General features: G+C 53.1%; 50 protein-coding genes (2 of these 50 running past the window's edge). 20 read left to right on the top strand and 30 right to left on the bottom strand.

Annotated elements, in window-relative coordinates:
- From J4G78_RS16620 to J4G78_RS16600, 5 genes are all read right to left on the bottom strand, one after another.
- Positions 1 to 623 carry the start of an MBL fold metallo-hydrolase gene (locus J4G78_RS16620; RefSeq protein ID WP_207987615.1) on the bottom strand. The gene continues 946 nt to the left of window position 1, outside the view, so only the first 623 of its 1569 coding nucleotides appear in the window; it begins with the start codon at positions 621 to 623; its stop codon lies off the left edge, out of view.
- Positions 624 to 641: 18 nt separating this feature from the next.
- Positions 642 to 1454: a putative universal stress family protein gene (locus J4G78_RS16615; RefSeq protein WP_207987614.1), complete on the bottom strand. Its 813-nt coding sequence runs from the start codon at positions 1452 to 1454 to the stop codon at positions 642 to 644.
- A 113-nt stretch (positions 1455 to 1567) separates the two neighbouring features.
- On the bottom strand, positions 1568 to 2194 hold the full coding sequence (locus J4G78_RS16610) for a hypothetical protein (RefSeq protein WP_207987613.1): 627 nt from the start codon (positions 2192 to 2194) through the stop codon (positions 1568 to 1570).
- 13 nt (positions 2195 to 2207) lie between these two features.
- On the bottom strand, positions 2208 to 2567 hold the full coding sequence (locus J4G78_RS16605) for a hypothetical protein (protein WP_207987612.1): 360 nt from the start codon (positions 2565 to 2567) through the stop codon (positions 2208 to 2210).
- A 132-nt stretch (positions 2568 to 2699) separates the two neighbouring features.
- A complete protein-coding gene (locus J4G78_RS16600; RefSeq protein WP_207987611.1) occupies positions 2700 to 3326 on the bottom strand; it encodes a TetR/AcrR family transcriptional regulator in 627 nt (208 codons plus the stop codon).
- A gap of 127 nt (positions 3327 to 3453) precedes the next feature.
- On the opposite strand from J4G78_RS16600, the gene J4G78_RS16595 reads away from it, so the two are divergent.
- From J4G78_RS16595 to J4G78_RS16585, 3 genes are read left to right on the top strand one after another with little or no spacing between them, the layout of a single operon-like run.
- The gene (locus tag J4G78_RS16595; RefSeq protein WP_207987610.1) at positions 3454 to 5793 is read left to right on the top strand and encodes a TonB-dependent receptor; all 2340 of its coding nucleotides are present in this window, start codon (positions 3454 to 3456) and stop codon (positions 5791 to 5793) included.
- Positions 5794 to 5803: 10 nt separating this feature from the next.
- Entirely contained in the window at positions 5804 to 6709 is a 906-nt protein-coding gene (locus J4G78_RS16590) for an alpha/beta fold hydrolase (RefSeq protein WP_207987609.1), read from the top strand.
- Positions 6710 to 7984 carry a spinster family MFS transporter gene (locus tag J4G78_RS16585; RefSeq protein WP_207987608.1) on the top strand — a complete coding sequence of 425 codons (1275 nt, stop codon included), beginning with the start codon at positions 6710 to 6712 and terminating at the stop codon, positions 7982 to 7984.
- A gap of 61 nt (positions 7985 to 8045) precedes the next feature.
- On the opposite strand, the gene J4G78_RS18300 is transcribed toward J4G78_RS16585, so the two are convergent.
- From J4G78_RS18300 to J4G78_RS16570, 4 genes are all read right to left on the bottom strand, one after another.
- Entirely contained in the window at positions 8046 to 8168 is a 123-nt protein-coding gene (locus tag J4G78_RS18300) for a hypothetical protein (protein WP_259371342.1), read from the bottom strand.
- 21 nt (positions 8169 to 8189) lie between these two features.
- The gene (locus J4G78_RS16580) at positions 8190 to 8402 is read right to left on the bottom strand and encodes an adenylate/guanylate cyclase domain-containing protein (RefSeq protein WP_243457342.1); all 213 of its coding nucleotides are present in this window, start codon (positions 8400 to 8402) and stop codon (positions 8190 to 8192) included.
- A 22-nt stretch (positions 8403 to 8424) separates the two neighbouring features.
- Complete coding sequence (locus J4G78_RS16575; protein WP_207987606.1) at positions 8425 to 8856, bottom strand: hypothetical protein; 432 nt, start codon at positions 8854 to 8856, stop codon at positions 8425 to 8427.
- Between the two features lie 90 nt (positions 8857 to 8946).
- Positions 8947 to 9102 carry a hypothetical protein gene (locus J4G78_RS16570; RefSeq protein ID WP_207987605.1) on the bottom strand — a complete coding sequence of 52 codons (156 nt, stop codon included), beginning with the start codon at positions 9100 to 9102 and terminating at the stop codon, positions 8947 to 8949.
- A gap of 1815 nt (positions 9103 to 10917) precedes the next feature.
- On the opposite strand from J4G78_RS16570, the gene J4G78_RS16565 reads away from it, so the two are divergent.
- From J4G78_RS16565 to J4G78_RS16550, 4 genes are all read left to right on the top strand, one after another.
- On the top strand, positions 10918 to 11445 hold the full coding sequence (locus J4G78_RS16565; RefSeq protein WP_207987604.1) for a hypothetical protein: 528 nt from the start codon (positions 10918 to 10920) through the stop codon (positions 11443 to 11445).
- An 83-nt stretch (positions 11446 to 11528) separates the two neighbouring features.
- A complete protein-coding gene (locus J4G78_RS16560; RefSeq protein WP_207987603.1) occupies positions 11529 to 12293 on the top strand; it encodes a fimbria/pilus periplasmic chaperone in 765 nt (254 codons plus the stop codon).
- A 15-nt stretch (positions 12294 to 12308) separates the two neighbouring features.
- A complete protein-coding gene (locus tag J4G78_RS16555; protein WP_207987602.1) occupies positions 12309 to 14978 on the top strand; it encodes a fimbria/pilus outer membrane usher protein in 2670 nt (889 codons plus the stop codon).
- Positions 14959 to 15909, top strand: coding sequence for a hypothetical protein (locus J4G78_RS16550; RefSeq protein ID WP_207987601.1), 951 nt, complete (start codon positions 14959 to 14961; stop codon positions 15907 to 15909). Before J4G78_RS16555 ends, J4G78_RS16550 begins: the two co-directional genes overlap by 20 nt.
- A 112-nt stretch (positions 15910 to 16021) precedes the next feature.
- Here the strand turns inward: J4G78_RS16550 and J4G78_RS16545 are convergent, their stop codons facing one another.
- The 6 genes from J4G78_RS16545 to J4G78_RS16520 form a co-directional block, all read right to left on the bottom strand.
- Positions 16022 to 16459, bottom strand: coding sequence for a hypothetical protein (locus tag J4G78_RS16545; RefSeq protein ID WP_207987600.1), 438 nt, complete (start codon positions 16457 to 16459; stop codon positions 16022 to 16024).
- A gap of 130 nt (positions 16460 to 16589) precedes the next feature.
- Entirely contained in the window at positions 16590 to 18305 is a 1716-nt protein-coding gene (locus J4G78_RS16540) for an ATP-binding protein (protein WP_207987599.1), read from the bottom strand.
- Positions 18306 to 18414: 109 nt separating this feature from the next.
- Positions 18415 to 19188 (bottom strand): TIGR02186 family protein, encoded by a 774-nt coding sequence (locus tag J4G78_RS16535; protein WP_207987598.1) that lies wholly within the window; start codon positions 19186 to 19188, stop codon positions 18415 to 18417.
- Entirely contained in the window at positions 19185 to 20099 is a 915-nt protein-coding gene (locus J4G78_RS16530) for a sulfite exporter TauE/SafE family protein (RefSeq protein WP_207987597.1), read from the bottom strand. Before J4G78_RS16530 ends, J4G78_RS16535 begins: the two co-directional genes overlap by 4 nt.
- 102 nt (positions 20100 to 20201) lie before the next feature.
- The gene (locus J4G78_RS16525) at positions 20202 to 21335 is read right to left on the bottom strand and encodes a hypothetical protein (RefSeq protein ID WP_207987596.1); all 1134 of its coding nucleotides are present in this window, start codon (positions 21333 to 21335) and stop codon (positions 20202 to 20204) included.
- On the bottom strand, positions 21328 to 22752 hold the full coding sequence (locus tag J4G78_RS16520) for a glycosyl transferase family protein (RefSeq protein WP_207987595.1): 1425 nt from the start codon (positions 22750 to 22752) through the stop codon (positions 21328 to 21330). The genes J4G78_RS16525 and J4G78_RS16520 overlap by 8 nt, the downstream gene beginning before the upstream one ends.
- A gap of 233 nt (positions 22753 to 22985) precedes the next feature.
- Between J4G78_RS16520 and J4G78_RS16515 the strand changes: the two genes are divergently transcribed.
- Positions 22986 to 24410 (top strand): spinster family MFS transporter, encoded by a 1425-nt coding sequence (locus J4G78_RS16515; protein WP_207987594.1) that lies wholly within the window; start codon positions 22986 to 22988, stop codon positions 24408 to 24410.
- Positions 24411 to 24440: 30 nt separating this feature from the next.
- Positions 24441 to 24875: an acyl-CoA thioesterase gene (locus tag J4G78_RS16510; RefSeq protein WP_207987593.1), complete on the top strand. Its 435-nt coding sequence runs from the start codon at positions 24441 to 24443 to the stop codon at positions 24873 to 24875.
- Positions 24876 to 24878: 3 nt separating this feature from the next.
- Here the strand turns inward: J4G78_RS16510 and J4G78_RS16505 are convergent, their stop codons facing one another.
- The 4 genes from J4G78_RS16505 to J4G78_RS16490 form a co-directional block, all read right to left on the bottom strand.
- On the bottom strand, positions 24879 to 25661 hold the full coding sequence (locus tag J4G78_RS16505) for a crotonase/enoyl-CoA hydratase family protein (protein WP_207987592.1): 783 nt from the start codon (positions 25659 to 25661) through the stop codon (positions 24879 to 24881).
- Positions 25662 to 25759: 98 nt separating this feature from the next.
- Positions 25760 to 26392 carry a 2-hydroxychromene-2-carboxylate isomerase gene (locus J4G78_RS16500; RefSeq protein ID WP_207987591.1) on the bottom strand — a complete coding sequence of 211 codons (633 nt, stop codon included), beginning with the start codon at positions 26390 to 26392 and terminating at the stop codon, positions 25760 to 25762.
- A gap of 115 nt (positions 26393 to 26507) precedes the next feature.
- Entirely contained in the window at positions 26508 to 27197 is a 690-nt protein-coding gene (locus tag J4G78_RS16495; protein WP_207987590.1) for a glutathione binding-like protein, read from the bottom strand.
- A gap of 213 nt (positions 27198 to 27410) precedes the next feature.
- Positions 27411 to 28448 carry an SMP-30/gluconolactonase/LRE family protein gene (locus tag J4G78_RS16490; RefSeq protein WP_207987589.1) on the bottom strand — a complete coding sequence of 346 codons (1038 nt, stop codon included), beginning with the start codon at positions 28446 to 28448 and terminating at the stop codon, positions 27411 to 27413.
- A 123-nt stretch (positions 28449 to 28571) separates the two neighbouring features.
- Between J4G78_RS16490 and J4G78_RS16485 the strand changes: the two genes are divergently transcribed.
- Positions 28572 to 31373 carry a Kelch repeat-containing protein gene (locus J4G78_RS16485; RefSeq protein WP_207987588.1) on the top strand — a complete coding sequence of 934 codons (2802 nt, stop codon included), beginning with the start codon at positions 28572 to 28574 and terminating at the stop codon, positions 31371 to 31373.
- 50 nt (positions 31374 to 31423) lie between these two features.
- Here the strand turns inward: J4G78_RS16485 and J4G78_RS16480 are convergent, their stop codons facing one another.
- Positions 31424 to 32290, bottom strand: coding sequence for a DUF1295 domain-containing protein (locus J4G78_RS16480; protein WP_207987587.1), 867 nt, complete (start codon positions 32288 to 32290; stop codon positions 31424 to 31426).
- Positions 32291 to 32292: 2 nt separating this feature from the next.
- A complete protein-coding gene (locus J4G78_RS16475) occupies positions 32293 to 33522 on the bottom strand; it encodes an acetyl-CoA acetyltransferase (RefSeq protein ID WP_207987586.1) in 1230 nt (409 codons plus the stop codon).
- A 202-nt stretch (positions 33523 to 33724) separates the two neighbouring features.
- Between J4G78_RS16475 and J4G78_RS16470 the strand changes: the two genes are divergently transcribed.
- A complete protein-coding gene (locus J4G78_RS16470; protein WP_207987585.1) occupies positions 33725 to 34897 on the top strand; it encodes a thiolase family protein in 1173 nt (390 codons plus the stop codon).
- Positions 34898 to 34938: 41 nt separating this feature from the next.
- Positions 34939 to 35868, top strand: a complete 930-nt coding sequence (locus tag J4G78_RS16465; protein WP_243457137.1) for an acyl-CoA thioesterase — start codon at positions 34939 to 34941, stop codon at positions 35866 to 35868.
- A gap of 3 nt (positions 35869 to 35871) precedes the next feature.
- Here the strand turns inward: J4G78_RS16465 and J4G78_RS16460 are convergent, their stop codons facing one another.
- Both J4G78_RS16460 and J4G78_RS16455 read right to left on the bottom strand, forming a co-directional pair.
- The gene (locus tag J4G78_RS16460) at positions 35872 to 37614 is read right to left on the bottom strand and encodes a class I adenylate-forming enzyme family protein (protein ID WP_375140342.1); all 1743 of its coding nucleotides are present in this window, start codon (positions 37612 to 37614) and stop codon (positions 35872 to 35874) included.
- Between the two features lie 30 nt (positions 37615 to 37644).
- Positions 37645 to 39681 carry a 3-hydroxyacyl-CoA dehydrogenase NAD-binding domain-containing protein gene (locus tag J4G78_RS16455; RefSeq protein ID WP_207987583.1) on the bottom strand — a complete coding sequence of 679 codons (2037 nt, stop codon included), beginning with the start codon at positions 39679 to 39681 and terminating at the stop codon, positions 37645 to 37647.
- A 362-nt stretch (positions 39682 to 40043) separates the two neighbouring features.
- On the opposite strand from J4G78_RS16455, the gene J4G78_RS16450 reads away from it, so the two are divergent.
- Positions 40044 to 40676, top strand: coding sequence for a PEPxxWA-CTERM sorting domain-containing protein (locus J4G78_RS16450; RefSeq protein ID WP_207987582.1), 633 nt, complete (start codon positions 40044 to 40046; stop codon positions 40674 to 40676).
- Between the two features lie 116 nt (positions 40677 to 40792).
- Here the strand turns inward: J4G78_RS16450 and J4G78_RS16445 are convergent, their stop codons facing one another.
- From J4G78_RS16445 to J4G78_RS16420, 6 genes are all read right to left on the bottom strand, one after another.
- Complete coding sequence (locus J4G78_RS16445; RefSeq protein WP_207987581.1) at positions 40793 to 41971, bottom strand: LL-diaminopimelate aminotransferase; 1179 nt, start codon at positions 41969 to 41971, stop codon at positions 40793 to 40795.
- A gap of 290 nt (positions 41972 to 42261) precedes the next feature.
- The gene (locus tag J4G78_RS16440) at positions 42262 to 43899 is read right to left on the bottom strand and encodes an alkaline phosphatase D family protein (RefSeq protein WP_207987580.1); all 1638 of its coding nucleotides are present in this window, start codon (positions 43897 to 43899) and stop codon (positions 42262 to 42264) included.
- A gap of 3 nt (positions 43900 to 43902) precedes the next feature.
- Entirely contained in the window at positions 43903 to 45078 is a 1176-nt protein-coding gene (locus tag J4G78_RS16435) for a DUF3667 domain-containing protein (protein ID WP_207987579.1), read from the bottom strand.
- A 79-nt stretch (positions 45079 to 45157) separates the two neighbouring features.
- Positions 45158 to 45466 (bottom strand): YciI family protein, encoded by a 309-nt coding sequence (locus J4G78_RS16430; RefSeq protein WP_207987578.1) that lies wholly within the window; start codon positions 45464 to 45466, stop codon positions 45158 to 45160.
- A gap of 45 nt (positions 45467 to 45511) precedes the next feature.
- Positions 45512 to 45955, bottom strand: a complete 444-nt coding sequence (locus J4G78_RS16425; protein WP_207987577.1) for an SRPBCC family protein — start codon at positions 45953 to 45955, stop codon at positions 45512 to 45514.
- Positions 45948 to 46295, bottom strand: coding sequence for an ArsR/SmtB family transcription factor (locus J4G78_RS16420; protein WP_207987576.1), 348 nt, complete (start codon positions 46293 to 46295; stop codon positions 45948 to 45950). The genes J4G78_RS16425 and J4G78_RS16420 overlap by 8 nt, the downstream gene beginning before the upstream one ends.
- A 217-nt stretch (positions 46296 to 46512) precedes the next feature.
- On the opposite strand from J4G78_RS16420, the gene J4G78_RS16415 reads away from it, so the two are divergent.
- The 3 genes from J4G78_RS16415 to J4G78_RS16405 all read left to right on the top strand — a co-directional run bounded on the left by J4G78_RS16415 (position 46513) and on the right by J4G78_RS16405 (position 48492).
- Entirely contained in the window at positions 46513 to 47199 is a 687-nt protein-coding gene (locus tag J4G78_RS16415; protein WP_207987575.1) for a hypothetical protein, read from the top strand.
- 120 nt (positions 47200 to 47319) lie between these two features.
- Entirely contained in the window at positions 47320 to 47787 is a 468-nt protein-coding gene (locus tag J4G78_RS16410; protein WP_207987574.1) for an ExbD/TolR family protein, read from the top strand.
- A 48-nt stretch (positions 47788 to 47835) separates the two neighbouring features.
- Positions 47836 to 48492 carry a DUF2461 domain-containing protein gene (locus tag J4G78_RS16405; RefSeq protein ID WP_207987573.1) on the top strand — a complete coding sequence of 219 codons (657 nt, stop codon included), beginning with the start codon at positions 47836 to 47838 and terminating at the stop codon, positions 48490 to 48492.
- A 12-nt stretch (positions 48493 to 48504) separates the two neighbouring features.
- Here the strand turns inward: J4G78_RS16405 and J4G78_RS16400 are convergent, their stop codons facing one another.
- Positions 48505 to 49260 carry a glucose 1-dehydrogenase gene (locus tag J4G78_RS16400; protein ID WP_207987572.1) on the bottom strand — a complete coding sequence of 252 codons (756 nt, stop codon included), beginning with the start codon at positions 49258 to 49260 and terminating at the stop codon, positions 48505 to 48507.
- Between the two features lie 162 nt (positions 49261 to 49422).
- Here J4G78_RS16400 and J4G78_RS16395 point away from each other — a divergent pair, with 162 nt between their 5' ends.
- The 4 genes from J4G78_RS16395 to J4G78_RS16380 form a co-directional block, all read left to right on the top strand.
- Positions 49423 to 51561 carry a molybdopterin-containing oxidoreductase family protein gene (locus J4G78_RS16395; protein WP_243457136.1) on the top strand — a complete coding sequence of 713 codons (2139 nt, stop codon included), beginning with the start codon at positions 49423 to 49425 and terminating at the stop codon, positions 51559 to 51561.
- Between the two features lie 352 nt (positions 51562 to 51913).
- Positions 51914 to 54541, top strand: coding sequence for a TonB-dependent receptor (locus J4G78_RS16390; RefSeq protein ID WP_310737227.1), 2628 nt, complete (start codon positions 51914 to 51916; stop codon positions 54539 to 54541).
- A 74-nt stretch (positions 54542 to 54615) separates the two neighbouring features.
- Positions 54616 to 56613 carry a tetratricopeptide repeat-containing sulfotransferase family protein gene (locus tag J4G78_RS16385; RefSeq protein WP_207987571.1) on the top strand — a complete coding sequence of 666 codons (1998 nt, stop codon included), beginning with the start codon at positions 54616 to 54618 and terminating at the stop codon, positions 56611 to 56613.
- On the top strand, positions 56610 to 57671 hold the 5' portion of the coding sequence (locus J4G78_RS16380) for a BCCT family transporter (RefSeq protein WP_207987570.1). Its footprint extends 561 nt past the window's final position; the window shows 1062 of its 1623 coding nt (coding positions 1-1062); the start codon lies at positions 56610 to 56612; its stop codon lies off the right edge, out of view. The genes J4G78_RS16385 and J4G78_RS16380 overlap by 4 nt, the downstream gene beginning before the upstream one ends.

The raw sequence follows: 57671 nt of genomic DNA, 5'->3' as shown, positions 1-57671 counted from the left end.
ATAATATGATCATATCCGCCCAGTTCCTGACCCGTGCACTGGATCGCACTGCCAGATCCGATGTCGCCAGATACCATCAGCCTTTGGCCAGCAATTTTAATTTCCACCGAGGCAGAACCAACTATATGCCGTGCATCCCACAAACGAAAAGAAACACTATTGCCTAAATCCACTTGCTCACAATAGTCGACCGTGTTGATGTTTTTCATCAGTTCCATGACATCCGGATCAGTATAGAGCGGACTAAATGGCGGTAGCCCAGCACGGTCAGCACGGCGGTTGCGTCGTTCCACAGACGCCGCCTGCAGCTTCGCTGAATCCAGTAACAATGGTTTCAATATATCTGCAGTCGGAGCAGTGCAGTATGTCGTCCGCTTGCCGCCATGAGCGTATACGCAGGGCAACCTTCCACTATGATCCAGATGGGCATGAGATAAAATGATCGCATCGATCTTCGCAGGATCGAAGGGAAGCTTTTCATAATTCAGCCGTTCGAGCGACCGGGTTCCTTGAAACAGCCCGCAATCGACGAGGATCGTCTTGCCACCACCGCTAATTTCGAGACAAGAGCCTGTCACGGTGCCAGCAGCGCCGTGAAATGTAATGCTAATACCTTCGGTCAAATTGCACTCCCGAAGAATCTAGTGGGAGACGATGAGCGGCACCGGGCAATCCTTGAAAAGACTTCGTGTCACACCGCCAAAAAGGAATTCGCGGGCCCGACTGTGGCCATAAGCACCCATTACCATGTAACTGGCTTTCAGCGCATCGATGGTCGAGAGCAGAACCGCTTGAACAGACGGTTTTTTCGCCGACATGCTGTGTACCTCAGAGGTAATACCGTGGCGTGAGAGATATTCCGATGCGGCCAACGGTGGCAGATCGTGATCCTTATCCTCATCAACCGTGAGGATGTGTACACTGCTCGCTAGACGCAACATAGGCACCGCGGCGCGCAAAGCATTACCGGCTTCAAAACTACCGTTCCAAGCAACGATGGCGACACCGGCGGCATCGAAGTTTTTAATATGGTCGGGCTGGACCAGAGCAGGCACATTTGTATTGAAAAGAACATCACCCAAAATACCAAGCGGCAGAACATTGTCCTTATCTCCGCTCGCGGAACTAAGAACCATGAGATCGGAAAGTGCTGAATGGCGTGCGAGACCTCGCGCTGGACTGGCGTTGACCTCTTCATAATGCCATGACACATCTTCCTCTGCCAATTGGCTTTCAATATCGTTGCGTAATCTTTGATCGGCTTCTTTTGTAAGTTTCGCGACGTCATAGACCACCGACATACCTGTAACGCCATCAAATGCCATTTGCGGGTTATAGGGATTGGCGCGCAGGCAGTGGAGATGGCCATTTGTTGCGCGGGTAATATCCAGAGCAGCTTGCAGTCTTGCTTCCAAACCGGTGTCATCGTTGACGTAAAGCAGCACGGATTTCATTATTTTTCTCCTATTTTTGATGACCTTCCGACGGGAAAGCACCAACAGGGCGAGTGTATCCTGATCGCTTTTGACCCTGTATAAGGGATGTTACGGAGACTTTGGGACCCGCTTCAATCTCCATCATCTTGCGTTATAGGGCTTTGCCATTGAAAGGCCGCCACCAGTTCCATCAATGCTTCTTGCGCTGGCACGTCGAGTTGATGTGGGTAAGATGCGATCAGACGGGCGTCCCAATAGCCATAATCAATCGCAGTCAGACTGACATGCCACGGCACGTTGTCTTTCTGCCCATCAAATATGCCTTGGTAGGCAGGCAAATCTTCCCGCCCGGACACAAAATAATCGCCTTCCGATTCAATTGAGGCGCTGGCATAGTGGGACATCACAGTAGGTTTGATAATCCGATAATGATCGCGTGCGGTCAAATCTTCTAAATGGACAACCGTGATATCCACGGCAATCGGTTGCTCGCCTATGGTACGCTCATAGCGGATCTGGAAATTTTCGCCCAAGAAATCAGTGGTCATTTCGCATAAGCGCCTAAACCCCGCTGTTTCTGCGGGGAAAACGAAACCACTGTCCTTGTGAACAATGGCGGAACCACCTTTATATGGCACGAATGGATCGAAAAGTGGTTCGGAGCCAACTACACATTCCGCCGCAGCTGGCGAGGCAGTGAGGCATAGCAGACCGGCAGCGATTCCGAGGCTGCGAGAAAATTGCTTATGAAAAAACATGATGAATCCTCCATTATTCGTGGCAGCTGATCACTTTGAATGGCAGCTTACTGCCATCAGCCTCGGTGATGGTCAGATATTCCCCCGCCTTGATGGGATGATTTTGCAGTCCAAATATGACTTCGTCGTCATCATCACCAACCTTGTACGAAAAGGCCCAGCCTTTATCAGTAGCGATTACCACTCCATTCTGGTCCCGCTCCCCAGGCCAGAATCGCCGTACAACTGGACGCTTTTCCGCTTCACGCAGCGCCTGTGGTTCGATCAGTCCTGCGTCGTCCAGCGGAACGCGAAACACATAAGCATGAGCTGATGAGCCATTGGGGTGATCTGCGGTTCGGGCCAGTTCAAGGCGTATCGTTTTCCAAGTCATTCCCGATATTTGGCGAGAGAAATCTTGCAGCGCGATACGCAATATTGCGTAGGAGGCATATGCTCAATCAGACTATTGATGATTTTAGCCATGGCGACCGAACGCTAAAATATCCGATCCCCAAAACGATGCCTAGCTTTTCGCCGCAGCGATGCCAGTAGCCAAAATCTCGTTGGCAATTTCAGCAATTTCAACTGTCGATTTCTCTTCAGTCCATATCCCGTATCTCAGGCCGAGAAAAACATTCATACCCATAATCGCCCAAGCATGCGCTTCGTCAAGATTGCCACGCAAATCACCTGCTTCACTGCCTTCCTGCAGCCGTTCAAATATTCGCTTTGCGGTTGCTTCATAGTGAGCACGATAACTATCTGGGTCCACAAATTCTGCTTCATCGATAATACGATAAATCTCTTTGTGCTCACGAGCAAAATTCATAAACGCTTCCAGCGCAAGCTTTTCCCGCTCCAGCGTATCCTGCCATTCGGTCATCGCAATAGCGGCATGGCTTTTGACTCGCGTGCTCATATCTTTCACGAGCGCGCTGAACAGTTCGTCCTTTGAATCGAAATAGGTGTAGAAGCTGCCCAAGGCGGTCCCTGCCCTTTGGGTAATCCCGGTAATCGAAGCCTCGTGAAAACCTTTTTCACCGAATTCGAGAGCGGCGGCATCTAGCAATTTACGTTTTGTTTTCAGACCGCGTGCGGTGCGGGGTTGCTTGTCGTTAGACTCGACATGAGCAGAATATTCTGTGGCCATATGCTCACGGCTAACGGTATTTTGACGGATTGGCAAATTTCAAAGTTGAAATATGGTTCATGTTTCAATATAGGAAGATCAGTGACCTGAAATTATCAGGCAAAAAAATGTTTAGGAGGAGGTTCTTATGAGATTTCAGCACAGTGTTAGCTACACGGCCTTGGTAACTTGCTTGGCGACGGGACTTATCGCGCCGACTACCGTTCATGCTCAGGCCGTCGATGCCGCGAGTGAGGATACAAGCGACGGCACAATCGTGGTCACAGCCCGCCGCCGCGAGGAACGACTGGTCGATGTCCCCTTGTCGATTACAGCGATTAGCGGCGATGATCTGGCCGCATCTGGCGTACAAGATATTACCGAAATTGGTCAGGAAGTACCCAATCTGACGCTCGAAGTGTCACGCGGCACCAATACCACGCTGACCGCATTCATTCGCGGCGTCGGTCAGCAGGACCCGGTGGCTGGGTTTGAAGCGGGCGTCGGTCTTTATGTCGATGATGTCTATCTCAACCGACCTCAAGCATCTGTGCTCGACATTTATGATGTTGAACGGATTGAGGTTCTGCGTGGTCCACAGGGCACCCTATATGGCCGCAACACCATTGGCGGCGCAATCAAATATGTCTCGCGGCGCCTGCCCGAAGATACATCGGTCAAGATCAAAGGGACTTATGGCTCCTATGATCAGGCCGACCTGATCGTCACTGCTTCTACACCGATTACCGATAGCCTGCGTATCGGTGCCAGTGGAGCGCGGCTGAGTCGTGGCGGTTTTGGCGACAATCTGGCGCAACCGGGTGTTGAAAATTACAACAAAGATGTCTGGGCAGCGCGCGGAAGTATCGAATATGATGATAACGGATTTTTCGTACGTCTTTCTGGCGATTATATCCGCGATGAAAGTGATCCCCGTCAAGGCCATCGCCTTATACCGAGCCTACTTACAGGCGCGCCAGTTCTGGATGATGTTTTTGATACGCGGGCTGGCTTGACAGTTCCCGAGCAATTGGTCGAAGCCTATGGCGGTTCGCTACTGATCGAAGCGCCGGTTTCGGACAATATTACCCTGAAAAGTATCACCGCTTATCGCGAGGACAAATCCTCGTCCAACATCGACTTTGACAGCCTACCGTCCGAAGATCTCGACGTTCCGGTAATTTATGAAAATGACCAGTTCAGTCAGGAATTTCAGATCCTTTATGAAAGTGACAATCTGAACGGGGTATTGGGCGCTTATTATCTGGATGCCAATGCGTTTAATGTATTCGATGCCTTGCTGGCCACAACAGGTGCCTTGCCCTTTGTGAACGCGCCCGGCCTTAATGCACAGACACTCGGCGATGTTGATACGGAGACATGGTCGATCTTCGGCGATTTCACCTATGATATTTCCGACCAGCTCAGCCTGTCAGTCGGTGGCCGCTATACCAATGACAAGCGCAGTGCACGGATTTTGCGAACGACATTTGTCAACGGGTTTTCGGACCAGTTTGGAGGCGCTGGCGTCCCTATCGCGGTAACATCTGACTTTACCGGCAGCGATTCGTTCAAGGAATTTACCCCGCGCGCGTCGGTCAGCTGGAAGCCGAATGAAAACCACAATATTTATTTCACTTACTCACGCGGCTTCAAAGGCGGCGGATTTGATCCACGCGGTCAGACGAGAGACACCCCGGATTTCAACCTGGATGGAGTCATCTCTGGCGACGAGGTGTTCGACTTTCTCCAGTTTGAACCAGAAACTGTCGATAGCTATGAACTCGGTTGGAAAGCATCGTTGCTCGAAAACCGCCTGAATGTAAGCGTTGCATTGTTCAAGGGTGACTATTCCGATGTCCAGATACCGGGGTCGATTGGTTCAGACACCGATGGCGATGGCACTAATGATAGTTTTGCAGGTATTACCTCCAATGCCGCAAGCGCCGATGTAAACGGTTTTGAATTTGAAGGCCGCGCCCTGGTCGGCAAGGATTTTGCAGGCGCTGGAAGCCGTTTCAACGTCAGCTGGTCACTGGGCTATCTTGACGCTAAATTTAACACATTTATCGACGAATTCGGTAACGATGTGGCAGACGAGCGAGTGTTCCAGAACACACCCGAATGGACCGGCAGCATGTCGTTCAATCTTGGTGTACCAGTGGCCAGCGGCATGCTCGACCTGATCAGCGGAATATCCTTCCGCAGCGATGCCAGCCAGTTTGAGACAGCTAACCCATTTCTGGATCAGGACGGTTTTGCGCTGGTCGACGCCAGCTTGGTCTATACTCATGACAGCGATCTGTTTTCCATCGGCCTGCATGGTAAGAACCTTTTCGACAAACGTTATAAGGTGGCTGGCTATAACTTTGTGACTGGCGGACAAAATGGCGCGCCTTTCGTATCCGAATTGGGCCTAGAAGGAAACTTAACTGCCTTTTTCGGCGATCCTCGCCGGGTCTTTGTCACCGGCGAAATCAAGTTTTAAGCCGGCCAGTATGACAGAATCGTTTCCACAGACGGATCGCGAACAAGGCGATTCGTCTGTCTATAGGAATCATTTCTACCACAGCGGTGATGACCGGCTGACACTGTACGCGCGCATTTATGATGGTGACGGGCCGTCGTTGCTATTGATGCACGGACTAACCAGAAACAGTGCCGATTTTGAAGGTCTCGCCACACATCTGGCAGGACGATATCGACTTATAATCCCAGACCAACGCGGACGTGGGCGGTCAGACTATGACCCTGAGCCTGCAAATTATACGCCGACAACTTATGTGGGAGACATGTTGGCATTGATGGCCAGCTTGCAGCTTGACCAAGTTGGCCTGATCGGCACATCCATGGGCGGCATTATGGCGATGATGATGGCGGCGAGCGACCCAGAACGTTTCCATAGCCTGATCCTCAATGACATTGGCCCGGTGGTTGAACAGATTGGATTGGATCGTATTCAAAGCTATGTCAGGGCGCTCGAACCCTTTGAGAACTGGCAACAAGCCGCCAACCATTGCCGGAAGGTCCATGGTGATATGTTGATCGGCTATGATGACAAGGACTGGCTCAGCTTCGCTCGGCGCGTCTGCCAGGAACTACCCGATGGCCAGATTAAATATGCTTATGACCCAGCTATCTCGGAAGGCCTTTCCGGCACTCAGCAAACCGCTGTACCGCTAGATCTATGGCCAATATGGGACCAGTTCGCTAACATTCCGACGCTTATCATCTATGGCGCGCTTACAGACATAATCTCTCCATCGACGATAACAGAAATGCAACGCCGCCATTCTGGACCTATCAGCGCTGTAGAGATAGCTAACCGTGGCCATGCACCGATGCTTGACGAACCAGCTGTATTATCAGCGATTGATCCGTTCTTAAAAAATATCGCTCCATAGATGGCAAGCAAAGCAACCCTCCCGGGTCCCAAGACCTCCCCCAATATGGCGCTTGGCATGTTGCTAGTCGTCTATATTTTCAATTTTGTTGACCGCCAGATATTGGCGATATTAGCTGGGCCTATTCAGGCAGACCTCGGCCTCAGCGACACCCAAATGGGATTGCTGGGAGGCATTGCCTTTGCCCTGCTCTATTCCACCTTGGCAGTACCCCTGGGCTGGATTGCTGATAAGACAAACCGCAGCTGGGTAATCACTATTTCCTTGGCTGTATGGAGCGGATTTACCGCGCTTTGTGGTTTCGCACAGGGATTCTGGTCGATATTTCTTGCACGGCTTGGCGTTGGGATAGGCGAAGCAGGCGGCGTTGCACCATCCTATGCGCTGATCGCTGATTATTTCCCAAGCCATAAGCGTGCGCGCGCTCTTTCCATCTATTCGCTCGGCATCCCTCTGGGGTCCGCCACTGGCGTGATCGCAGGCGGTTATATAGCTGCAACGGTAGACTGGCGCCTTGCCTTTCTTGTGGTCGGATTAGCGGGGATCCTGATTGCACCACTTTTCAAATATCTTGTCCGCGATCCCGTGAAGACGCCCGTCAGCGCGGACGTGACAATATCACAACCCAGTTTCATCGATATTCTCAAAATTCTTACCAAAAAGCGTGCTTTCTGGTTTCTCGCACTCGGTGCGGCCTCCAGTTCGATGCTGGGCTATGGCATTGCTTTCTGGCTGCCCAGTCTATTGCAGCGCAGCTTCGGTTTGAACCTTATTGAAACGTCGCTCTTCTTCGGATCGATCTTGTTGATTGGCGGGGTCGCTGGTGTGATTGGCGGCGGCGTTTTGGGCGACTGGCTCGGCAGTAAAAACAAGGGCGCCTATGGGCTGGTGCCGGCCATCGCTTTCCTACTTGCGGTCCCGCTCTTCGCTGCCGGCATCTTAAGTGGTTCGGCAACGCTGGCATTTGTCCTGTTTCTGATCCCACAAGGCCTCGCCTATATCTGGCTGGGCCCGGTTTTGTCTGCCGTTCAGCATCTCGTCACGGCAGAAACCAGAGCCACTGCTTCGGCGCTATTTCTGTTGATCAATAATCTTATAGGTATTGGTGGTGGGATATTTTTCCTTGGCGCACTGTCCGATAGTCTTACCCCAATTTATGGTGAAGATAGCCTACGCTATTCCATGCTGATTTCGCTGATATTTTACATCATCGCTGCAGGATTAATGGCGCTAGCCGCAAAACCGTTACAGCATGAATGGGTAGAAGAGACTTGATCAATTCTTGATCTACTCTGCTAATCATTGAGTGGCTGACGCCTTCTTCAATTTGTATGGATCAAGTCTCATCACATAATGTGTAAGTTGGCTCGGTCGCTGATCGCCCTTTGACCTGAATATCGGCCACTTTCCGGAAGGTCAAAGACGGCGCTGCGCTGACGGTGGTCTGATCGATTAACATATCGACCGCTTGTTCTTTACATTAGTCTTCGAGACGCGAGGCCAAGTTGACAGCATCGCCCAGTACCGAATAATCAAACCGGCGGTCTGAGTCCATATTTCCGACCACGCAAGTACCGGTGTTGATGCCAATGCCCATACGGATCACTGGTACATTGGCGTCAGCAGGCAGCATCGCCTGAATTTTGCTGTTGATATTCTCCATTTCCGCCAGCATCTCGCGCGCGGCCTCCACCGCGTGCAAAGCATGATCGGGATCATCCAGCGGCGCGTTCCACGAGCATGTCCGCCTCCGTCGATCCGCCTATCGCCATCCAGTTTTTCGCTTGCGCTTTTTCGGGCGAGAAAACTGTTAGGATCGGCTCCAGGAGGTCGCGCGCGGCCTTTGGTCTGCCGCTGTAGTCGCGTAACAGATTCGCTTCGCCTATCGCCAGCATGTTCTCGTCAGGAAAAGAAGCGCGCGCGGCAGCTATAGTCGCGATGGCTGCATCGGGCTCGCCCAACAAAGCCTCGACATCTGCCTTAGCCTGATAAAACAGAGCAGCGCCCGGGAACGCCATGACACCCTTTTCTGCATTGATTTTCGCAGTCCGTAAATCGCCGGCATAAGCGGCAATCAGTGTAAGCGTGAGATAACTCTCAGCGGTCGATTGAAGCAGCGGAGAGGTCGGTTCTTCACCTTGCTGCATAGCTGCGACATAACCGCCATAAATACCGGCCGCGTTATCAGTCGGATCCTAGGATTCGGCCAGTTCGTCAAACAGACGAGATGCCGCTTCCTAGTCACCACCATCCGCCAGCCGCCGCGCGTTGATGAGAGTCTCACTGTCATTGCCAAGCAAATCCAGCCCGCTGGCCAGATTGACAAAATACAGCATCTGTTCGCGTCCATCGGGATTCACCAACATGGTTCGCGTAGGCGCTTGCTCACGCAAGACAGTGGCCGCCTGCGCTGCGATCGCTTGCGGGAAGGCAGTTTGCCCAAGCCATATGATCAGCAAAAGTTACAGAATTTTTCGAGGTTTCACGGTCTCTTATTGCCCCTAGATCCAGCGAATTAGACGAGTGCTTGACGGTATTTTGCGCAATTTATAATGACTGATATCCATCAAAGCGACATAAATCAGTATCAAAGCAATATAGCATTAAAAAAGTGTGAGTTTTCTTGGTGTGAAGATTGACAAGGCCTGCTACCCAACAGGTCGATGGTTGGCTTTGCGCACAAAAAAGTTCCGTTAGATTACTCTGACCAGGATCATCGATTGTTGCCTAAGCGGAACAAACGCTCACATTTGTTTTCCGACGGCGGGGGATTACGGGTCCGACTGCACCAAAACTAAGGTCATGAAAGCTTATGTCGCTGACTCAGGAAAAGCAGCAATATTGCCTGGGCCTTCGATGCTCAGCTCATATTCCCCGAAATCACTTTTGTTGAAGCCAGATACCACAGCCAAATGGGATGTTCCGCTGTTCAGAGTGAAGCTAAATGCTGAACTGGTACCACTTGGGAAGTGGACGTCATCATCCCTACTCAGCAAGTTCGTAATTTGATCACGGAGATTAAAGCTGTTCTTATAGTAGTAAGTTTCATTCTGAGAATCTACACTAGGGTGGCAACGTTTCTGACGATTACCAGTTGTCAATTGGGTATTTTACGCGGGAGATTTTGCTAATATACTGAACCTGTAATTTCAGGCATTGGCAATCATCACATCACCGTGGCGCGGAGATCGCGAATCGGAAGTTGATGGGTGAATTATATTGCTGGGTTAACCAACAGATTTAATCAAAATAACATAAGTTTGACATGATCGAAAGAATAGAACTGGAAATTTATAGTGACCAAGTCGTCGGCGCACTATCGTTACTTATTGATTTATAAGGTAATAGATTCGAATGGCCTTAATTGGGACAGTACGTCGTGTTTGTATCACTTGCAAAGAGTCATTTTTTGTGGATGGTATCGCGCCATAAGCTTTGTTAGGAGATGTCCTTAACAACAGTGTAACATTAAATTGCTTAACACTTTCGGTGTTGGCATTCTTGGTTTGAACAGGGTCGCGAGTTTGGAGGATGTGTGTTGACAATGCGCACTTAGAAAACTTGCTGTGTTGAAAAATATTGCGCTCCAGCTTCTTATTGCCGGAGCACATCAGATCACCAGCCGACGGACTGTCATGGTCTGTTTTGGTGTCCCATCACGGCTTCTTTAGATAGCCCACATAGCTAGCAAAGCTGTGGCGCTAACTGCTTGATATCAAGGGAGGACGTACACAATCGTAACATTTTAATATCATATGGATTGACTAGGGATTGCCACCGATCGATTCAATCCAGCTGAGATATGATATATAATTCCATCACATTTATAAACGCCAGAAAATGGTGCAAATATGGAAAAGACAGTGGAAAAATTAAGGTTTTTGAAAAACCGGAAAACCGGATTTTCAAAAAAGGGGGCCCACCAGCGACCATGATTGGTGTCAAATCGCTGGCAGGCCGTGCGGACAGGTTCATGGGAACTCTGCCCGGGTTGTGAGAAAGCCTCACTGTGCAAACTTAGCGCAGTGCCGCCGCTTATGCAACGAATGTTGCGTCAATATGCGGCGGAGCGGCTTTCTCCAACTTCCAAATTCCCGTCGGTTGCATCTGAGGCCGGTCGATGCAGCTGTAAATTTCCGGCCATAATCAGCGATTTCCAATCCGGAAACCGCATCAACGGGGATATCCCCATAAGACGGAGAATTGAAATGAAAACTCTTGTAAAATTTGCCGCTGCAGTAGCTGTTCCAGCACTGATGATCGCTTCACCAGCCTCAGCACAGGACAGTGAGTCCTATGTTATCGGCCTGAGTGGTTCTGTTGACAGCAATTGTGAACTGATCCCTGAGGGTGCTGGTAGTTTCGATGTGGATATGCTGAACGTTGGCAATCAGGGTTCGTTGACGATCCTCTATTCCTGCAACTCTCCCTATACTGTGTCGTTGGAATCAGCCAATGGCGGTATGGAGCACCAGGAAAGCGGCGGTGTTGTTAACATCGATTATGATATCGAAGCCAGCTTTCTGGGTACAGGTATTGGGGCAACCTCAACAAACTCTGCCGACATGAACGGAACCCCAGTTACTATCGTGACCAACAATGACTGGCAAAATATCCTAACCAATGCTGGCACGCGTACCGGTAATCTCGATCTGAGCTTTGACAGTCTCAACGAGTTCGCTGTCGCGGGTACTTACGAAGATGAACTGACAATCACTTTGGCAGCAAACTTTTAATTGATTTGCTGAAAATCTGATCAAGTGGTCGGCGGTGTGTTTCGCATCGCCGACCATCCCTTCTTCGGGTTGAGGAGATAAAAATGTTGAAATTTCTCAGACGCGCGGCGCTTTTGCTGCCGCTGGCAATGCTGGTTGGTTTGACACCCGCAAGTAGCTACGACATGAAACCGATCGTCATCCAGCTTTCGCCAACCGGCGCCGGTGCCACTCAATCCGTTGTGCTAACCAATACGCATGATGTGCCGATTGCGATTGAGGTGCGCGCTTACACCCGGGAACAAAACCCGGATGGGACGGAAACCCGCAAACCGGAAGACGAAAATATAATCATCACCCCACCGCAGATGGTAATTGCGCCCAAGGCGAGCCAGAGTTTCAAGGTTCGCTGGGTTGGCGATCCAGCCCCGGAAAAGGAGCTGACCTTCCGTCTCGTGTCCAACCAATTACCAATCAAGTTCAAGGACGAGAAACAGGGCGATGTATCGGTCAATGTCAGTATGAACTACCGTTATGAAGCGGCGCTTTATATTGTCCCGCCACAATCCAAACCGTCCGCGCGCCTCACCGGTATCGCACCGGTTAAGGACGAGAGCGGAAAAGACTGGTTGGAAGTCAAGATATTGAGCGACGGGACGCGGCGCGCCATCCTCGACCGGCCTGTCCTTGTTGTGAAGCCGCAAAATGGTGGTGCTCCAGTCACATTGGAAGGCGACCAGATGGCCAATGTCGCAAATCTCAATATCCTGGTCGGCACGGAAAGGGTGGTAAGACTGCCATGGCCGGATGGGTTGACGCCCGGTCCGGTAGAAGGCGAATTTCGCACGGAGTATACGGTCTTTAACTAGACCGTATCGCGCGCCATGCGGATTTCGTTTCTTGTCCGGTCATCGCTGGTCGTACTGGCGGTTGCGCTTTCCGGCGGTCGAGCCGCGCATGCCGATACCCCCGATGTCGGTGTCTCAAATGGGCTGAATAGTCAGTCGACAGAGAGTCCGGATCAGGAAGATCAGGATCGGAAGAATCAGAACCAAGCTATTCAAAGCCCTGAAGGCCAGACATCAGAAGACGAACCGCAAGAATCAATAGATGATATTTTCAAACAGGTATTCGGCAAAGAGCGACCGGCGCTTGGCGAAGGCAATTATGTCGTCCTGATTGAGGGTATCAACGTCGGTGAATATCTGGTGACACCGGATAACAAAGGTCAGCCCGGATCTATTGCGGCAAGTTTTGTCAACACAGTGCTCGCCCCGATTACGGTTGTAGAGACGGCCGATTTGTTAAAGGCGCTAGCCAACGGCAGAGACAGCGTGACGTTTGACGAGTTGCGCAAACTGGGGCTGACTGTGGCATTTGACGATGCCCAACTGGTTTTGCGTATCGACATCCCCGCTGCAATGAGAACGGTCAGGAGCCTGAATCTCAGGTCTTTGCGCAATCGTTCCGACATTGAGCTGGTCGAGCAAAGTGATTTTTCAGGCTATGTTTCGGTCCGAGCCGGCACAACTATTGTCGAGGATTCCCGATCTGCGGACACGGGTTTCGCCCGATTTGTGGCCGACGTGGATCTGGCACTAAATGTCCGCGGTCTCGTCGCCGAAGCGGAGCTGCGTTATGATGATAGCCGCCAGAAAAAATTTTCGCGCGGCGATATTCGGCTCACTTATGATGACCGTGATACACTGGTCCGGTACGAGCTGGGCGATCTTAGTGTCGGGCGCCGGCCATTTCAAAATGCGCCGCGCATTGCCGGAATATCTGCGTTCCGGAACTTCAATATCAATCCTTATCTAAACATTCGCCCTTCTCCGGAACAGGCCTTTGAAATTGACCGTTCGGCGCGGGTTGAGGTGTTGTTGAATGGCGTACCAATACGGACTTATGATCTGCGTAGCGGGCGCTATAACCTAAGGGATTTTCCGCTGATACCTTCTGCCGGCAATGATATAGAACTGCGCATCACCTATGCCAGCGGAGAAACCGAATTGCGGTCCTATCCGGCATTTTATGATATTGAACTGCTTGCACCGGGCCTGTTTGACTTCGCCGCCAATTTCGGATTGCCCTATCGTGATGAGGATGGCGTCCGGCGCTATGACGACAATAATTACAATGGCACCGCATTTGTGCGCTACGGGTTTACGCCAACGTTGACAGGGGGACTCAACTGGGAAGGTGACCGGTTTTTCAACCTGGTTGGCGCAGAAATCGTCTGGGCATCTCCGATCGGTACATTCGGCGTGAACAGCTCGACCAACGTCAACAGCTTTAACCCTGATCATAGCCAGATTTCTTTGCAATACCGATGGCGAGATACGGATATTGTTCGCGACCGTGCCATTGATGCCACCGTCATTTTGACCGGAAAGGACTACCGGACTCTGAATCAGTTATTTGGCGGATCATTCATTGCCAAACAGGCACGGTTCCGGATCGGTCAAAAAATCACATCGCAATCGCGCCTCCAGTTTTTTGCCGGCTATGACGAATTTCGCGATGGGCAGCGTGATGGCTATTATATCGGCGCCAACTATTCACATCAGTTCCGTTTTGGTTCGGTTTCGGCCAGCGCCGAATATCGCCGTAGTGATGAGCGCAGCGGACCGGTATTTCGGATAGGACTATCCGTACCGCTGGGCCGGTCTTCATTGACCTCATCATATACAAGCGAGGATAATGCTGCCCGCATAGAGTATAATCGCTTGGCTTCGGTAGGCGTCAACAGTTTCGGGTTTAGCGCAGCAGCGGAGCGGCGCGATGGTTCTGATCGTCAGTTTGGCCGCGCAACCTATATCGGCAATCGTTTTGAAGGATCGATCGAGCAAATATCCAGCAATTATTTCAGCGATCGTGAACGGGACTTGCGGACGGAGGTTACTTTTGGAACCGCCATAGTTATGGCTGACGGACAGTTTGGAATAAGCCGTCCCGTCCGCAACAGCTTTGCCATTGTCAGGGCCAATGAAAAGGCAGGGGATTATCAGCTGGCGGTCGAACCGAGGACGGGTTTCGGATCAAGCAAGACTCAATATTCAGCCTATAGCGGTGCTTTGGGGCCGGCGGTTGTCACCACTATGACGCCCTATTTTAATCGCTCGCTGCAAGTGGACGCGCCCGATGCGCCAGCCGGAACCTCCCTTGGTGGACAGGTCTTTGCGGTCAATCCGGGTTATCGCAGCGGCTTTCATCTCGAGGTAGGAAGTGCCCGGAATGTGTCGCTGGTGGGTAACATGGTCGACCGGGATGGCGATGCTTTGGTATTTGTAACCGCCGAGGCAAGGGATACCGCCAGCGGTGCAAAAGGCGCGGATACAACGCAAATCTTCACCAACGCCAAGGGACGATTCTTTCTAGAGGGCGTTGAAGCCGGGCGAACGTATGACATCACCGTTACAGCCGGCGAACAAACGGCCACAAAAGCCGTGACCATCCCAGAAGAGGTCACCGGTATATACAAGCTGGATGGTGATTTATTCTATGATCTTGATGTCCAATCGAAAGGAGAGAATGATGATGAAACCATCCCTTAAAATTTATGCGCATCTGCTCGGAGCCAGTCTGGTTCTTCATGCCGTTCCTGCCGTTGCCCAGAACGACGCAATGCTGTTGGACGATCCCTGCAAGCTTGACCTGACCGCAGAGAGCAGTGTGGACTGGCGTGGGCTCTATGGCAGGGGATACGAGGTTTTTGACGAGGGACAGTCTTTTGAAGCAGTGGCTTTGTCTGTTCGTCATCAGGGTGTGGCCTGCCGGTTTTTTCTCACCGCCGCGCCTGTTTCGGGAGGGGGCGTCAATGCACTGAGCGGCCCTGGTGATCCGCTCTATTACGACATTCTGAAAACAACGAGCGGTCCGTCATTTCTCAGCGCCGATTTTGAGGGCAGCGAGACGTCCAGAATAGACGGACAATTCGGCCAGGGGCAAGGGGTTCAGGGAGCGACTTTGTTTGTTTCGATCCCAGCAAATCAATTTGTTCGCGGCGGAACCTATAATGGTCAGGCAATGATTAGGCTGTTTCGGGTTGACGCCGGAGTTCAGCAACTTGTGGCAGAGGCACCGCTAGCGATTTTGGCTCCGGTTGCATCGGTGCTGAAAGTCCGGTCAGATGATTTCCCTAACGGCGTGCGCGAAACTTCCATTGATTTGGGCGATCTTTCAAGGGCGGCACGCCGGTCGGTTGATTTTAATATCATGAGCAATGCTGAAGTGGCAGTCACTTTTCAGTCGGCCAATCGCGGAAAATTGGCGCATGAAGCTGGCGCGCCCGGCATTGGCTACAGTTTGTTATTCAGAGGCGAAAATATCGATCTTTCCGCAACAGCCCAATCGAGCAGGATCAAATATATGCCTAACCGGATGGAAAGAGCCGTCCCGCTCGAAATCGTGGTGCCCGCACCTAATGGACTACCGGCTGCGGGACAATATAATGATGCACTAACGGTAACCTTCACCGCGGAATAGGGTTTGCTGCAGGATGCGTTTCGCGTAAACATATTGGCGCAGGAAAGTCTGCTACCCGGAGCTAAAAGGTTCGATATTCTTGATCTTTGACCGCCCGCAAGATAACGCCTCCCTAATTCGTATCTCCGCGCCGCATTTGCTCGGCTGATCTGCGCATTTCCGCTGCACCTTCGCGCATTTCGGCGGCGCCACGGCGGAATTCAGGAGCCTGCTTCAATAGTTCGTCCGCCGTCATATTGCCTTCGTTCCGCTTGTTCTGCCTGGCGGCTTCCGCCTCGCGAAAAGCTGCATCGCTTTCCAACCGGTCTGCATAGGCTTCCATTTTGTCTGCACTGCGTAACATTTTGTCGGCGCCTTTTTCCATACCCATAGCGCCTTTGGCCATGCCTGCGGCGACCTTGGCCTCGATTTTCTTGGCCAGATTTTCGCCCCATTTCTTATCGAACTTGTGCTTGCCATCATGCGCATTGCTGGTGGCAAGCGGGATGATCGATGCCATGGCAATGACCGCCAGCCCCGCAATTGCTTCCGTAAATTTTCCATTGGTCATCTCTGTTCTCCATCCAACCGGACCAGGCATCATGCCCAGTCTATTGACTACAGGTGTAATCGAACAGCGCGGCTGCGCTATTGCTGTTCGACCAACAACCGATGAACAAAGATAAAAGTCAGATTTGGGATTAACGTCCCTGGCTTCTCCAGCGCTTGATAACCCGCTGGATAATCTCTTCCTCGCCGCCCTGTTCGCGCCACAGCTCAGAGAACATGGGATCTTCTGACGCCGGACGCTTTTCTTCCACAAGCGTATCGAGTGATACACGAATGGGAATGGCAACACCCTCGCCGCAGCAGATAATCTCACGGTTTCTGAGTGCCGGAATGGAATCCAGGAAGCCGCGGGCACCCTCTGGCATGGCCGCTTTAACAAAAGATTGGTCACGGTCGTTGTTCAGACGCATGGAGAGGATGGTACCGCATTGCGACAACACGCCTTCCGCCAGATCCGATGGCCGCTGTGTAATCAGGCCCAATGAAACGCCATATTTACGGCCTTCCTTGGCAATCCGGCTAAGAATATCGCGGACGCTGCTTTCGCCAGCGATATCATCATTGGGAATATAACGGTGCGCCTCTTCACAGACCAGTAAGATGGGTCGGCTTGGTTCATTTTTTGCCCAGATTGAATAGTCAAAAACCAACCGGCTCAAAACCGCGACGACGGTTGGTGTTATTTCCGACGGAACCGCCGATACGTCGATGATCGATATCGGCTTGCCGTCCGCAGGCAGACGGAAAATCTTCGAAAGGAAGTCCGCCATCGTATCGCCAACCAGCATGCCGGAAAACATAAAGCTATAGCGGGGATCGGCCTTGATCTCGTCAATCTTGGTCTTCAACCGCATGAACGGCGCGGTATTGGTCGATTTGTCGAGCTTGCCCATTTCATTCTGGATGATCGTGGTCAGGTCAGACAACAGATAAGGCACCGGGCTATCCACTGTCAGCTTGGCGACGCCTTGTGCAGCCTGGCTCTTGGCTTTCGCAGCGAGCAGGCATTTGGCGAGAATATCACAATCCATCTGCTTGGCATCACCGGTGGACTGAACGAAAACTTCGCAATGCTCGCGAAAGTTCATCAACCAATAAGGCAGGTTCAGATTGTTAACATCGAACAGGCGGCCGTTGCCTTTAAATGCTGCGGAATATTCACCGTGGGGATCGATCATAAGAATATGACCTTCTGGTGCGATATCGCAAATCTTGTGCAAGATCAGAGCAGCTGACGTCGATTTACCGGTACCGGTTGAGCCCAGTAGCGCGAAATGCTTGCCGAGCATGGCATCGACATAGAGCGCGCCGCGAATATCGTCGGTCGGATACACCGTCCCGATCTCGACATTTGCGCGGCCATCAGATGCATAAACCTGCTTGAGATCAGCAGTCGTGACAGCATAGATGACAGAGCCCGGAACCGGATAACGGGTCACACCACGGCGAAAATTATAAATGTGGCCGGTCAAGCGTTCTTCATCGCCCTCACCCAGAAAATCTATTTCGGCGATGATTAGTCCGCTTTGTCCTTCATGCAGCTTTTGCGTGCGGATATTGGCGAGCAGCCAAGTCTGACCTACACGGATTTTTACCTGGCTACCCACCTGCCCTGCCATTGTTACGGTCTGGTCCGGATGGTCACTCAAACTGGCGAGAACGGCCGCATCCATAACGATGCGTGATCCAGAACCGGCAATTTCGATGACTTCACCAATCTTATGACCCTCGGTCCGTTTTGGCGTTGGTGTCGGTGCGTGTGTTGCCACCGGGGGCGTTACATCTTCATCATCGCTTTGCGGAAGCGGGCGTGCCGCTGGAAAATTATGGGAACCCATATCTGACATGAAGGCACAATCCTGTATTGTTTATCTGGCACATGGATTAAGCCGTCTTGGTTAAGGAATATTTACCGGTCTTTCACAAAGGTGAATCAACGCGGAATGCCTAATCTTATCAGATTTTTCTGAACACATAGCCAGCGCCCCAGCCGAAGATGATCGATATGAGCACGGCCAATAATCCGTAGATAAAGCCGTTTTCTTGAGACAGGTTGGTAATGAAGCGCCCCATACCGATTTTTTCGATGGTAATTTCTTTGATTTCTGCCGCCTCCACTCGGCCATCGATAATAAGGAATGTTTCGGCAGAATATTCGCCGACTGGCACACTGGCAGGTAGATTAATCCGCGCTTTGTAGAGAACCGAGTCGGTGATTTCGACGCTATTGGGCAGGTTTTTGTAAAGGCGTTCCCGACTGTTCAGGTCAACCAGGCCATTGGTAAATCGGGCCAGTTCCTGACTCTCGATAGCACCAGCAGGCGAAAGTTGCAGATGGTTGAGGCCAAGCTCATAAATATCGGCTGTTTTGTCATCAACAATTTCCTCGATCGGCCGCGAGGACGCAACGGCATAGTAACCCGGCGCAGACCGGAATTCGCTGCTTGCTGCGTTAATCCATATCCCGGCTACTTGCTGTTTCTCGCGCAGCACAATAGATTCTGTCGGTCCTTTCAAGACAACAACAATATCTGCGCGATCGCGGTTGCGCGTTCCAGGAGGATAGGTAATGGCCCCAAACAACAATAGTTGGGCACCATTAAAGTCCCCTTTGATACTGATCTTGTCCTGCGACACATCTGGCACCAATATGGGCGTATTTGCCGTGACCAGAAACAAGACAGCAATACCGCAGAATGCCTTGGTCCATTTTGTCCAGAGCTCGGTCATAGTGGTTGTATCGTATAAATTTCATCAGGCTGAAAACCGAGCCCGAGCGCCATCCGAATAGCAACCAGCAACACCATGATCGCAAGCGCCAATCGCAAATATTCCGGCCTCATCCGCTGCGCAAATTTTGCGCCCAATTGTGCACCGGTTACGCTGCCAATCAAAAGCAATCCGGCGAGGACGATATCTACTGCTCTGGTTGTCATACTGTGCATCATCGTGGATGCGATTGTGACAAACAAAATCTGGAACAAAGACGTACCGACAACGACCTGAGCGCCCATGCCGAGCAGATAAAGCATCGCGGGAACCATGATGAACCCGCCACCGACACCAAGCAGCATCGTCAATATGCCGGTTAACAGACCAAGCATGAAAGGAGCAATGGGCGAAATATACAGGCCGGAACGATAGAAACGCCAGCGCATCGGCAGGTTTGCAACCAAAGGATGGTGGCGCCGTTTGCGCGCCGGCAATGGCTTGCCGGAGCGAACGGCTTGCACGCTGCCCCACGCTTCCTTGGCCATCATGCCGCCAATACTGCTAAGCATCAGGACATATAATACCGAAATCACCGTATCAATCTGACCCCAGCGCTGCAAAATCTGAAACAGTCCGGTACCAATGAACGTACCGAAAATACCTCCGAAGACAAGCACTGCGCCCATCCGAAAATCAACGCCCTTGCGACGCATGTGAGCCGCAACACCTGAAATGCTTGCTCCGGTTACCTGTGTTGATGCTGATGCTGCAGCGACCGTCGGCGGAATGCCGTAAAATATCAAAAGCGGAGTGGTCAGGAACCCGCCGCCGACACCAAACATGCCCGATAAGATACCCACAAGACCGCCCAGCAACACGATGACGAACGCATCAACAGATAGATTTGCGATGGGGAGGTAAATATCCATATTTCCAATGACTAATCCCTTTTGGTTACAGGATAAAGGGACTTGATCTGATCCCGCGCAATAAAACTCAATCGATAACACCCGATTATTGCTGAACAGAACTCAAAAACCGGTGGAAACTGTGACCGAAGCGCCCGACCCGGGATTGGCGTTTCCGGCGATCCGTTCCCGCCAATCGACCGACACCTGCATATTGGCTGGCCCTACCGGAACGTGAAACTTCACCCGCGGGCCGACATCAAAGCGAGTGGCGCCCTTTTGACCGCTGGCCCAAAAACCCGCCCCTGCTGTTACCCTATTTCCACCGCGCTCGATAACCTGTTTCTGTAGTACAGCCGAAGCGTCAAAAAAGTGGCTGTCGTCGCGGGCGAATACGAACCCAGCTTGACCATAGGTTTCGAGAGTGATGTCCGGCAAAACCAGATCGGGACCCGTTCCGCCAGCAAGATATAATGCAGTCCCACGATTATTATTCTTGCCCTTTCCAAATCGCTGCTCGGCAAAGAACGAGACGGGAATAGCCTTCAACGGTTTTGTTTTGATACCGATAGCGAGCTCCTCTTCTCCTTTGGTCGAAAGCGCTGTGGACGCACGCACAAAGGTTGAGATATTGCGCCTGTCTTCTCCGGCTATTCTGTAGCTCAGGATTGCGCCGGCCTGACTGGCTCCATATTGTGCATTGGAGAACTGTGATGCTGGAGATCTCGATCGCTCTGAACCATTGCCTTGACGTGCAAAGAGCCAAAAATATCCTGAAAAGCCGCTAGATATCGAAGCAGTAGCGTTCACTGGTCTGGGCGCTGATGGTCGTAGCAAAGGAGCAGGTGGCGATCGGTTCGTTTTCAGCGGCTCGACTGAACCAAGATGCTCTTTCGTGCCTGCAACCAGGGCCAATTGCGGAACCACTTTCTGATACAATTGCTTCGCGGGTATTTCCGAAGCAGCCGTCGCTAAACCTGTCGACCAACGTGCGCGCCCGGAGCGAGACCGAATGCTGCGCAAGGGAGCCACAGCGCTGAAATCAGCGACGAAATTTTTTTGAGGGGAAATGGCAGGTCTTTTCATGAGATCATCGCGCATAACCATTTCGAACTGATCGATGATCGGCGCGATGTGTACCGGAGTTGAAGGAACAATTCCTTGCCAGATGAACCGTCCTACTATCCAGAAGACCAATACAATCAACAGCGCCTTGAACGGTTCGCCTCGACGAACCGGTATTGCAGAATCAGTCATCGCAGATCGAAACTCGGGTCGGTCTGAGTTGCCGAACATCCTGATAATCCGGGTGGAAGTGATTTGTTTTCTCCCATTTCGGTTGAACGCCGGTCAGACTTTGAAGATAGTGAAACAAGGCCCGCCGAGCCGCCATTATGTTGATGATATTTGCGACCAATGTGCGCGGCACGGACAGCAGCGCTTCTCGCAATCCGTATAATTTGAAAACAAAATAGCCTTTGAACGTTAAACGCCAGGCCACGAACAAGGCGTTGATACCGAGCATCATGAGGAGCAAATCGGATAGCGGACTTGATTGATAGAGACCATACAGCTGCAAGATGTACAAAAAACCTGTCAACAATATCCCGACATAAGCAATGGCCAGAACGAAAGCGGCAAAGCTCGCCTTCCGATCGCGGAACCGCATCCAATTTTCACGCCAGCACGGTTGCCATCCCAACCGATCCCATCCCGACATCGCGATACCCATCATCCATCGGCTTTTCTGTCTGATCGCATCGTCAAAACTCTCCGGAAAGAATTCCTGCGTTGCGACCCATTGCCCCTGATTATCTTTAAGCCTTGCGAAGATGCCCCGCGCCGTTCCCTGCGTCATCTGCAAGCCTATTTCATAATCCTCGGTTAGACTTGCTGCATCAAATGGCTTGCCATGGGTTAAGGCGGATAGTCGGCGCAATTCATCGCGCCTGAACGCTGTTCCTACACCTGCCGATGGCATGGATACGCCCAATGCTTCGCGCAATACCATTTGCTTGCCGTGCATTTCCGCGAATTCGTCACCATAATGACCCGCAATCCAGACAGACCGGGCAGCACGGCGCGGAATAACCGGTATCTGTACCAGAGGCGCTTTATCGATAAGATAGTCAAATAAATCCAATGCCTTGGGATGAACCAGATCTTCTGCGTCCTGCAGAACAACCGATTTATAGCTTTTGCATTCAATATTTTCGTCATGACACAAGGCGCGCCAAAGCCGGTTCAGACAATCTGCTTTTGATGTCGGGCCATCATGATCACAGATGATGATCCGGATATGGTCTGCATCTTTGGCGGCGGCGGCAACGGCAGCGATTGTCTCGCCGTCATTGGGATAGCAGCCTACATAAATGCGATAATTTCTGTGACTCCATTGATCGAGGCATCGCCGAAGCATAGCGCCGATAACCGCCGCCTCCTGCCAGGCCGGCACAAATATCGCCAAGGGGCTGTCGTCACTTGACGGCGGCAAATCTTCCACGGTCACGCGATGGTGGCGCGTATAAACAAACAGTTTTCGTTTGATGGAATATGCCATCCACACGACGTCGAATATTACATCATCAATGGCCCCGAGGATGAAGCACAAGCTTGCGAACAGGAGCAATTCTTTTTGCGCCAGATCAACAACCGGCAGGATATACTCGCCCATATACTGGCACACTCCAGCAGTTGCAGCACCATATCCCAGTTACCCCAGCCGCAAAAACGGCTCCCTTTAAGCGCCCTATCGGCGAGTACGGATCGTCATATATCATGGTGTAACGTCATGTAAATAGATTTATAATAGCTGATTGAAACAATATAATGGGTGTTTGATAATGGACGCTGGACTTGCGGCTCAGTTCAGGCCATCATCGAAAGAAAATAACGTCAGGAGATCACATGAGCGCAACTCAGGCCCAGGGCTCGCCCACCACAAATACCGGACAAGCCTTTGGGACAAGTGGATATCGAAGTTATGTCCTGTTTTCGCTGCTCGTGGTGTACACGCTCAACTTTATCGATCGTGCTTTGATCAGTGTGGTTTCGGAACCCATTATCCAGGAATTTCAGCTCACCGACTTGCAGTTCGGTTTACTCTCCGGCTTCGGGTTTGCACTAACCTATACGTTGTTTGGGATTCCTATCGCGCGGTTTGCCGAACAATATAACCGTGTTCGCATTATCGCATTCAGCGTCATTTTCTGGTCTGTCATGACGGCTCTTTGCGGGATCGCGGGCAGCTTTCTGGCGCTGCTGGTCTTTCGTGTTGGTGTCGGGATCGGTGAGGCCGGCTGCACACCACCAGCCAATTCGATCATCGCCGACTATTTTCCGCCACGAAGCCGCGCACGAGCACTGGCAATATACGCTATGGGCGTCACGCTTGGCAGCGCATTGGCGGCGGCCTTTGGTGGTCCGATTGCCGAGGCTTTTTCCTGGCGCGAGGCGTTCATAATTTTGGGCTTGCCCGGCGTCGTCATCGGCTTGATTGTGTTGTTCACGATGAAAGAACCACCGCGTGGCTATTCGGATCCTCCTGGCACACCGCAGGTTGAGAAACTGGGTTTTGGGGCAACGCTGAAAAAACTGAGCGGTAATCGCAGCTACTGGATCAACGCCTTGGCAGCTACGATTGTCGCCTTTGTCGGTTACGGCGTTTCCAGTTTTCAAGTTTCATTTTTTGTTCGCATACATGAACTCAGCATTGCCGATGCGGCGCTCAAACTGGTCCTGCCCATATCGCTTGCTGCTGCGGCCGGAACATTTGGTGGGGGCTATGCTATCGAACGGTTGAGCGGTCGTTTTCCCAATGCGGTAGCGTGGGTTCCCGGCTGGTCGCTCATAGTTTCTCTGCCGCTATATTGGATTGGCTTTTCCACTAACAGCCAAATGGTGGCCTTAGTCATGCTGATCATTGCGGCGTTCCTGCACTACACCTATCTCGGATCGCAATATACCATTGCCCAAGGCGTGGTTGATGTGAAAGCCCGAGCGACAGCGATTGCCATATTGCTGTTCGTGGTCAACCTGATCGGATATGGTCTTGGCCCTCTATTTGTTGGCGCGATTAGCGACTTCCTTTCGGCATCCTATGTTGAGAGTGCCGCTATGAGCAGCCAGATGACACTGGAGCTGTGCAAAGGAACCAATGAAGACATATTGGCCGCGGGCAGCCAAGCCATGTTGGAGGCATGTCGTCAGGCCACGGGTGAAGGCGTGCGGGATGCATTGCGCTTTACGGCCATGATCTACGGCCTTTCCGGTCTGGCCTATCTGTGGCTTTGCAAGCATCTGCAAAACGACCTGCTGGCCAAAATGAACTAAGGCCTCAGTCGCAAGGTCAAAGAGCAAAGCATGTCCAAACCGGAAGCCTGGCAGCTGTCAAAGGCGAGCTATCCTTTTTCCAATGTCACACAGACGCGCTTTGGTGATATGGACCTGCTCGGTCATATCAACAATGTCGCGATGGCCGATCTGTTCGAAAATGGGCGGGTCCGCTTCAACCGGTCCATGGGTATGGAAAACCGCGCAGAGGGAGACCGCTGGCTGATCGCGGCGGTGCAGATCAATTATCTGCGGGAAGCCCACTTCCCCGATGATGCAGAGATTTGCAGCGGCATTGGCCGGATTGGCAATGCGTCCTGGGACATCCTGTCGGCGGCGTTCCAGAGCGACCTATGCGTTGCCACCTGCACCACGACACTGGTGCTGACCAATCCGCAAGGCGCCAAGGCAATTGACGCGGAGTTTCGGGCCGTACTCGAAGCGCAGATGGTCAAGCGCGGCTAGGCTCTAGTCGTTAAAATTGGCCGCGCGCTTCTGCATGAAGGCCATGACCGCCTCTTTCTGATTGGGACCCTTGCCGACCTTGTCCTGCTCGACACTTTCCATCATCAGGATCTCATCTTCATTCATGTCCGGCAGCTGGTTCATCAACCGCTTGGCCGCCTTGATCGCGTCCGGATTCTTGCCGGCAATTTCCGCCGCCAGTTCCATTGCCTTGGCATGCGGATCATCGGCGAGATGCGAAACAAAGCCCAGTTCCTTGCCTTCCTCGCCAGAGAATATCCGATTGGTGTAAGTCAGCTCGCGCAAAATATCATCGCGCACAAAGCTACGCCAGGTCGAGTAGCTGCCCATATCCGGGATCAGGCCCCAGCGCATTTCCATGATCGATAATTTGGAGTCCGGCGTCGCAATCCGCACGTCCGCCGCCGAAGCAAATTGCAGACCGCCGCCAACACAGGCACCGTGAATGGCCACGATTACGGGCGCGGGCAGTCGCCGCCACTGCAGCACGACATGCTGATATTTATTCGCGTTACCATAGCTACGGTCGGTTAGACTGTCGGTCGTGCTCGACTGCGTAAAGCTCGCCATATCCAGACCTGCGCAAAATCCCTTGCCATTGCCAGACAGCACAATCGCTCGCACATCGTTCATTTCGGCGAGCTTGTCCGTCGCCTCAATGATCGCATCAATCTGCTCTGGGTCGAGCGCATTCATCTTTTCCGGCCGGTTGAACCGGACATCGGCAATATGGTTTTCAACCGAGATAGTGACGCGTTCTGACATGAGCTTCCCTTCCATACTCGTCATCCCAGCGAAAGCTGGGATCTCCTTATCGTTCGGCGCTTGGCCAAAGTAGATCCCAGCTTTCGCTGGGATGACCGTTACGTACGATTCTGTTGTAGTTTAATCGCTCGATTAACCAACGGCAACTGATCATTACCAAAATACATCCGCTCGCCATCTCCGAAAGGCACAAATATACTAGGCGACCCATAGGCACCGCGAGCGATGGCTTCCTCGGTATTGGCGCGCAGCCTGTCTTTCACGGCCTGTTCCTGGGTCCGCGCCACAAGCGCCTCCCCATCCATCCCGATCTCATTGGCAATGGCCGCCAATACCGCCGGGTCGTCCAGATTGCGCTGATCCGTGTAATAAGCATTGAAAGCCGCCGTCGCGAATTTGTGCAATGCGGTCTGATCTTCCTCCAGCGCGCAACAGGCCCGCATCGCGTGGACCGACTTGACCGGATGATGCTCGCTCGGAAAATTCATCGGTATCCCGGCCAGCGCTGCCCAGTCTTTCATCACCCGAAAGCTGTGCACGAATTTCGGATTATCGGGATTTTCGCGGGCGGCATAAACGCTTTGGTTCACCGCGTTGAAGACGCCGCCAACCAGAAACGGCTTCCAGATAATTTTGGCACCCGTGTCCGCGATGATGGGCTGGATATTGTGAAATGCCAGACAGGTCCACGGGGACGAAAGATCGAAATAAAAATCTACACTTACGGTCATATATTCACCCTTTTTTCTATCGCTGCCGTGCTCCGCACTTGATGCGGAGCCTAGGATGGCTGTCACGCCCGTTTACCCTGGGCTCGCATCAAGTGCGGAGCACAAAGCCCTGAAATCATTCCTTTATCCCGAACAGTGTTTTACGCACTTCGGCATCATCCTGCGGGTTGCGATTAATCTTGTCGCGGCCCAGCGCCATGCCGCGCCGCAATCCCTCGCGCTGCTTCAACTCCTCATACCAGCGCTTCACGTTGGCAAAATCCGCCAGATCAATTTCCTGCCGCTTGTAGGTCTGCACCCACGGGAAACAGGCCATGTCGGCAATGCTGTAATCCTTGCCGGCGAGATAATCATGCTCCGCCAGCCGCCGGTCCATCACTCCAAATAGCCGCAGCACTTCGCCACGATAGCGCTCGGTGGCATAGCTAATCCGCTCCGGCGCGTAGAGTTTGAAATGGCCATGCTGCCCCATCATCGGCCCCAGCCCGCCCATTTGCCACATCAGCCATTCCGTCGCCGCGATCTGACCAGGCAAATCATGCGGCAGGAATTGCTCTGCCTTGTTCGCCAGATAGAGCAGGATCGCTCCGGTTTCGAAAACGCTGATCGGTTCATCGCCTTCGATCGGGTCATGATCGACAATGGCCGGGATGCGGTTATTCGGACTGATCGCCAGAAAATCCGGCTCAAACTGCTCCCCTGCCCCGATATTGACCCACTTGACCTGATAATCGAGCCCGCATTCCTCCAGCATCACGCTAATCTTCCAGCCATTGGGAGTGGGCGCAAAATAGAGGTCAATCATTACGGCAAAGCTCCCGGCAGAAATTATACATTTAATACGCAAAACAGGGTTGAAATTCTGTTGAACCGATGCCTCATGTCGATGAACTGAGTATGGCCTTCAAAAGAACGTGGAGCAGGCATAGCCCATGTTTGCACCAAAACGCGCTTGTAGGACAGAGAAATTGTCAAAATTCCAAACGGAATGTCAGAGCCACTAAACCCTGCCCCCAGATTAACGAAAACCGAGGCCCTTAACTTTAAGCGGTATCCGTGCCAATCGATTGCTTGATGTCAGATAAAGCATATCACCGTCATTGCCAAAGGCACAGTTGGCTGTCGCTTTTTCTGCGAGTATCCGGCCGAGCAATTTTCCGGTTGATGACAAGATCAGCACCCCGCCTGGGCCAGTTGCAAAAATATGTCCGGTCTGCGCTACGCACATTCCATCGGGCAGGCCTGGCGCGTCCGGGGCCGCTAACGGCTGTGCATCAAAGAACAGCCCGTTATCCATAATCGTCCCATCTGCGCCAAGTGCATAGCTTTTCAAAAGCTGTTTATCGCGATCCGATTGCGCGACATAGAGCGTGCGTTCGTCCGGTGACAGGGCAATGCCATTTGGCCTGGTTAAGCTGCCATCGATCAGAGACAGGCCGCCCTCTGGCCCGCGCCGATAGACGCCGTTGACCGGCTGTTCTTTCAGCGGCGATTCATCCCCACCTTTCAGACCATAAGGCGGATCGGTAAAATAGATGGTGCCATCCTTGGCCTCGACCAGATCATTGGGGCTGTTGAATTTCTTACCTTCAAATCTGTCTGCAAGAATTGTGTCATCACCAGATTCCAAATCGAAAGCTGTGATCGCCCGTTTGCCATGATTAGCCGTCAAAAGCCGGCCATCACGCGCCATTAACAGGCCGTTGGTCCCATCACCTTCGGCCAGCCCCGAGGGTTTTCGAAATATTCCCAACCCGTCTTTTTCAGACCAGACAAAGGCGGTATTTTGCGGGACGTCAGAAAAATAGAGCCGATCGCGCTGGCGGTCCCAGGCCGGTCCCTCGGACCAAGCGAATCCATCGGCCAGCTGTTCCAATTGAGCGCTGCTGTCGATCACCTCGTCAAGCGCCGCATCAAGCCGTTCCACTTTGCCGAACAGCGGGCGTCTTTCCTGTTCTATCGCTTTACCCGTCACTTTGTCTGCACAGGCGGAAAGCGCCGTTGCGGCGATTGCGGCCAAGACTGTCCTGCGTTGCACTTCCAAACCGTTGATCATTTTACCTCCGTTTAGCTCGACCAGATGACAACGTTGTAAATATTGACTATAAGCGGCTGAAGAAAGGCTGGCAACATGGTAGTGAATGAACGCAAAATGTGCAAATATCGGTGAGGGAATCTAATGACAACGTCAGCTAATGTTCGGACGGCGATCCTCATCCTGTGTGCGGCCCTGTTGTCGAACTGTGTCAGCGTGGAAGATGGAATAGACACCAAAGGATGGCAGACTGTTTTAGCGCGGGGCACTCCGACCGCTCGTCATGAAGCGGCATTAATTGCCTATAAGAACAAGCTCTACCTGATCGGCGGGCGGCGGATTAATCCGGTTGATGTCTATGATCCTGTTACCAATCGCTGGACCGCAAAGTCTGTACCGCCGCTCGAAATCCATCATTTTCAGGCGGTCGTTTATGATGACGCGATCTATATCATGGGTGCGATGACCGGTGGTTGGCCGAACGAAACACCGCTTGATCGGGTCATGCTCTACTATCCCGAACAGGACCGGTTTGAATATGGTCCAACGATCCCGCCTGCGCGCCGCCGGGGCGGAGCCGGCGTCGCCGTTCATGATAATAAATTCTACATGATTGGCGGGATTACCAACGGGCATATGGACGGCTATGTGCCATGGCTTGACGAATTTGATCCGGCAACGGGTCAGTGGCGCGTTTTGCCAGACGCGCCGCAAGCGCGTGATCATTTTCAGGCGGTGGTATCGGATGGCAAGCTGTATGCCTTTGCCGGTCGGCGTACCGAGCATGCAAAGAAGCTCGGTTTTGAACAGACCATATCCATTGGCGATGTGTATGATTTTGCCGCTGGCACATGGGCGCCGATGCATACACGCCGCGCCATTCCGACCGAAAGAGCTGGCAATATGGCGCTGTCGTGGAATGGTCAAATCATCATCGGCGGCGGTGAGAGCGGCTCACAAGAGGAGGCGCATGATGAGGTGCAGGCCTTTGACCCCGTGACCGGTCAATGGCGCGCATGGCCGTCCCTCAATCGCGGACGCCATGGTTCGGGCTTTGCGGCCATCGGTGACCACATTTACACCGCTTCCGGTTCCGGCAATAGGGGCGGCGAACCTGAGCTAACCAGCCTTGAACGATTACGGCTGTCACCCACACTCAACCAGTCACCCCGAATTGCGGTCACGAAACAGGCGCAGCCAGCGGTCATGCAATGGCATAAATTTCAGCTATCCTTCGCCGGTCCCGAAACATCGGAAACATCAGCGGATAATCCCTTTACCGACTATCGCCTGACCGTCACTTTCACTCATGGAGGCAAAAGCCGTGTCGTGCGTGGTTTCTACGCGGCCGACGGCAATGCTGCAGAAACTGGCGCAGAAAGTGGAAATATCTGGAAAGTGCGCTTCAGTCCCGATGAACTCGGTGAATGGCAATGGCAGGCACGGCTGGCCAAGGGCAAAAATCTTGCGATTAATCGCGATCCATCCGCAGGGGAAACTATTGCGCTGACCAATAGCAGCGGTAGTTTTATGGTTACCCCGTCTGACAAAGCCGCGCCAGATTTCCGTAATGCCGATCGCGGCTTGCTGGTTGCTGATACCGGCTATTTTCGCTTCGCACAGTCTGGAGAATATTGGATCAAAGGCGGTACCAACAGCCCCGAAAACCTGCTCGGCTATACAGATTTTGACGATACCTATCGCATGGCCGACAATGCCCGCGACGGGGAATCAGATGCGGGCGGCGGCATTCACACTTTCGCACCGCACCGCAAGGATTGGCAGCCCGGCGACCCAAGCTGGCGCGGTGGTAAGGGCAAGGCGCTTATCGGGGCTATCAACTATCTCGCCGACCAGCGAATGAACGCGGCCTATTTCCTGACCCTCAACATATTGGGTGATGGCAAGGATGTGTGGCCCTACCGCGATCCAAACGACTTTACCCGTTTTGATGCGAGCAAATTTGATCAGTGGGAGATCGTCTTCGATCATATGCAGGCCAAGGGTATATTGCTGCACCTGGTGACCCAAGAAACAGAAAATGAACTGATGCTCGATGGCGGGGACACTGGGGTCGAGCGCAAGCTCTATCTTGCAGAACTAATTGCGCGCTTTGGCCATCACAACGCGCTGGTCTGGAATCTCGGGGAAGAAAATGGCCCGGTCCATTGGCGGCCCGAGGGGCAGAATGATGATCAGCGGCGACAGATGATCCGCTATTTAAAGTCCGCCGATCCCTATCAGCATCCGGTGCTGCTACATACGCATAGCGAGGCGGCGGATAAGGACGCAATTGCCGGGCCGTTGCTCGGTGAACCGGGACTGGACGGCCTGTCATTTCAGGTGTCCGAGCGGACTATGGTCAACGCAGAGATGCAGAAGTGGCGCTCTCTGGCAGCGGCAGAGGGGCGTGAGTGGTTGATCACCATGGATGAAATCGGCAAATGGGATACCGGCGCGCTACCTGACTCCCTTGATCCGACCAATCATCAAAGCCTGCGCCGCCATGCACTATGGGGTCATTTGCTCGGCGGCGGGGCCGGTGTCGAATGGTATTTCGGTGCAAAATATCCAGCCAATGATCTCTCGTCCGAAGATTGGCGTTTGCGCGAAAGCCTGTGGAAGCAGACCGCCGTCGCACTCGATTTCTTCCGCGACCATCTGCCCTATTGGGACATGCAGCCCTGCAACGGAATGGTGGACAGGAAGGATGTCTATTGCCTCGGAAAGGCGAACCAGATTTACGCGCTATACTTACCGGATGGCGGAACGGCTATTGTTGACACGGGCGAAGAAGCAGCAAGCTATGCCGTTTCCTACCATGACCCCGTTTCAGGAAACGTATTTCAGGGCAAAAGCAAAACCATGATTGCTGGCGGTGAGCTTAAACTAACTGCGCCTACCCAATTGAGAGGTAAGGATTGGGTCGCACTGGTCCAGTTCTAATCACTCTTCCCAACAACAACATCTCACGCAATTTGCCAAGTGGATGCGGTTCAACCCTTCGGCGGTTTGGGAATTAGCAGCGGCACGGAATCCACATATTCCTGATATGCTTTTTCGTCGCCCCATTTCTTTTTTGCATTCGCCTCCAGCTTGGGAATACCGCTGATGCGAATGATCAGGAAAGCGACAAATATCGGCGAGATGATCGTCACCCATTGCCAGCCGGTCAGCACCGGTAAAGATACGACCGTGACACCGAACCATAGCAATATCTCTCCAAAATAATTCGGGTGTCGAGACCATGCCCACAGGCCGGAGGAAATAAAGCGCCCTTTATTCTCAGGCGATTTGCGAAACTCCCTTTTTTGCTTGTCGGATATGACCTCAATCGCAAAGCCTATGACCCACAGCGCGATACCGACATATGCAAATATGTCGAGCGGTAGCCGCGTGCTGTTGGTGATGATGACCAAGGCGCTTGCCGCGGTCAGCAGGACCCATATGCCTTGCAGGGTCCAGGTCAGAAAGAAGCGCGCGGGCGATTTTTTGATTTCATCAAATCGCTGGTCACCGCCGTCATCGCGAATACGCAGGAACAGGAACGATCCCAGTCTAACGGCCCAAATGACAACCATCAGGGCAATAATGCTCGAACGAGCATCCAGCGGCGCAGACAGCAAGCCAGCGATGATCATCAGCGATAGATAGGTAAACGAGCCCGTCAGATCATAATATTTTTCGGTCTTCGCGGCATTGGCCGGAATGAACGCCAGCCAGTTAATGCCAAAGGCCATGATCCCGCAGATCAAAAATACCGGCATCGCACCAAAAGTGACGCCGCCTTGACTACCGGCCAGAGCAACCAAACCGCCGATGAGCACTGTCACAACAAGTGCGATAAATAATTTCAGGCTCATGACTAGACTCCTACGACGAACGCGCAATTGGTGGTGCCAGAGCCTCCGACGTTGAAAGTTCCGACCGTTGCGGCGCCTTCTACTTGGTAATCGCCTGCATTTCCAGTCACTTGCTTGGAGGCATCGAGTATCATGCGAACACCGGTTGCACCCACCGGATGTCCCATGCCGATCAAGCCGCCGGAAGGATTGACGGGAAGGCTCCCTTCAAACCCGATGACGCCTTCCTCAATAGCTTTCCATGCTTCGCCCGGAGCGGTGATGCCGAAATGCTCAATCGCCATATACTCGGTGACCGAGAAACAATCATGGGTTTCAATCGCGTCGAGCTGGTCCGGTCCACTGATGCCAGCGCGGCGATAGGCATCGGTGATCGCCTTGCGCGTCCAAGGCAAGACATAATCATCATTGGCGCTATCAACCAGTTTCGTTTGCATCAGCATAGGTGCCGTCGTGTGCCCCCATCCTTTGACTTGGGCGAGGCTCTCCAGCGGAATGCCGCGACTATCTGCATATTGCTTGGCGCGCGCTTCGGACGCGAGAAAGACGACAGCCGCGCCATCGGAAACCTGTCCGCAATCCTGCCGCCGCATCCAGCCTTCAATGACCGGATTATAGTCATCGTCCGCGGTAAAGCTTTTGTCCTCAAACTGCCAGTTACGGCTTTGCGCATTGGGATTGCGCCGGGCATTGTCGAAATTGGTCTTGGATATTTCCATCAGATGCTCATGGCGCAAACCATAGCGGCGGTCATATTCTTCGGCGAGATCAGAGAACATGGCCGGCCAGATATATTTTGCATCCTGCCCTTCTTTGCCGACGAAAATCGCCGCACCCAGATTATCCGCCGCCTGCCCTCCGGAAACATTGCGCATCAGCTCGACCCCGGCCACACAAGCAAGGTCATAGCGGCCGCTTTCAATGTCCGTCATTGCGCCCAATATGGCGAGTGATCCGGAAGCGCATGCGCCTTCGTGGCGAGAGGCCGGCATGCCGGAAAAATCCTTGTGCACATGGCCGAAAAAACCGCCGAGCATGCCTTGGCCCGTAAAAAGTTCGGCCACAAAATTGCCGACATGGCCGACTTCGATGTCTTTTGGGTCCAGTCCGGTATTTTCCAACGCGGTCAGAACGGTGGTTGAAAACAGGTCGAAGAGAGACATATCTTCGCGTGTCCAGTTTTGGGCAAAATCTGTCTGATGCCCGCCCAATATATAGATATTCTGTGACACCCCTGTCTCCTTTGTTCTATTTCTTCTCTTTATCTAAATGTCTCATTTTGACTGATAATGAAAGAGCCCACTGCCACAGAGCCCGGCGCAAAGATCCCAGGGAATACTGAAACCAATATGTGAAGTTTCTTGTCACGGGGGACTGAAATCTTGACACTGCCCTAAATAAACTTACGCCAGCATTTCAAAGGGAGATTTTATCATGCGCGAAGCAGTCGTCGTATCCTATGCCCGTACCGGGCTCGCCAAAGCCGGGCGGGGTGGGTTTAACATTACACCGCCGATGACGATGGCAGCGCATGCCATCAAACACGCCGTTGCCAAATCGGGTGTTGAAAGCGATTTTGTCGACGACAGCCTGATGGGCAATGTCGCCCATGCTGCGCCCAATATCGGCCGCAATGCCGCGCTTCTTGCCGGGCTGCCCAAATCCACCGCTGGTGCCACGATCAACCGTTTCTGCTCGTCTGGGATGCAGGCCATCGCCATGGCAGCCAACCATATTCGCGGCGACGGTGCGGATTGCGTTGTAGCAGGTGGCGTGGAAAGCATTTCAATGCAAGGGCAGCGCGCGCCGGAAGGCAGCATCGACAACGAAATCCTGAAAATCGCACCCGATATCTTCATGCCAATGATCGATACCGCGGATATTGTCGCGGAGCGTTATAATGTCAGCCGCGAATATCAGGACGAATATTCCCTGCAATCGCAGCAGCGTATGGCCAAGGCTCAAGAAGCCGGGCTTTTCGCCGACGAAATCGTGCCGATGCAGACGAAGATGAAAGTCGTCGACAAGGAAACCAAGGAAGAGAGCATTGTCGATTACACCGTTGATCGGGACGAGTGCAATCGTCCGACCACGACCCTGGAAGGTCTCGCCAAATTGCAGCCGGTTATGGGCGAAGGCAAATATATTACCGCTGGTAATGCCAGCCAGTTGTCCGACGGTGCCGCTGCAGTTTTGTTGATGGAAGCCAAAGAGGCCGAACGGCGCGGGCTGGAACCACTGGGCCGTTTTGTATCCTGGGCCGTCGCCGGGTGTGAACCGGATGAAATGGGCATTGGTCCGGTCTTTGCGGTGCCGAAGCTGCTCGAGCGGCAAGGTCTGACCGTCGATGATATCGACATCTGGGAACTCAACGAAGCCTTTGCGAGCCAGTGCCTCTACAGCCGCGATCGTCTGGGCATTGATCCGGAAAAATATAACGTCAACGGCGGGTCCATTTCGATTGGCCACCCCTTTGGCATGACCGGCGCGCGCTGTGCCGGGCATTTGTTGCAGGAAGGTCGCCGTCGCGGTGCAAAATGGGGCGTTGTCACCATGTGTATTGGTGGCGGGCAGGGCGGAGCAGGCCTGTTCGAGATCTACCCCTGAACTTTCGAGACAACACGCATATTGAAGGAATAGAAGCAGTTTTGGATCAACTAACGGACGAACAAGTCGAACGCCGGCTTTCGGAAGCTCTGGCCAATCGCTCCTCCGTGCCTGCGGAGAAGCTGATAGCCGGATTGCTCCGCACCTTTAATCTTACGGCAGACGGTGAAGACGAATTTGTGTTTCCGGCGCTCAATTCATCGGCACGGGAGCGGATTTTTGGTGGTCAGGTGATTGCGCAAGCCATTGTCGCAGCGGATCATACGGTCGATGCCGAGAAGAATATTCACTCGCTCCATTCCTATTTTCTGCGCGCCGGAGATGAAACCAAGCCGCTGCATTTTCGGGTGCATCGCGACTTTGACGGCCGCAGCATTTCCAACCGCAGGGTCGTCGTTCGGCAGAATGAGAAGGTTATATTCAACCTGACGGCCTCCTTCCAAAAGCCAGCTGACGGGCTGCAACATCAGATATCCATGCCGGATGTCATGCCGCCCGACCAGTGCATGAGCGCGATGGAGCAAATTGCCCGTAACCCGCAGGTATCGGACAAGCATATCGAACGGATGAGCATGCCGCGACCCTTTGATGTGCGCAGCTTTCGACCCGAAGGCAAAAGCGCAGACGCGCGCCAGTATCAATGGTTCAAGACCATAGCCCCGCTACCGGATGATCCGTTGATCCATCGCGCCACTTTGGCCTTTGCGTCCGACATGGGATTGCTCTCCACGTCAATGATACCTCATGGCCTGCACTGGACCACGCCGGGTCTATTCTCGACCAGCCTTGATCATGCGATGTGGTTCCATGATGACTTTAGAATGGATCAATGGATCTGTTATGTGATGGACAGCGATTGGACCGGCCACACCCGCGGCCTCAATCGCGGCGCTCTCTATACGCAGGATGGCAAATTGGTGGCGTCAGCTGTGCAGGAAGGCCTGATCCGACTGACGCCCCAGGAAAGCTAAACGCTAGAAAAGCGATTTCAGATCGCGTTTCAGTATCTTGCCATTGGCATTGCGCGGCAGGCTGTCGGTACTGAACAGGACTTTGACCGGCACTTTGAAATTTGCGAGACGGGCCTGCACCCACTCCTGCAATTCCGCTTCCGTGGCCGTTTGCCCCTGAACCAGATGCACAATTGCCGCCGGTTCCTCGCCCAATGTCTTGTGCTCGATACCCACTAGAGCAGCATCCATCACCGCGGGATGATCATAGAGGACATTCTCAACCTCGGACGAATAGATATTTTCCCCGCCGCGGATGATCATGTCTTTCGCGCGGTCAACAACATAGCAGAAACCCTCGTCATCCAGTCGCGCCAGATCGCCGGTGCGGACCCAGCCATTGACGAAGGTTTCGGCGGTTGCGTCTGGCCGGTTCCAATAGCCCTTCACCACCATCGGGCCGCGTGCCCAAAGCTCCCCCACACCGCCGATCGGCATTTCGTCGGCGCCATCCTCGCTCATGACTTTCAGGTCTGCCGCAGCGACCGGCGGGCCGCAGCTTGTCGGGCGATTAAGATAATCCTCGGCGCTATGCGATGTCACCGTCGCCATGGTTTCGGTCATGCCCCAGCCATTGCCGGGAAGCGCGCCAAAGACTTCATAGATTTTGCGCGCCAATTCGGGCGCGGACGGCGCGCCACCATAGCTGATCGCATCGATGGAACTCAGATCATATTGATCCCGCTCGGGATGTTCGATCAACTGCCAGGCAATAAACGGCACACCGCCGGTGGCGTTGACCTTTTCCCGCTCGATAATCTCCATCGCTTTCACGGTATCCCACTTGTGCAGGAAGACCATCTTATGCCCCCCTTGGACGGTCGGCATCATGATCGCGGAGCAAGCGGTACAATGGAACATCGGCACAACGGTGAGGCCAACCCGAACGGTCGGTTCCGGAACCTCATGGCCCCGGCGCAAGGCTGCCGCAGCGCCAGAATAACCGACCGATATAGCATTGGTGGTCAGATTGCGATGGGACCCCAGCGCGCCCTTGGGCTGGCCGGTCGTGCCGCTGGTGTAAAAAATCGTCGCCGGATCATCAGGCGCCAGCTCGACCGCCGGCAAGTCCTGATCGGGAAGGCTGCCATAATCATTGGGCTTCCCGATACTAACTTCCAGCGCGCGGGCGGGTTCTGCCATAGCGCCTGAACTGCGCGCCACAATGACATGGTGCAAATCAGGCAAGTCCGCCCTGTGCGGAGAAATCCGGTCCCATCGTTCGGCATCACATAACAACACGCTGGCACCGGAATTTGCGAGGCCAAAAACCAGTTCCTGATCCGTCCACCACGCGTTGAGCGGTACGACAATAGCGCCGATAGAGGCTGCCGCGAAGAAAATCACCGGCCATTCCGGCAAATTGCGCATCGCGAGCGAAACCCGGTCGCCCTTCGTTACACCGATATTCTGAAGCTCCACCGCCAGAGCCGCCACGGCGCGATACCAGTTGGCATAGGTGACACGCTCGTCGGCAAATATCAGAAATTCGCTGTCGCCATGACCGCGCGCATGTTCCGCCATCGCCGCGAGCGTGGGCAGAGCATTTTTCCAGACGCGGGTCGATACGCCATCGATATCGACCATTTCCATTTCAAACGGCTGCCCCGGCGCGCATAATAATGCGTCCACGTCTTTGCGTGATCGTACGGGCCATCCAGCAGGCGGTGTCCACTTTTCCAGTGGATCTATTGCTTCAGCTGACAAATTTTTCTCTCCTAATTGATGTTCGCGAACCTATCCGTTGAACGTGCCTCCTGCAGCTGCCTTTTCCTGAAGCAGGTCTGCGACCGGTAGATTATGTTTTTTCAGGCCGGCGACAATATTGTCGAGCCCGACGGTGTCGGCCCAGAACATCGGACCGCCGGTATAAAGCGGCCAGCCATAGCCGTTGATCCAGACGACATCGATATCGCTCGCGCGCTGTGCCATGCCTTCTTCGAGGATTTTCGCCCCTTCGTTGACCATCGGATAGAGAAGCCGCTCGCGAATCTCATCTTTCGAAATGTCGCGCTGCTCCTTGCCCGCTTTGGCGGCGAACTCAGCGATAATCTGTTTCACTTCATCAGAGGGCGTGCGTTGCCGCGCTTCATCATAATCATAAAAACCCTTGCCGACTTTCTGTCCCCAGCGACCGACAGCGCATAAGGCGTCGCGCAATGTTTCGATGCGTTCGGGATCGCGATGCCATCCGATATCGACTCCGGCCAGATCGGACATTTGGAACGGCCCCATCGGGAAACCGAATTCCAGCAAGACGTCATCGACTTCCCAATAATTGGCGCCTTCCATGATCATCTGATTGGCTTGCTCCTGACGCGGGCTGAGCATCCGGTTGCCGATAAAGCCGGGGCAGACGCCGGAAACCGCCGCAACCTTGCCGATCTTCTTCGACAGCTTCATCGCCGTCATCAGCACATCATCGGCGGTCTTCTCGCCGCGCACGATTTCGAGCAATTTCATGATATTGGCCGGGGAGAAAAAATGCAGGCCGAGAACATATTCCGGCCGCTTGGTGACTGCTGCAATCTCGTCAATATTCAGATAGCTGGTGTTACTGGCAAGGATCGCGCCCTGTTTCACGATGCCGTCGAGCTTGGTGAACACTTCCTTTTTGACATCCATATTTTCAAATACCGCCTCGATCACCAGATCGCAGTCGGCCAGATCATCATAGGACAGGCTAGGCGTCAAAATGCTCATCGCGCCCTCGACCTGCTCTTCGGTCATCCGGCCGCGCTTGGCGGTATTCTCGTAATTTTTACGGATCACATTGACGCCGCGGTCCAGCGCTTCTTCTTTCAATTCGACAATGGTCACCGGAATGCCAGCCGACAGAAAGTTCATGCCGATGCCGCCGCCCATGGTGCCAGCCCCCAAGATGCCGACTTTCTTGATCGGGATCAGCTCGATTTTGGGATCAATGCCGTCAATCTTGTTCGCCGCGCGTTCGGCAAAGAAATAATGCCGCATGGCCGCAGACTGGGTACCGGTCATCAGCTTTGTGAATAATTCCCGTTCTTTCGCGACGCCGTCTGCATAGGATAGCTCGCCTGCGGCTTTCACCGCCTGAATACCGGCTTCTGGTGCATCAAAGCCGCGGATTTTGCGGCCGTTTTTCTGACGGAATTCGTCAAATATGGCCGGGTTTTTGATGCCGTCCTTATTCGCTGTGCCTTCGGACGAGCGTGGTGGCTCTTTGCCGATTTGTTCGCGCGCAAAGGCTATCGCATCCTCGGCGAGACTATCCTCACCAACCAGCTTGTCGACCAGGCCAATGGAGTGCGCCTTTTTTGCGGAGATCGGATTGCCAATCACCACCATCGGCAATGCCGCCTCTGCGCCAACGACGCGCGGCAGGCGCTGCGTTCCAGCGGCACCGGGAATGAGGCCCAGCTTCACTTCGGGCAAGCCCATTTTAGCCGATGGCACTGCAACCCGGTAATGGCAGGCCAAGGCAACTTCACAGCCGCCGCCAAGCGCCGTCCCGTGGATCGCGGCAACAACCGGCTTGCTGCTGGCCTCCAACCGGTCAATCGCCTCACCTAGATTGGGGCCCTGCATCGGCTTGCCAAATTCGGTAATATCCGCGCCAGCAAAAAAGGTGCGTCCGTCACAGCGGATGACCACTGCCTCAACCGCATCATCAGACAAAGCTTCTTCGATGCCATCGACAAGTCTCTGACGAACCGCCGCACCAAGCGCGTTAACCGGTGGGTTGTTCGAGACGATGACCAAAATATTGTTGTGTTTTTCGGTAGTTACGACAGACATTTCTCTCTCCTGAAAGATCATGCATGGATGACAAAGTGACTTGGCACAGCATGATGACAACGCTCGAATATCGGGCAGGCCGATCGGATATCATAAAGAATGAAGATTGGAAATCAGGCTATTATTTGCGTGAATTAACCCTCGGCACCCAACGACCCGTTTTGAGATAGATCGGAATCGCCCTATTATTTACCCACGAGAGCAGAAGATCAGCCTACTGAGCCTGTCTCAAATAGAGACAGTTGTAACATCTAACCGCTATCTATTTACTTTCCGCCAGAATTATAGTTTAGGAGCCGTTAAGGGTCCGAAACGAAACGCGCGTTAGATGTTTCATTCGAAGATATTGGGGTATTTAAAACATGAAGAAATCACTATTAGCAGTGACCGCATTGGGTTTGAGTGTTGCGCCTGCAAATGCAGCGCTTGTCATCAGTCAGAACGCTATTGGCGTTATCAATCCGAATGAGACTGTCATCTGCGATGGCGTTACCGATTGCGGCGGCGCTCTAACCGGCAACTTTATCAATTTCTTTTCAAGCGTACCCGGCCAAGCTGCCGCTTTGCCTGGAAACAACAGTTCGCAGATTGCCGTAAGAGGTAGCGACCGTGCAGCAATCCTTGCAGTTGATAGCCTGGTGTCCAGTTTTTCGTTCGACTGGGGAAGCGTTGACACTTATAATAGCATCAACATTCTCACCAGCACCGGTAACTTTACCGTTTCCGGCAGCGACCTGCCACCAGCAAACGGCGACCAAAGCAGTTTCGGAACCAACTTTCGGTTCACCGCGCAATTTGATGCACCAACTTTTCTTGAAGACATTGAATTTGTGAGTACGCGTAACTCTTTCGAATTTGACAATGTCTCCATTGCTGCTGTTCCAGAGCCAGCAACATGGGCCTTCATGATCTTTGGCTTTGGTGCCATCGGCGGTGCTCTGAGATCAAATAAGCGTCGTCATAAGAAAGCGAACGTGAAAGTTAGCTACGCTTAAACAACAAATAATCGGCTTACAAAAAGCCCGGCCAGAGCAATCTGGCCGGGCTTTTTATTCGCTAATATGCTGCGGGAAACAGGCCCGATAATCGCAGAAATCCAACCCGCACCAAATTACCCCCGGCTGAGAAACTTCTTTATGCTCCGCGCGGCTTGCCGGATGCGCTGTTCATTCTCAACCAGCGCTAGACGGACATAGCCTTCGCCTTCGTCGCCAAAGCCTGTACCCGGGGCCACCGCTACGCCCGCTTCCGCGATCAGGCGCTTGGCAAATTCCATCGAGCCCAGTTCGCGAAACTGTTCCGGAACCGGTGCCCAGGCGAACATGCTGGCCTCGGGTGGTGGGATATCCCAACCGGCGCGGCCAAAGCTTTCGACCATCACATCGCGGCGCTTTTTATAGAGCGCGCGGTTTTCGTCGATAATATCTTGCGGACCGTTCAGCGCAGCAGTTGCAGCCACCTGTATCGGTGTGAAGGCACCATAGTCGAGATAGGATTTCACCCGTGTCAGCGCGCCGATCAGTTTCTGGTTGCCGACGGCAAAACCCATGCGCCAGCCGGGCATGGAGTAAGTTTTCGACATGCTGGTAAATTCAACCACACAATCCTTCGCGCCCTTGACTTGCAACATCGATGGCGTTGGCACATCGCCATAATAGATCTCAGCGTAAGCAAGATCACTGATAACCCACAGCTTATGCTCGCGCGCAAAATCGACCACCTTTTGATAGAAATCGAGGTCGGCGACATAAGCGGTCGGATTGGACGGATAGCCCATGACCAGCACCGAAGGCTTGGGCACGCTGTAGCTCATCGCATATTCGAGACGCGTGAAGAAATCCGGACCCGGTGCCGCCGGGATCGAGCGGATGGCCGCACCGGCGATAATGAACCCGAACGTGTGGATCGGATAAGATGGATTGGGCGCGAGCACGACGTCACCGGGCGCGGTGATGGCTTGTGCCAAATTGGCAAGACCTTCCTTGGACCCGAGAGTCACAATGACTTCGCTTTCCGGATCGAGGTCCACATCAAAGCGGCGCTTGTAATATTTGGCCTGCGCGAGGCGCAGACCCTTGATGCCTTTCGACGCGCTATAGCGGTGTGCGGTGGGATTGTTGGCGGTTTCGCTCAGTTTGTCGATCACGTGCTGTGCGGGTGTGCCATCGGGATTGCCCATGCCAAGGTCGATAATATCCTCCCCGCGGGCGCGCGCTTCCGCCTTCATCGCGTTCACTTCAGCGAACACATAAGGCGGCAGACGTTTGATGCGGTAGAATTCTTCTGACATGGTTTCTTACATTCCGGTGTTTCGTTTTACGGAACCGCTGCTTTGCGCAACTTTGATAGGAATGTCGAGAGGTTCAGGACAATTTATGGGAGCGGCTGAAAACTCTATTCCCATTCCTTGTGCTCCCGCGCAGGCGGGAGCCTATCTCCCAAGCGCGCGGTAAAACGCCACAGATATTGTCGTCATGATATCTCGCCTCATCGCTTCCCCATTCTGTTGGCCTTCGTTTTATGATCAGGAGATAGGCCCCCGCCTGCGCGGGGGCACAAAATTTTGTGCGAGTGTAGGATTTACACGATCAAAGACCGTTGCCCGCGCATCACAGTCCGGCTTTCACTGCCCTTGATCGCAGTCGACTTGGCCTTGATCGTATCAAGGAAGTGCCAGGTCGACATCGCTTTTTCGGGCGTCAGAGAAACCGTCATATAGCCGCGATTGGATGTGTCACACCATTGCAGCTGATCGTTGGTTTCCTGCACCGCGCGCGCCGCTGTCACCGGGTCTGCACCGGACAGATAGGATTCCAGGCCGGGCGAGGTCACGCTGTGTCCGCCAAATTCCACCCCAGCAGCGCCGCCACTGGTTTCCAGATTAAACGCCCAGCCATTATGGCTGTCACCCGATAACACGATCAGATCAGCATCAGCCTCTTGCGCACCCATCAATGCCCGTTCCCGGGCCTTGGGATAACCATCCCAGCTGTCGAGATTGATCGGAAGACCGACTTTGGATGCCAGTGCGCCTACTGCCACCCGCGCTTTGGCAAAGGCAGGCGCATCATCGGCCAGCCAGTTGACCGCCTCTTGCGGCAGGCGCAATTCGCCCATCACGCATTGCTGGCCCCAAACCTGCCACTTCGTTCCCGATGACCGTGATTTGCGCATTGCTTCAGCGAGCCAGGCCTCTTGCACTGCGCCCAACATTTGCCGCTCGGGGTCCTGCCAAGTGCTGTCGCGAAAAGTCTCCAAGGCGGTCTGAATATCCTCTTGCCCTTGCAAAGCCGCCGCCAAATCCGCTGGCTCGCTGCGCCCGCCGATCCGGCTTTCAGTCAGGAAGAGGGTAGCAAGATCGCCAATCTGATACTCGCTCCAGCGTCCCAAGTTCAGGTCGAGATCCCGCACCGGCATCCATTCCCGATAGACCTGCTCGGCAACGCGCTTGCGCACTTCCCAGTCGCCTTCGGTTTTCGGCTGATGATTTTGCGCGCCGCTCATATGGGCGTCATTGGTGAATTCATGGTCATCCCACATGGCAACCATGGGGTAAAGCTGGTGAACACGCTGCAAATCAGGATCACTGCGGTAGGCGGCATAGCGCAGGCGATAATCCGCCAGTTCGATAATCTCATGCCCCGGATCAATCATCCGGCCGGCCAGCATTTGTTTTTCGGAAGGATAGGTACCGACGGGATATTCATAGAGATAGTCGCCGGTATGCATGACCAGATCAAGATCGCTGCGCTGAGCCGCATGGGCATAGGCATTGAAATAACCAAATGGCAGATTGGAGCAGCCGAACACGCCCAGATTGAATTTCTGGGTCGGCCCTTGCGGCAGAGTGCGCGTGCGGCCAATCATTGATTTGGACCCGTCAGGCGCAACAAAGCGATAGAAATACCATTGGCCGGGCGTCAGGTCGGGCACGATAAATTTCGCAATATGATCCCGGCTTGCCAACGCCGTCACTTCGCCGACCATTTTTGCGCCGGAGAAATCAACATTTTGCGCCATTTCAACGGTCAGCTTGCTCTCACCCCCGCCAACAAATCTGGTCCAGAGCAGCACAGAATTTTGCGAAGGCTCACCACTCGCCACACCGTGCGTAAATCCACGTGCTTTCGCCATGGTGGCATAGGCAGGTGCTGACATTGCGCCGAGGCCAAATGTACCCAGAGCCATTAACTGGCGACGATCAATTTTCATGGTCATAATTTATCCCAAAATTCCAACTGCGAACAGAATGACGAAAAACAATGTCATGCTGATGACAGTAAAGACAAGCAAAGCAGACAGTCTCAGTAGCGCCTCGATCCGCGAGAGTTTATAGGCATGGCGAAGCTGCCGGTACATGTGAAATGGCGGATAGAAGACAAGCAATAGCACCCATATAGCTTGTGAAACACCAAGCGCAGCCAGAATGGCACAAGTGATGAAAAGCAACGACATGAAGCTGATCGAATAGGTCGTGAAAACGGCGTGATCGTAAAAATGATAACCGCGCCGGCCGATAAGAGTCAGCCAAACGAAAGGCAGCGAAATCGGAATCAGCAACCAGGCAAATTTATAGCCATTGGCCTTGAGCTTGTAGAGCAGCAGGTCCGGATTTTCGTTTACGGCTTTGATTCCATCCCTGATCGTCTTGTCCAGGTCCTTCGAACCGGTTGTCACGCTGCTATCATCGTTCAGAACATTGCCCTCTTGAATATCATCAAGGCCGGTTTGCAATTGATCGATCTCTTCTTTGGAAAAATTACCCAGTTCAATCGCGCCGTCACCCAATTTAACCTCAGGATAGGGCGTGTCCTCCCCGGTCATGGTCGCCAGAAGATTGCGCCCTTTCTTCAAATCAAGCAGATCCTGTTGCAATTTCGCCTGATCCGCAGCCTCCGCCGATTCCACCTCGGCTTCCTTTTCTGAAATCTGCCGCTCGATATCGGCCGTTTGCATTACAACGCCCGTATTGAAATCTTTGTTGGTCTCCGATCCGTTGCCGCCCGCAAAGGGATCACCCAGGAAGGAAAAGACCGCAAACATCATGAACACCGAAAACAAGAACAACGCCATGGGAGAGATAAACCGGGCGCGCTGACCGTGAATATAACGCCGGGTCAAGTCCCCCGGTTTCCAGGCCAACAGCGGTAGTGTTCGCCAGAATTTCCCTTCAAAATGTAGGACACCGTGCAGGATATCATGCCAAAATGCGCCGATAGAACGATGGATATGCAGCGGTTGTCCGCAATTGTTACAATAGCTGCCCGTAACCGGCGCTTCGCAATTCAAGCACTTGCCCGAATTCTTTCCGGCCGCATCGCCTCCCTCGCTCTCGACTGCTTTTGCAATCAAAGCACCTTCAATGGCCGTTCCGGCAGCTTCAAATTCCCCCGACATGGCGCAAAGCTTTCGCCAATTTGGCGAATAAGGCAAGCAGCTTTTTGCATCAGCCGCCTGCCCTCCTCACTATGAAAAGTTACATATCCATCGCTTGCGCGACTTCAACGCTGCCATGATCCATTATCGGGCAACCCTTGGCCAATTCGACCGCCGCATTGATATCCGGCGCCTCCACCAGAGAAAAGCCGGAGATAGGGTTACTTCCCCCATTATTAACGACGCCCTTGGCCGAAACGGTTTTGGATGGGCCAGCCGGGTTACCGCCATCAACAACCGCATCACCCATGTCGGCAAGCCACGTGTTCCAGCGGTCCATAGTCCTGGCCCCTTCTTCCGGTGATTCTGGCGCTTGGCCGCCGTGATAGGCAAAGATAAATTTAGGCATTCTCATTCTCCTTTTTTTGGTTTGGGGGGGTAATTAAGTTACAATTTAAACAGCAACTTGATCGACATATTTTTCAAGTTTGGTGAAGCTTGAAGTCCATCCACTTTCATGATTTTGCGCGCTGTCATCATCGGCCAGATTGCGGTGCAGCATCGTAAAATCCGTGCCGCCGTCACCATCGCTTTGGACAGTGAAACGCACTTCGCTCTCGTGCCCACGCTTGTCATCATCGTCATGCCACGCCCATGTGAAGGTGACGCTTTTGCCATGCTCAACCATAAGTATTTCTCCAGTGACTTTGTGGATTCCGCCCTCACTGTTTTTCATGATCGACATCCACGGTCCGGGGCTTGAGAAATCAAGAACATGCTCCGCCAGCGTGATACCTTCTGGGCCCCACCATTTGGTGAGATGCTGTGGCTGCGTCACAAAGTCGAAAACCTTTTCCGGCGGTGCGGTAAAATGCCGCTTCATTTCCAGGTCAGCCATTGTTGTTCTTCTCCTCTTTTTCTTTAGTGCCAGCGTTCAGGGCATGCTCCAACCGATCAAGACTGGTTTCCCAAAATTCGCGATAAGTGATGGTCCACGCCGAAATCTCACGCACCGCTTCCGGCCGCACCGAATAAAGCCGCCGCTGTTTATCCGTTCGTTTCTTGATCATCCCTGCCTCGCGCAGGACCTTTAAATGGCGTGAAAAAGCGGGAGATGAAATCGGTGCGGTGTCGGCTATTTCGCCGGCGCTAAGCTCACCCTCCCGCAGCAAGCGATCAACAATTGCAAAGCGGGTTGGGTCACCCAGTGCGGCAAATATCGGGGAAAGCTGTTCCATAAAATCGCGCGCGGCTCCATTGATTAACTGATTCGTTATTTAACTTAAATGTTATATAAAAAGAGTCAAGCGGTCACGGCCATCAGTTTTTTCGTCGCGCTTTCGCTTCAACCGACACGCAGATGCGACCAGCGGTTACGGATATGATGTGGCAGTATCGTCTTGATAATATATCCAACTGGATCAATTCCTACCGCGTAAATTGGAGTATTATATCGTGACTATATATCGCCTTCCCGTAACCTTTCCGCTGCTTCTGGTCTCTTCAAGCCTACTCTTGTCGGCGCCGGCCTTGGCACAAACACCGCTTCAACAAGCGATGAAAGCACCGACAAACGGACCAGTCTATTCCTATGATATCAGTTATCAAACACCGAAAATATCGGCGGCAGGTCGGGTTGACCCTACCCGCCCAGTCGGCAAGCGGGTTACCGTCAACCGCCCGGCAAAATCGGCTTGGACCAAAGAATTTAAGGAAGCGGTCGCAGAAGCGGAAAAAAACGGCGACAAGGATTTCTGGTGCAGCGCGATGTTCGAGAGTATTCCGGCCAATGCGCGGCTGATCAGCCAGACCGCAGCGACGGCGACTTATGCCTTTAAGCCAAAGCTGAATATGGAAAACAAAGACGATGCAAAATTTACCAAGAACCTGACCGGCACCGTCACCATCGACAAAGAAAATCCGGCTATATTAAGCTATCGCCTGACCGCTCCGAAATCGTTCAAGATCAATTTGCTCGCGCGAATAAAGTCGTTCAGTCTTGACCTGCGCTGCGCCAGAGCGCCGGATGGCCGGACCTATGTAAAAAGCTCTGAAGTCAAGGTCTCTGGCTCGGCCTTGGGAAAGAACTTTAGCGAAAACCGGTTGCAAAAGCATAGCGGCCTGAGACGGGTATCGCGATAGCCGATGCCAGATCAAAAAATAAGGTCCCGGTGACCAAATTTGCATCGTACAGAAAATTGGATATGATGTTATAACATTACATAAATTTATTGGAGTATTAGTCAAAACGGGAGAGAGAATATGCCAACATATAGACCCACGCACCGGCCAACGTTTCGCCAGCATGGTATCGGCCTTTCGGAAAACCAACCGATGTCGCAGCTGAATATCACACCTCTTATTGACGTGCTTCTGGTCTTGTTGGTTATGTTGATGCTTTCTATCCCGATTGCGACCCATAAAGTCGAGGTCACTCTGCCGCCTCCGATCCCCGGATCAGGTGAGCCGCCGGAGATCAACTTGCTGCGGATAAACAATGCAGGGGTGACCCTTTGGAATGGTGAAGCTGTGACGGAACCGGAACTCAAAACCCTGCTCACGGCGATGGCCAAAGACCCCGACCTGCCGCAGCTTCACATGCAAACGGATGCCAATGCCCGCTATGAAATATTTGACCACACGATCGCGACCGTCAAACGCTCTGGTGTTCAAGCCATTGGATTTATCGGAAACAGCCAATTTGAAAAATGGGATAGTGGCCTAAATTGACTCCCCTGCTCCGGGCTGACAGATTGGTGTCCTATTAGGGAGACTGTAATGATTGGCCATGAGCTTTTCGACTTTCTGCGGGAACTGGAACAGAATAATGACCGCGACTGGTTCAAGGCGCAGAAAAAGCGTTACGAAGCCGAAGTCGTCGATCCAGTCACCGACTTCATCGCCAATATGGTGCCCCGCGTAGCTGCCATCAGCCCTCACATTACCGTTGATCCCCGCCCCAATGGCGGCAGCCGCTTTCGCATCTACCGTGACACACGCTTTTCGAAAGACAAGAGCCCCTACAAAACCCATGTCGGATGCCAGTTCCGCCATGCAGCGGGGAAAGATGCCCATGCGCCCGGATTTTATGTCCATCTCGGCCCCGGAGAGGTTTTCTTTGGCGGCGGTGTCTGGGGACCAAAAGGAGAAGCCTTGCGCAATATTCGCCAACGCATTGTCGACAAGCCCGCACGCTGGCAAGAGGCCGTTGACGGTATAGACTTGCGCGGCGACCAGCTGGTCCGTGCGCCCAAGGGCTTTGATGCTGATCATCCGCTGATCGACGACCTCAGGCGCAAGAGCTTTTTCAGTTTTCGGGATGCGGATGAAAAGCTTGCAACATCTGCCAAGTTTGAAGACGCGGTCGAGACGCAATTTGAAAAAGTCGCGCCGCTTATGGGCTTTATTGCCGATGCTTTGGGTGTAGAGTTTTAACCCGTCCTTTTCCTATATGCTCAAGCCGCCATCCACAGCGAAAGCTGCACCGGTTGCAAATTTACTCTCATCGGATGCCAGATACACCAGCAGATGCGCAATATCATCGGGCTCGCCCATATGTCCAATCGGCTGGGCCAAGGCAAAGGATTGCTCCGTTGCGGCGGGATCAGGCGTTCCGTCGATCACACTTTGCACGTTGGGTGTCATGATCGTCCCGGGCAGCACCGCGTTGACCCGCACGCCGTTTTTTTCCCTCGCACAATACAGCGCGATGGATTTCGTCAGCATCGGAAGGGCCGCCTTTGCCGAATTATAGGCGACGAGGTCCGCGCTCGCACTGATCGCTGCAGCGGATGAAAAGTTGATCATCGAACCACCGGTCTTGCTCATCAAATCCATCGCGGATTTGCAGCCGAGGAAGATAGAGTCCACATCGACAGTGTAACAGCGCTTGAAATCTTCATAGCTGACATCAGCGATCGAACCGAAAACCGTGACAGCAGCATTGTTAATCAACACATCCAGTCGGCCATATTTCGATTCCATATGCGCGATGACCTCGGCCCAGCGATCAGGGTCAGTCACATCCTGTTCCAGAAACTCCACATCATCACCAAGCGCCTGGGCCGTTTTCATCCCCGCTTCGACATTGTGGTCCGTGATGACAATGCGTGCGCCCTCTTCCACCAACCGGGCTGCGGCGGCCCTGCCCAGACCCATTGCTCCTCCGGTCAGCAATATCACTTTATCCTGCACACGGCCCATAATTCATCTCCTGTAATAGCAGTTTAGCGTCCTACTGCCCCTTCGGAACAGATCGTGGCAATACACAGAATAGATACTGCGCGAATACCATCGTCCTGCACAGTTTTGCCAGTCGCGCTGCCCCCAGTCGCTGATAATATCGGAGCAATTAGGAGATAAATTGTGGCCGTGGAAACCAAACGAAGCTTTTGCCGATTCTGTCATGCGAGCTGTGCGATGCTGATCGATGTGGAGGATGACAAAGTTGTCGCGGTGCGCGGCGACAAAGAAGATCATCTTTTCCATGGCTATACCTGCATCAAGGGCCGTCAGCTCACCGATATGCACAACCTTCCAGACCGGATGATCACTAGCAAAATCCGTCAGGAAGACGGCACGTTCAAGGACATTGCAACGGCAGACGCCTTGGCACTGGCCGGCGCACAGATGAAAAAGATGGTTGAGGAGCACGGCCCTCACAGCATCGCGGTCTATTGCGGCACCAATGCGTTTCAGAATAGCGCTGTTCTAGGGACATCTTACGCCTTTGCGCAGGGCATCGGCTCTCGCAACTGGTACACCAGCGTCACCGTGGATCAGCCCGCCAAGGTTTTTACGACCGCGCGCTATGGCATGTGGATGGGTGGTGGCAATGCCTTTACCGATTCTGACGTAGCCATGTTTGTCGGCAATAACCCGATTGTCTCGCATTATTCCGGCGGCATGCCAACATCGTCTCCATCGCGCGGCCTGCGTGACGCACAGGAGCGCGGTTTGAAGCTCATCGTCGCCGACCCGCGCGTCAGCGACATGGCCCGGCGGGCTGACGTCCATCTTCCTGTGAAACCGGGCGAGGACCCTGCCCTGCTCGCTGGCATGCTCAACGTAATTTTTGAAGAAAAGCTGTTCGACCAGAATTTCGTTGCCGCTCATGTCGACGGCGTTGAGGAACTGGAAGCCGCTGTTAAATCGATGACACCTGATGCGGCCGCCAAGCGTGCCGGGGTGGAAAAGGACGAGCTGATCAAGGCTGCCCGTATGTTTGCTGGCGCCAATAAAGGCCGCGTCGTGACCGGCACCGGTCCGGAAATGGCGGGCAATGGCACGCTCACCGAATATCTGGTGGCATCGCTCAACATCCTGTGCGCGCGCTTCAATCAGGAAGGCGAAAGAGTGTCCGCACCGATGGTGTTCAATCCGGTCAGCGGCGGGCCCAAAAAAGCGCAAGTTGCGCCGCCAGTCCCCATGTTTGGCGAAGGCTTTCCCAAATCCCGCATCCGCGGTCTGGGTCATCTCGGCAAGGAAATGCCTTGCAATGTCCTTGCGGATGAAATCCTCACGCCGGGCGACGGTCAGATCAAGGCGCTGATCTCGATTGGCGGCAATCCCGAAATTGCTTTCCCCGACCAACATAAAGTCCGCCGCGCACTCGAAGAATGCGAATTATTTATTCAGGTCGATCCTTGGATGTCCGCCAGCGCCAAGCGCGCCGACATCATCCTGGCGCCCAGCATGTGTCTGGAACGCGAAGACATTAACAACGTCTCTGATGCCTTTACCGAAGAGGCTTATGCCCATTATACCGAAGCCATGGTCTCGGCCCCAGGCGACACGATGGACGAATATGAAATGCTCTGGTGGCTGGCCAAGCATATGGGCATCGAAATGAACTATCCCGGCGGTTCCGTATCGATGGATGAATGTCCCGACAAAGCAACCGTGCTTGATTTGATTTCAGAGGGCTCGCTGCTCAAACCCAGTAAGGCGAAAGCGGATGCCGCGGCACTGGAACGTAAAGGCGCGGCAATTACCTATGATGAACTACACCCGGTTGTCGGCCCTGCCGATCCGGACAGCGAGAACCGCTTTGACCTGAACGCTGGCGCGATGCCAAGCGAGCTCATCGATTATGCGGCCAATGATCCGGTCAAAAACGGCTTTGACTTCCGCTTGATATCCCGCCGGTCCAAGCACCGTTATAACAGCAATGGCCATCCTTTCCCTAAACTGGTCGAGAAAATGCCGACCAACCCGGCCTTCATCAATCCCGATGATATGGCGAAGGCTGGCATCAGCGATGGCGCGATTATCGAAATCACATCGCCGACTGCCTCAATTTTCGGAATGGCCAAAGCGGACGAAAAAGTTCGCCCAGGTGTGATTTCGATGAGCCATGCCTTTGGTGATAGCGAGGCGGGCAAGGATGACGTGATGACCAAGGGCGGCTCGACCAACCGGCTGATTGTCGATGATAACTGGCTCGACCCGATTACCGGCCAAGCCGTACAAAGCGCGATACCGGTGCGGGTGAACGCAGCTTAGGTCTATCGTGTCTTTACAGTGTCGGTACCAGGCATCTTGAGCTGGCTTGTTGCCTGAAGCTTGTCTGTCGCCGGCAAAGACTTCAAATTTCCATCTTTTTCAGCAATTTTTGGCAGATTCCCGTGCGGGATGACAGGATTAAACGATCGTCTATGTAAAATCTGTGACTTTGATGCACCACATGCCCCTTAGGGCGGTTCACAAACCTGAAATAGGCGCTATACATAGCCGTACATTTTGAAGGCCAATATCGTCGGGGACAGTTTTTTTTGGCTTTGCAATGGGTTCGATAGGTTTTGACCGGTCGAATTTATTTTTCCCTAGAATTCTAATAAAACCACAAGAGGGTTATTTGATATATTTAAAAACGGGCGCATCGCTTGCGGTGATCGCAGCTATGGGCTGTGTATCGGCACAAGCTCAAGAAACAGCAAATAACGAACAGCAAAAAGGCGTGCAGGAAATTGTCGTTACGGCGACAAAACGGTCAGCAGATTTACAGGATGTTGCCGTTGCTGTTCAGGCATTGGGTGAAGAAACACTCGATCAATTGGGCGTAACTGTCTTTGACGACTATCTACAGCAACTGCCCGGCGTTACCGCTGGCGGCGGCGGACCGGGTCAAAGCACGATTTATATTCGTGGTCTGGCTTCTACCACACCCAACCTGACAACGGCTGGTGTTGCCGGTCTGGCTCCCAACGTGGCGCTTTATCTCGACGAACAGCCAGTGTCACAACCAGGCCGTAACCTCGATGTTTACGCGGCTGACCTTGAGCGCGTGGAAGTTTTGTCAGGGCCACAAGGCACTTTATTTGGTGCCAGCTCACAGGCAGGCACGGTCCGCTTGATCACCAACAAGCCAGTCATCGGGCAATTTCAGTTCAAAGCCAAAGCCGGTGTTTCGTTCACCAAAAATGGCGATCCGAGCAACAATATCGAAGCCATGGTAAACATCCCGGTTACAGACCGCTTCGCGATCCGTGCTGTTGGTTATTATGATAATAAAGGCGGCTATATCGATAATGTCGCTGGCACACGCAGCGCTGCCGAAAGTGCGCGTTTCCGGCCAGCTGGTACGATCCGGGACAATGGCGTACCGGTGAATGCCAGTCGTGCCGGTTTGCAAGCCGGCGCTGATCTTAGTGCGGTGAACTTCATTTTGGCTGACAACAGCGCCTTGGTGGAGAATAATTTCAACGACACGCAATATCTCGGTTTTCGGGTCAGCGGTAAATATGAATTTTCCAATGACTGGAGCCTTACCGTTGCCCATGCCCGTCAGGGTCTGGACTCGGACGGCGTATTCTTTGAAGATCCAACCTTGGGTGATCTCGAAATCCAACGCTTTGAGCAGGATGAGATCAAGGATGATTTCAGCAACACCAGCTGGACTTTGGAAGGCCGGATCGGCGCGCTGGAACTCGTTTACACCGGTGCTTATACCGAGCGTGAGACATCACAGCGGGTTGATTATTCCGACTATCTGTTTGTTGGTCAGTATATTCCTTATTATATCTGTGACGGCTCGGTATCCTATCCGGGCGCAGCTCCGACAGGCACCTGTCAGGCACCAAATCTGTTCGTGAACTCTCGAACGGAAACCCAGGCGATGACGCACGAACTGCGTTTCAATACACCGGAAGATTATCCGATACGATTGACCGCAGGCGGTTTTTACAGCGATCTGGAATTGCTGGAACTCAACGATTTTGTCTATCCCGGCAGCACCGCGATTGACTTGTTCGGTGGCTCTTTCCCGCCCAACTTCTCGCAACCCAACGCGTTTATTTCAGACACCAATGCTTATCCAGCGGGCACCATCTTCCGCAACGATGTAAAGCGGACGGACAAGCAATTCGGTATATTTGGTGAAGCCACTTATGATATTTCGGATCAATTCGCGGTCACTTTGGGTGCGCGTTATTATGATGTGGAAGTTGATCTAGAGGGCAGCGCCAACTCGTCTTTCTGTAACTCAAGCGGTGTTGATGAAAATGCATTTGGCACGAATATCAGCGATCTTTATGATGGCGATGGCAGCTTCACTTTCATCGGCAGCTGTAACGACGCCTTGCGCCAGACATTCACGCTGGGCCAATCGGTGGCTGACATTCAGGCCGCCGGTTTGAGCGCAGGTCAGGCCCAACAGGTGTTTAATGCCCTGCGTGCACCAGATAAGGCGGCAACCGATGGCTTCATCTTCAAGGCGAACCTGACATGGACGCCAACCGATGACTTGCTGTTCTATGCAACCTATTCGGAAGGTTTCCGGCCCGGCCTCCTCAACCGCCCTGGTGGTGCAGCGGGGCCGAACGGCTTTACTGTCCCGTTTGAGCTGGATACGGATGATGTCACCAATTACGAAATTGGTTGGAAAACGTCGCTCTTCGACAATCAGGTCCGTTTCAACGGTAACGCTTTCTTTGTGGATATTCAGAATCTGCAAACCACGCTGCTTGATCCAGGCATCACCAATCTGTTCTTCTCGGACAATGCGGCGGATGCGGAAATCAAAGGTGTTGAAGCAGACATCACGATCGCACCTTATGCACTGGACGGTTTGACGGTTAGCGCGGCTTTCTCGATTTTGGATACCGAGATTACCGACGTTCTCACGCCGACCAATGATGTGATCGAAGGGCGCAGCCTTGCCTTTGCACCAGGCTTCCAAGGCAACTTGCGGGCGCGTTACGAATGGAACGCCTTTGGTGATTGGACGGCGCATGTTCAGCCACAGGTTACCCATTCGGGATCCGCTGCGACCGACATTATCGAGATCAACCGGATCACGCTCGACAGCTGGACAACCTTCGGTCTGTCAGCCGGGATCAGCGATGACAAATGGTCGTTCGAGATATTTGGTGACAATCTATCGGACGAACGGGCGCAAGTTAGTGGTAATTTCGTCAATGATCGTTCAAGGATCACCGTCAATCGCCCATTGACTGTTGGCGCGCGGGTTTCCTTCACTTATTAAGGAACAATACAACAGGGGGAGGCTAATCAACAGGTTAGCCTCCCCTTTTTTGAAGGACAGTAAGCCGCGATCATATGTCTGAAACGGGTCTTGATATAGCCGAATTGCTAAAACAGGCGCGCGCTCAAATGTACGAGGGCCGCTTCGAGGCGGCGCTAGGTTCTGCTTCATCTGTCTTGCAGAATGAAGCAGAGAATATCGACGCGCTTTATATGAAAGCCGTTTGTGAGCGCTATCTAGGGCAGAATGAAACCGCCCTTGCCAGCCTCGATCAGCTGAAAAATCTCTCCCCTGATTTTGGCCGTGCCTATCAGGAAGAAGGTCATATTTTCAAAGCCATGGGCGACGCTGAAAGCGCCATGGCCGCTTATCGCCGGGCCTGCATATGCAATCCGGTGCTGCAAGCCAGCTGGAAAGCACAAGCGGATATATTGGAAAGCTGGGGGCGTCCCGACGCCGCTGCGGAGATGCGCGGGCAAGAACAGCGCATTGCCGCCATGCCCAAGCCACTGGTCGCGGTCTCGCATCTGTTGCATGAAGGGAAGCTGATCAAGGCGGAAAATGCCTGTCGCCATTTCTTGCAAACAAACCCCCATCATGTCGAAGCGATGCGATTACTGGCCGATATCGGTGCGCGTTTGGGCATATTGGAGGACGCTGATTTCTTGCTGGAAAGCGCAATCGAATTTGAACCGGATAATATTCAGGTGCGGATTGATTATATTCAAATCCTGCGCAAGCGTCAGAAATTCGCCGAGGCGCTCCAACAAAGTGAAATGCTCTATCGACGCGATCCGGAAAACCCCGTCTTTCAATCGCTTTTCGCCATCGAATCCATGCAGACTGGCGATTATGAGCAAGCCTTGGATTTGTTTGAGAAAGTCTTGCAAAAATTGCCGGATGATCCGGTCACTTTAACCTCCCGAGGGCATGCGCTGAAAACCTTTGGCAGACATGAAGAGGCCGTCCTCTCCTACCAAGGGGCAGTCAAATCAGATCCAGGCTATGGCGATGCTTATTATGGCTTAGCCAATCTGAAAACCTATCGGTTTAGCGACGAAGAACTTAGCCTGATGGAAGTCCAGGAAAAGGGCAACCAGCTCAGCTATCAGAACCGCATCCATATCTGTTTCGCGCTCGGCAAAGCCTATGAAGACCGCAAGGACTATGACACATCCTTTGAACATTATCAGCGCGGCAATGAATTGAAACGCACGCAGTCGCGCTATGATGCCGACCAAATGACAGCGGAACTGAACAGCCAGACCACAGCCTGCACGCCCGCCCTGTTTGAAAAGCAATCCGGCAAGGGATGCGATGCGCCCGACCCCATTTTCATATTAGGCCTGCCGCGCGCCGGATCGACTTTGCTGGAACAGATATTGGCATCACATAGCCAGATTGATGGCACGCTCGAATTGCCCAACATATTGTCGCTCGCCCATCGCCTGCGGCGCCAGAAACAGGCGAGCAATGACTCGCTATATCCTGATAATCTGCACGAACTCGATGCCGACAAATTGCGCGCCATGGGGCAGGAATTTATCGATAGCACGCAGATCCATCGCCAAGACGCACCCTATTTCATTGATAAAATGCCGAATAATTTCCGGCATATTGGTCTGATAAAACTCATTCTACCCAATGCCAAAATCATCGACGCCCGGCGAGAACCAATGGCCTGTTGCTTCTCCGGATTTAAGCAGCTTTTTGCCGAAGGTCAGGAATTTACCTACGGATTGCATGAAATTGGCCGCTATTACAGCGACTATGTGCAGCTGATGGACCACTGGGATGCAGTGCTGCCGGGCGCCGTTTTGCGTGTCCAGCATGAAGATGTGCTCGATGATCTTGACGGGCAAGTGCGCCGGATGCTCGATTATCTCGGCCTGCCCTTTGAACAAGCTTGTATCGACTTCCACCAGACCGAACGCGCGGTCCGCACCGCCAGTTCAGAGCAGGTGCGCCAACCCATTACGAAAGCCAGCGTCGATCTATGGCGCCATTATGAAACACATTTGCAGCCGCTGAAAGATGCGCTGGGACGCAATATATTGGAGCCTCAAGAGTGAGCGGAACAGAAACAGCAGCAGCCGACATAACGGCGGATGTGATCGATACGGATTACGAAACCGATTATGAAGCCGGTCAGGATAACGTCAATCCGTTCGGGCTTGAGATGCACAATCCGGTATTTTTTATCAGCGCTGCGCTGACCATCGCATTTGTATTGCTGACGCTGATCTTCCCGGAAAAAGCCAATACGGGATTGGAAGCGACCAAGGCATGGACGCTGGAACATTTTGACTGGTTCTTTGTCATCGCATCGAACTTCGTTCTGCTTTTTTGCGTTGCGGTTGCCATCTCGCCACTTGGCAAAATTCGTCTGGGAGGACCAGATGCCAAGGCGGAATTCGGAACAGCCTCGTGGATCGCGATGCTGTTCTCCGCAGGCATCGGTATCGGCATGGTTTTCTACGGCTCCGCCGAGCCTGTGGCCTATTACACAGACTGGGGCGGCACGCCGCTTAATGTGGAATCGCGGACACCAGAGGCAATGCGCTTGGCACTGGGCGCCACGGTCTTTCACTGGGGTCTGACACCGTGGGCCATATATGCCGTCATTGGTTTGGCGCTGGCCTTTTTCGCGTTTAACAAGGGGCTGCCGCTAACCATTCGCTCGGCCTTTTATCCATTATTGGGCGAACGCATCTGGGGCTGGCCCGGCCATCTCATCGATATTCTTGCGGTCATTGCCACCTTGTTCGGATTGGCAACGTCCTTAGGTCTGGGCGCGCAGCAAGCCGCAACGGGTATATCCTTTCTCTTCGGCATTGAAGCCAGTTTGACCTCGCAACTTTTGCTCATCGCGGTCATTACCATATTGGCTATTATTTCGGTCATACGCGGCATGGATGGCGGTATAAAATTGCTGAGCAACATCAACATGGTCCTGGCGGCAGCGCTGCTCGCCTTTGTTTTTACAGCAGGACCAACACTGAAAATCTTTAGCGGCTTTGGCACCGCTATCGCGAGCTATGCCGAATATGCCATCCCCTTGAGTGACTGGACGGCGCGCGAAGACAAAGCCTGGTATCACGGCTGGACGATCTTTTACTGGGCATGGTGG

The organism is Parasphingorhabdus cellanae (genome assembly GCF_017498565.1).
Lineage (GTDB): Bacteria > Pseudomonadota > Alphaproteobacteria > Sphingomonadales > Sphingomonadaceae > Parasphingorhabdus > Parasphingorhabdus cellanae.
Note: the sequence above shows the minus strand (reverse complement) of the source record. Positions and strands in the feature narration are given on the sequence as shown.

What these genes read in the sequence shown, in the direction of transcription:
- J4G78_RS16545 (WP_207987600.1), bottom strand. Translation starts at nt 16,459, where the DNA reads ATGACCAATGGAAAATTTACGGAAGCAATTGCGGGGCTGGCGGTCATT.
- J4G78_RS16445 (WP_207987581.1), bottom strand. Translation starts at nt 41,971, where the DNA reads ATGTCAGAAGAATTCTACCGCATCAAACGTCTGCCGCCTTATGTGTTC.
- J4G78_RS16480 (WP_207987587.1), bottom strand. Translation starts at nt 32,290, where the DNA reads ATGAGCCTGAAATTATTTATCGCACTTGTTGTGACAGTGCTCATCGGC.
- J4G78_RS16555 (WP_207987602.1), top strand. Translation starts at nt 12,309, where the DNA reads ATGCGGATTTCGTTTCTTGTCCGGTCATCGCTGGTCGTACTGGCGGTT.
- J4G78_RS16605 (WP_207987612.1), bottom strand. Translation starts at nt 2,567, where the DNA reads ATGACTTGGAAAACGATACGCCTTGAACTGGCCCGAACCGCAGATCAC.
- J4G78_RS16520 (WP_207987595.1), bottom strand. Translation starts at nt 22,752, where the DNA reads ATGGGCGAGTATATCCTGCCGGTTGTTGATCTGGCGCAAAAAGAATTG.
- J4G78_RS16615 (WP_207987614.1), bottom strand. Translation starts at nt 1,454, where the DNA reads ATGAAATCCGTGCTGCTTTACGTCAACGATGACACCGGTTTGGAAGCA.
- J4G78_RS16495 (WP_207987590.1), bottom strand. Translation starts at nt 27,197, where the DNA reads ATGATTGACCTCTATTTTGCGCCCACTCCCAATGGCTGGAAGATTAGC.
- J4G78_RS16450 (WP_207987582.1), top strand. Translation starts at nt 40,044, where the DNA reads ATGAAGAAATCACTATTAGCAGTGACCGCATTGGGTTTGAGTGTTGCG.
- J4G78_RS16425 (WP_207987577.1), bottom strand. Translation starts at nt 45,955, where the DNA reads ATGGCTGACCTGGAAATGAAGCGGCATTTTACCGCACCGCCGGAAAAG.
- J4G78_RS16530 (WP_207987597.1), bottom strand. Translation starts at nt 20,099, where the DNA reads ATGGATATTTACCTCCCCATCGCAAATCTATCTGTTGATGCGTTCGTC.
- J4G78_RS16510 (WP_207987593.1), top strand. Translation starts at nt 24,441, where the DNA reads ATGTCCAAACCGGAAGCCTGGCAGCTGTCAAAGGCGAGCTATCCTTTT.
- J4G78_RS16550 (WP_207987601.1), top strand. Translation starts at nt 14,959, where the DNA reads ATGATGAAACCATCCCTTAAAATTTATGCGCATCTGCTCGGAGCCAGT.
- J4G78_RS16430 (WP_207987578.1), bottom strand. Translation starts at nt 45,466, where the DNA reads ATGCCTAAATTTATCTTTGCCTATCACGGCGGCCAAGCGCCAGAATCA.
- J4G78_RS16485 (WP_207987588.1), top strand. Translation starts at nt 28,572, where the DNA reads ATGACAACGTCAGCTAATGTTCGGACGGCGATCCTCATCCTGTGTGCG.
- J4G78_RS16505 (WP_207987592.1), bottom strand. Translation starts at nt 25,661, where the DNA reads ATGTCAGAACGCGTCACTATCTCGGTTGAAAACCATATTGCCGATGTC.
- J4G78_RS16440 (WP_207987580.1), bottom strand. Translation starts at nt 43,899, where the DNA reads ATGACCATGAAAATTGATCGTCGCCAGTTAATGGCTCTGGGTACATTT.
- J4G78_RS16610 (WP_207987613.1), bottom strand. Translation starts at nt 2,194, where the DNA reads ATGTTTTTTCATAAGCAATTTTCTCGCAGCCTCGGAATCGCTGCCGGT.
- J4G78_RS16490 (WP_207987589.1), bottom strand. Translation starts at nt 28,448, where the DNA reads ATGATCAACGGTTTGGAAGTGCAACGCAGGACAGTCTTGGCCGCAATC.
- J4G78_RS16595 (WP_207987610.1), top strand. Translation starts at nt 3,454, where the DNA reads ATGAGATTTCAGCACAGTGTTAGCTACACGGCCTTGGTAACTTGCTTG.
- J4G78_RS16435 (WP_207987579.1), bottom strand. Translation starts at nt 45,078, where the DNA reads ATGTCGGGGGAATTTGAAGCTGCCGGAACGGCCATTGAAGGTGCTTTG.
- J4G78_RS16455 (WP_207987583.1), bottom strand. Translation starts at nt 39,681, where the DNA reads ATGTCTGTCGTAACTACCGAAAAACACAACAATATTTTGGTCATCGTC.
- J4G78_RS16410 (WP_207987574.1), top strand. Translation starts at nt 47,320, where the DNA reads ATGCCAACATATAGACCCACGCACCGGCCAACGTTTCGCCAGCATGGT.
- J4G78_RS16515 (WP_207987594.1), top strand. Translation starts at nt 22,986, where the DNA reads ATGAGCGCAACTCAGGCCCAGGGCTCGCCCACCACAAATACCGGACAA.
- J4G78_RS16585 (WP_207987608.1), top strand. Translation starts at nt 6,710, where the DNA reads ATGGCAAGCAAAGCAACCCTCCCGGGTCCCAAGACCTCCCCCAATATG.
- J4G78_RS16385 (WP_207987571.1), top strand. Translation starts at nt 54,616, where the DNA reads ATGTCTGAAACGGGTCTTGATATAGCCGAATTGCTAAAACAGGCGCGC.
- J4G78_RS16500 (WP_207987591.1), bottom strand. Translation starts at nt 26,392, where the DNA reads ATGACCGTAAGTGTAGATTTTTATTTCGATCTTTCGTCCCCGTGGACC.
- J4G78_RS18300 (WP_259371342.1), bottom strand. Translation starts at nt 8,168, where the DNA reads ATGTTAATCGATCAGACCACCGTCAGCGCAGCGCCGTCTTTGACCTTC.
- J4G78_RS16590 (WP_207987609.1), top strand. Translation starts at nt 5,804, where the DNA reads ATGACAGAATCGTTTCCACAGACGGATCGCGAACAAGGCGATTCGTCT.
- J4G78_RS16575 (WP_207987606.1), bottom strand. Translation starts at nt 8,856, where the DNA reads ATGCAGCAAGGTGAAGAACCGACCTCTCCGCTGCTTCAATCGACCGCT.
- J4G78_RS16565 (WP_207987604.1), top strand. Translation starts at nt 10,918, where the DNA reads ATGAAAACTCTTGTAAAATTTGCCGCTGCAGTAGCTGTTCCAGCACTG.
- J4G78_RS16405 (WP_207987573.1), top strand. Translation starts at nt 47,836, where the DNA reads ATGATTGGCCATGAGCTTTTCGACTTTCTGCGGGAACTGGAACAGAAT.
- J4G78_RS16420 (WP_207987576.1), bottom strand. Translation starts at nt 46,295, where the DNA reads ATGGAACAGCTTTCCCCGATATTTGCCGCACTGGGTGACCCAACCCGC.
- J4G78_RS16560 (WP_207987603.1), top strand. Translation starts at nt 11,529, where the DNA reads ATGTTGAAATTTCTCAGACGCGCGGCGCTTTTGCTGCCGCTGGCAATG.
- J4G78_RS16470 (WP_207987585.1), top strand. Translation starts at nt 33,725, where the DNA reads ATGCGCGAAGCAGTCGTCGTATCCTATGCCCGTACCGGGCTCGCCAAA.
- J4G78_RS16525 (WP_207987596.1), bottom strand. Translation starts at nt 21,335, where the DNA reads ATGACTGATTCTGCAATACCGGTTCGTCGAGGCGAACCGTTCAAGGCG.
- J4G78_RS16600 (WP_207987611.1), bottom strand. Translation starts at nt 3,326, where the DNA reads ATGGCCACAGAATATTCTGCTCATGTCGAGTCTAACGACAAGCAACCC.
- J4G78_RS16535 (WP_207987598.1), bottom strand. Translation starts at nt 19,188, where the DNA reads ATGACCGAGCTCTGGACAAAATGGACCAAGGCATTCTGCGGTATTGCT.
- J4G78_RS16400 (WP_207987572.1), bottom strand. Translation starts at nt 49,260, where the DNA reads ATGGGCCGTGTGCAGGATAAAGTGATATTGCTGACCGGAGGAGCAATG.
- J4G78_RS16540 (WP_207987599.1), bottom strand. Translation starts at nt 18,305, where the DNA reads ATGTCAGATATGGGTTCCCATAATTTTCCAGCGGCACGCCCGCTTCCG.